At 43.5% G+C, this 57,671-nt stretch carries 60 protein-coding genes (2 of these 60 cut by a window edge); 31 read left to right on the top strand and 29 right to left on the bottom strand.

Going from position 1 to position 57,671, the window contains the following annotated elements:
* The 6 genes from GQA99_RS00750 to GQA99_RS00775 form a co-directional block, all read right to left on the bottom strand.
* Positions 1-115, bottom strand: the beginning of a protein-coding gene (locus tag GQA99_RS00750; RefSeq protein WP_189386203.1) for a methyl-accepting chemotaxis protein. It extends 1,385 nt beyond the left edge of the window; the window shows 115 of its 1,500 coding nt (coding positions 1-115); the start codon lies at positions 113-115; its stop codon lies off the left edge, out of view.
* A gap of 8 nt (positions 116-123) precedes the next feature.
* The gene (locus GQA99_RS00755; RefSeq protein ID WP_160051941.1) at positions 124-735 is read right to left on the bottom strand and encodes an SCO family protein; all 612 of its coding nucleotides are present in this window, start codon (positions 733-735) and stop codon (positions 124-126) included.
* 266 nt (positions 736-1,001) lie between these two features.
* Positions 1,002-1,595: an FMN-dependent NADH-azoreductase gene (locus GQA99_RS00760; protein WP_160051942.1), complete on the bottom strand. Its 594-nt coding sequence runs from the start codon at positions 1,593-1,595 to the stop codon at positions 1,002-1,004.
* Positions 1,596-1,730: 135 nt separating this feature from the next.
* Complete coding sequence (locus GQA99_RS00765; RefSeq protein ID WP_160051943.1) at positions 1,731-2,213, bottom strand: thioesterase domain-containing protein; 483 nt, start codon at positions 2,211-2,213, stop codon at positions 1,731-1,733.
* Between the two features lie 33 nt (positions 2,214-2,246).
* Positions 2,247-2,684 carry a D-aminoacyl-tRNA deacylase gene (gene dtd, locus GQA99_RS00770; RefSeq protein ID WP_160051944.1) on the bottom strand — a complete coding sequence of 146 codons (438 nt, stop codon included), beginning with the start codon at positions 2,682-2,684 and terminating at the stop codon, positions 2,247-2,249.
* Positions 2,685-2,716: 32 nt separating this feature from the next.
* A complete protein-coding gene (locus GQA99_RS00775) occupies positions 2,717-3,715 on the bottom strand; it encodes a virulence factor BrkB family protein (protein ID WP_160051945.1) in 999 nt (332 codons plus the stop codon).
* A 105-nt stretch (positions 3,716-3,820) separates the two neighbouring features.
* On the opposite strand from GQA99_RS00775, the gene GQA99_RS00780 reads away from it, so the two are divergent.
* Together GQA99_RS00780 and GQA99_RS00785 are read left to right on the top strand one after the other, a co-directional pair.
* On the top strand, positions 3,821-4,045 hold the full coding sequence (locus GQA99_RS00780; RefSeq protein WP_160051946.1) for a hypothetical protein: 225 nt from the start codon (positions 3,821-3,823) through the stop codon (positions 4,043-4,045).
* A 64-nt stretch (positions 4,046-4,109) separates the two neighbouring features.
* Positions 4,110-4,757 (top strand): DUF2959 domain-containing protein, encoded by a 648-nt coding sequence (locus GQA99_RS00785; protein ID WP_160051947.1) that lies wholly within the window; start codon positions 4,110-4,112, stop codon positions 4,755-4,757.
* Between the two features lie 82 nt (positions 4,758-4,839).
* Here GQA99_RS00785 and GQA99_RS00790 read toward each other — a convergent pair whose 3' ends face one another.
* From GQA99_RS00790 to glnA, 4 genes are all read right to left on the bottom strand, one after another.
* On the bottom strand, positions 4,840-5,310 hold the full coding sequence (locus GQA99_RS00790; protein WP_160051948.1) for an Lrp/AsnC family transcriptional regulator: 471 nt from the start codon (positions 5,308-5,310) through the stop codon (positions 4,840-4,842).
* 205 nt (positions 5,311-5,515) lie between these two features.
* The gene (locus GQA99_RS00795) at positions 5,516-6,055 is read right to left on the bottom strand and encodes a type II secretion system protein (protein WP_160051949.1); all 540 of its coding nucleotides are present in this window, start codon (positions 6,053-6,055) and stop codon (positions 5,516-5,518) included.
* Between the two features lie 30 nt (positions 6,056-6,085).
* Complete coding sequence (locus GQA99_RS00800) at positions 6,086-7,669, bottom strand: sensor domain-containing diguanylate cyclase (protein WP_160051950.1); 1,584 nt, start codon at positions 7,667-7,669, stop codon at positions 6,086-6,088.
* Positions 7,670-7,933: 264 nt separating this feature from the next.
* On the bottom strand, positions 7,934-9,343 hold the full coding sequence (gene glnA, locus GQA99_RS00805; RefSeq protein ID WP_160051951.1) for a glutamate--ammonia ligase: 1,410 nt from the start codon (positions 9,341-9,343) through the stop codon (positions 7,934-7,936).
* 484 nt (positions 9,344-9,827) lie between these two features.
* Between glnA and typA the strand changes: the two genes are divergently transcribed.
* From typA to GQA99_RS00835, 6 genes are all read left to right on the top strand, one after another.
* A complete protein-coding gene (gene typA / locus GQA99_RS00810) occupies positions 9,828-11,639 on the top strand; it encodes a translational GTPase TypA (RefSeq protein WP_160051952.1) in 1,812 nt (603 codons plus the stop codon).
* Positions 11,640-11,781: 142 nt separating this feature from the next.
* Positions 11,782-12,093: a pyrimidine/purine nucleoside phosphorylase gene (gene ppnP, locus GQA99_RS00815; protein ID WP_160051953.1), complete on the top strand. Its 312-nt coding sequence runs from the start codon at positions 11,782-11,784 to the stop codon at positions 12,091-12,093.
* 108 nt (positions 12,094-12,201) lie between these two features.
* Positions 12,202-12,726 (top strand): DUF4124 domain-containing protein, encoded by a 525-nt coding sequence (locus GQA99_RS00820; RefSeq protein WP_160051954.1) that lies wholly within the window; start codon positions 12,202-12,204, stop codon positions 12,724-12,726.
* Positions 12,727-12,865: 139 nt separating this feature from the next.
* Positions 12,866-13,903 carry a nitrogen regulation protein NR(II) gene (gene glnL / locus GQA99_RS00825; protein ID WP_160051955.1) on the top strand — a complete coding sequence of 346 codons (1,038 nt, stop codon included), beginning with the start codon at positions 12,866-12,868 and terminating at the stop codon, positions 13,901-13,903.
* A gap of 26 nt (positions 13,904-13,929) precedes the next feature.
* Positions 13,930-15,342, top strand: a complete 1,413-nt coding sequence (gene glnG / locus GQA99_RS00830; RefSeq protein WP_160051956.1) for a nitrogen regulation protein NR(I) — start codon at positions 13,930-13,932, stop codon at positions 15,340-15,342.
* A gap of 203 nt (positions 15,343-15,545) precedes the next feature.
* Positions 15,546-16,775, top strand: a complete 1,230-nt coding sequence (locus tag GQA99_RS00835; RefSeq protein ID WP_160051957.1) for a sensor domain-containing diguanylate cyclase — start codon at positions 15,546-15,548, stop codon at positions 16,773-16,775.
* A gap of 62 nt (positions 16,776-16,837) precedes the next feature.
* Here the strand turns inward: GQA99_RS00835 and fieF are convergent, their stop codons facing one another.
* The gene (gene fieF, locus GQA99_RS00840) at positions 16,838-17,707 is read right to left on the bottom strand and encodes a cation efflux pump FieF (protein ID WP_160051958.1); all 870 of its coding nucleotides are present in this window, start codon (positions 17,705-17,707) and stop codon (positions 16,838-16,840) included.
* 186 nt (positions 17,708-17,893) lie between these two features.
* Positions 17,894-18,385, bottom strand: coding sequence for a Spy/CpxP family protein refolding chaperone (locus tag GQA99_RS00845; protein WP_160051959.1), 492 nt, complete (start codon positions 18,383-18,385; stop codon positions 17,894-17,896).
* Positions 18,386-18,661: 276 nt separating this feature from the next.
* Between GQA99_RS00845 and GQA99_RS00850 the strand changes: the two genes are divergently transcribed.
* The 7 genes from GQA99_RS00850 (at position 18,662) to GQA99_RS00880 (ending at position 24,799) form a co-directional block, all read left to right on the top strand.
* Entirely contained in the window at positions 18,662-20,098 is a 1,437-nt protein-coding gene (locus GQA99_RS00850; RefSeq protein WP_229785799.1) for a cytochrome C biosynthesis protein, read from the top strand.
* Positions 20,099-20,208: 110 nt separating this feature from the next.
* On the top strand, positions 20,209-20,895 hold the full coding sequence (locus tag GQA99_RS00855) for a response regulator (RefSeq protein ID WP_160051961.1): 687 nt from the start codon (positions 20,209-20,211) through the stop codon (positions 20,893-20,895).
* The gene (locus GQA99_RS00860) at positions 20,895-22,274 is read left to right on the top strand and encodes an ATP-binding protein (protein ID WP_160051962.1); all 1,380 of its coding nucleotides are present in this window, start codon (positions 20,895-20,897) and stop codon (positions 22,272-22,274) included. Before GQA99_RS00855 ends, GQA99_RS00860 begins: the two co-directional genes overlap by 1 nt.
* Positions 22,275-22,613: 339 nt before the next feature.
* Positions 22,614-23,297 (top strand): hypothetical protein, encoded by a 684-nt coding sequence (locus tag GQA99_RS00865; RefSeq protein WP_160051963.1) that lies wholly within the window; start codon positions 22,614-22,616, stop codon positions 23,295-23,297.
* Positions 23,298-23,573: 276 nt separating this feature from the next.
* On the top strand, positions 23,574-23,732 hold the full coding sequence (locus GQA99_RS00870) for a YqaE/Pmp3 family membrane protein (RefSeq protein ID WP_011635799.1): 159 nt from the start codon (positions 23,574-23,576) through the stop codon (positions 23,730-23,732).
* Between the two features lie 267 nt (positions 23,733-23,999).
* Positions 24,000-24,464 (top strand): tRNA (uridine(34)/cytosine(34)/5-carboxymethylaminomethyluridine(34)-2'-O)-methyltransferase TrmL, encoded by a 465-nt coding sequence (gene trmL, locus GQA99_RS00875; RefSeq protein WP_160051964.1) that lies wholly within the window; start codon positions 24,000-24,002, stop codon positions 24,462-24,464.
* The gene (locus tag GQA99_RS00880; protein WP_160051965.1) at positions 24,464-24,799 is read left to right on the top strand and encodes a DUF2956 domain-containing protein; all 336 of its coding nucleotides are present in this window, start codon (positions 24,464-24,466) and stop codon (positions 24,797-24,799) included. Before trmL ends, GQA99_RS00880 begins: the two co-directional genes overlap by 1 nt.
* Before the next feature lie 25 nt (positions 24,800-24,824).
* Here the strand turns inward: GQA99_RS00880 and GQA99_RS00885 are convergent, their stop codons facing one another.
* From GQA99_RS00885 to GQA99_RS00915, 7 genes are all read right to left on the bottom strand, one after another.
* The gene (locus GQA99_RS00885; RefSeq protein WP_229785800.1) at positions 24,825-25,352 is read right to left on the bottom strand and encodes a hypothetical protein; all 528 of its coding nucleotides are present in this window, start codon (positions 25,350-25,352) and stop codon (positions 24,825-24,827) included.
* A gap of 114 nt (positions 25,353-25,466) precedes the next feature.
* On the bottom strand, positions 25,467-26,915 hold the full coding sequence (locus tag GQA99_RS00890; RefSeq protein WP_160051966.1) for a M16 family metallopeptidase: 1,449 nt from the start codon (positions 26,913-26,915) through the stop codon (positions 25,467-25,469).
* Positions 26,912-28,240, bottom strand: coding sequence for a M16 family metallopeptidase (locus GQA99_RS00895; protein WP_160051967.1), 1,329 nt, complete (start codon positions 28,238-28,240; stop codon positions 26,912-26,914). Before GQA99_RS00895 ends, GQA99_RS00890 begins: the two co-directional genes overlap by 4 nt.
* 43 nt (positions 28,241-28,283) lie before the next feature.
* The gene (locus GQA99_RS00900; protein WP_160051968.1) at positions 28,284-29,591 is read right to left on the bottom strand and encodes an amidohydrolase; all 1,308 of its coding nucleotides are present in this window, start codon (positions 29,589-29,591) and stop codon (positions 28,284-28,286) included.
* A gap of 128 nt (positions 29,592-29,719) precedes the next feature.
* Entirely contained in the window at positions 29,720-30,358 is a 639-nt protein-coding gene (locus tag GQA99_RS00905; protein WP_160051969.1) for a class I SAM-dependent methyltransferase, read from the bottom strand.
* A gap of 33 nt (positions 30,359-30,391) precedes the next feature.
* Positions 30,392-30,772, bottom strand: coding sequence for a hypothetical protein (locus GQA99_RS00910; RefSeq protein ID WP_229785801.1), 381 nt, complete (start codon positions 30,770-30,772; stop codon positions 30,392-30,394).
* 19 nt (positions 30,773-30,791) lie between these two features.
* The gene (locus tag GQA99_RS00915) at positions 30,792-31,403 is read right to left on the bottom strand and encodes a tRNA-uridine aminocarboxypropyltransferase (protein WP_160051970.1); all 612 of its coding nucleotides are present in this window, start codon (positions 31,401-31,403) and stop codon (positions 30,792-30,794) included.
* 123 nt (positions 31,404-31,526) lie between these two features.
* On the opposite strand from GQA99_RS00915, the gene GQA99_RS00920 reads away from it, so the two are divergent.
* Positions 31,527-32,501 (top strand): hypothetical protein, encoded by a 975-nt coding sequence (locus tag GQA99_RS00920; protein WP_160051971.1) that lies wholly within the window; start codon positions 31,527-31,529, stop codon positions 32,499-32,501.
* A 100-nt stretch (positions 32,502-32,601) separates the two neighbouring features.
* Here the strand turns inward: GQA99_RS00920 and GQA99_RS00925 are convergent, their stop codons facing one another.
* A complete protein-coding gene (locus GQA99_RS00925) occupies positions 32,602-33,807 on the bottom strand; it encodes a multidrug effflux MFS transporter (protein ID WP_160051972.1) in 1,206 nt (401 codons plus the stop codon).
* A 125-nt stretch (positions 33,808-33,932) separates the two neighbouring features.
* Between GQA99_RS00925 and GQA99_RS00930 the strand changes: the two genes are divergently transcribed.
* From GQA99_RS00930 to GQA99_RS00940, 3 genes are all read left to right on the top strand, one after another.
* The gene (locus GQA99_RS00930; protein WP_160051973.1) at positions 33,933-34,925 is read left to right on the top strand and encodes a LysR family transcriptional regulator; all 993 of its coding nucleotides are present in this window, start codon (positions 33,933-33,935) and stop codon (positions 34,923-34,925) included.
* A gap of 92 nt (positions 34,926-35,017) precedes the next feature.
* The gene (locus tag GQA99_RS00935) at positions 35,018-35,326 is read left to right on the top strand and encodes a hypothetical protein (protein ID WP_160051974.1); all 309 of its coding nucleotides are present in this window, start codon (positions 35,018-35,020) and stop codon (positions 35,324-35,326) included.
* A 271-nt stretch (positions 35,327-35,597) separates the two neighbouring features.
* Positions 35,598-35,930: a hypothetical protein gene (locus tag GQA99_RS00940; protein WP_160051975.1), complete on the top strand. Its 333-nt coding sequence runs from the start codon at positions 35,598-35,600 to the stop codon at positions 35,928-35,930.
* A gap of 254 nt (positions 35,931-36,184) precedes the next feature.
* Here GQA99_RS00940 and GQA99_RS00945 read toward each other — a convergent pair whose 3' ends face one another.
* Positions 36,185-37,639 carry a tetratricopeptide repeat protein gene (locus GQA99_RS00945; RefSeq protein ID WP_160051976.1) on the bottom strand — a complete coding sequence of 485 codons (1,455 nt, stop codon included), beginning with the start codon at positions 37,637-37,639 and terminating at the stop codon, positions 36,185-36,187.
* 22 nt (positions 37,640-37,661) lie between these two features.
* Positions 37,662-38,378 (bottom strand): hypothetical protein, encoded by a 717-nt coding sequence (locus tag GQA99_RS00950; protein ID WP_160051977.1) that lies wholly within the window; start codon positions 38,376-38,378, stop codon positions 37,662-37,664.
* Positions 38,379-38,548: 170 nt separating this feature from the next.
* Between GQA99_RS00950 and GQA99_RS00955 the strand changes: the two genes are divergently transcribed.
* A complete protein-coding gene (locus tag GQA99_RS00955; protein WP_160051978.1) occupies positions 38,549-39,100 on the top strand; it encodes a DUF2780 domain-containing protein in 552 nt (183 codons plus the stop codon).
* Positions 39,101-39,204: 104 nt separating this feature from the next.
* The gene (locus GQA99_RS00960; protein WP_160051979.1) at positions 39,205-39,660 is read left to right on the top strand and encodes a tellurite resistance TerB family protein; all 456 of its coding nucleotides are present in this window, start codon (positions 39,205-39,207) and stop codon (positions 39,658-39,660) included.
* 5 nt (positions 39,661-39,665) lie between these two features.
* On the opposite strand, the gene yjeH is transcribed toward GQA99_RS00960, so the two are convergent.
* Complete coding sequence (yjeH, locus tag GQA99_RS00965) at positions 39,666-40,940, bottom strand: L-methionine/branched-chain amino acid transporter (protein WP_160051980.1); 1,275 nt, start codon at positions 40,938-40,940, stop codon at positions 39,666-39,668.
* 170 nt (positions 40,941-41,110) lie between these two features.
* Between yjeH and GQA99_RS00970 the strand changes: the two genes are divergently transcribed.
* Positions 41,111-41,539 carry an Lrp/AsnC family transcriptional regulator gene (locus GQA99_RS00970; protein WP_160051981.1) on the top strand — a complete coding sequence of 143 codons (429 nt, stop codon included), beginning with the start codon at positions 41,111-41,113 and terminating at the stop codon, positions 41,537-41,539.
* Positions 41,540-41,594: 55 nt separating this feature from the next.
* Here the strand turns inward: GQA99_RS00970 and GQA99_RS00975 are convergent, their stop codons facing one another.
* Positions 41,595-42,428, bottom strand: coding sequence for an HDOD domain-containing protein (locus GQA99_RS00975; RefSeq protein ID WP_160051982.1), 834 nt, complete (start codon positions 42,426-42,428; stop codon positions 41,595-41,597).
* Positions 42,429-42,838: 410 nt separating this feature from the next.
* Between GQA99_RS00975 and menD the strand changes: the two genes are divergently transcribed.
* Genes menD through menE form a run of 4 tightly spaced genes read left to right on the top strand, consistent with a single transcriptional unit; the run spans position 42,839 to position 47,881 of the window.
* Complete coding sequence (menD, locus tag GQA99_RS00980; protein ID WP_160051983.1) at positions 42,839-44,578, top strand: 2-succinyl-5-enolpyruvyl-6-hydroxy-3-cyclohexene-1-carboxylic-acid synthase; 1,740 nt, start codon at positions 42,839-42,841, stop codon at positions 44,576-44,578.
* Positions 44,560-45,369: a 2-succinyl-6-hydroxy-2,4-cyclohexadiene-1-carboxylate synthase gene (menH, locus tag GQA99_RS00985; RefSeq protein WP_240904647.1), complete on the top strand. Its 810-nt coding sequence runs from the start codon at positions 44,560-44,562 to the stop codon at positions 45,367-45,369. Before menD ends, menH begins: the two co-directional genes overlap by 19 nt.
* 8 nt (positions 45,370-45,377) lie before the next feature.
* A complete protein-coding gene (gene menC, locus GQA99_RS00990; protein WP_160051984.1) occupies positions 45,378-46,484 on the top strand; it encodes an o-succinylbenzoate synthase in 1,107 nt (368 codons plus the stop codon).
* Complete coding sequence (menE, locus tag GQA99_RS00995) at positions 46,481-47,881, top strand: o-succinylbenzoate--CoA ligase (protein WP_160051985.1); 1,401 nt, start codon at positions 46,481-46,483, stop codon at positions 47,879-47,881. The genes menC and menE overlap by 4 nt, the downstream gene beginning before the upstream one ends.
* Before the next feature lie 83 nt (positions 47,882-47,964).
* Here menE and rpoH read toward each other — a convergent pair whose 3' ends face one another.
* The 4 genes from rpoH to ftsY all read right to left on the bottom strand — a co-directional run bounded on the left by rpoH (position 47,965) and on the right by ftsY (position 52,322).
* The gene (gene rpoH / locus GQA99_RS01000; protein WP_160051986.1) at positions 47,965-48,822 is read right to left on the bottom strand and encodes an RNA polymerase sigma factor RpoH; all 858 of its coding nucleotides are present in this window, start codon (positions 48,820-48,822) and stop codon (positions 47,965-47,967) included.
* Between the two features lie 228 nt (positions 48,823-49,050).
* Positions 49,051-50,016 carry a permease-like cell division protein FtsX gene (gene ftsX, locus GQA99_RS01005; protein WP_160051987.1) on the bottom strand — a complete coding sequence of 322 codons (966 nt, stop codon included), beginning with the start codon at positions 50,014-50,016 and terminating at the stop codon, positions 49,051-49,053.
* A complete protein-coding gene (gene ftsE, locus GQA99_RS01010; RefSeq protein ID WP_160051988.1) occupies positions 50,013-50,696 on the bottom strand; it encodes a cell division ATP-binding protein FtsE in 684 nt (227 codons plus the stop codon). Before ftsE ends, ftsX begins: the two co-directional genes overlap by 4 nt.
* A gap of 3 nt (positions 50,697-50,699) precedes the next feature.
* Entirely contained in the window at positions 50,700-52,322 is a 1,623-nt protein-coding gene (gene ftsY / locus GQA99_RS01015) for a signal recognition particle-docking protein FtsY (RefSeq protein WP_160051989.1), read from the bottom strand.
* 181 nt (positions 52,323-52,503) lie between these two features.
* Here ftsY and rsmD point away from each other — a divergent pair, with 181 nt between their 5' ends.
* Together rsmD and GQA99_RS01025 are read left to right on the top strand one after the other, a co-directional pair.
* Positions 52,504-53,097, top strand: coding sequence for a 16S rRNA (guanine(966)-N(2))-methyltransferase RsmD (gene rsmD, locus GQA99_RS01020; RefSeq protein ID WP_160051990.1), 594 nt, complete (start codon positions 52,504-52,506; stop codon positions 53,095-53,097).
* Between the two features lie 2 nt (positions 53,098-53,099).
* The gene (locus GQA99_RS01025; RefSeq protein WP_160051991.1) at positions 53,100-53,396 is read left to right on the top strand and encodes a DUF1145 domain-containing protein; all 297 of its coding nucleotides are present in this window, start codon (positions 53,100-53,102) and stop codon (positions 53,394-53,396) included.
* 72 nt (positions 53,397-53,468) lie between these two features.
* Here the strand turns inward: GQA99_RS01025 and GQA99_RS01030 are convergent, their stop codons facing one another.
* The gene (locus tag GQA99_RS01030) at positions 53,469-54,032 is read right to left on the bottom strand and encodes a NapC/NirT family cytochrome c (RefSeq protein WP_160051992.1); all 564 of its coding nucleotides are present in this window, start codon (positions 54,030-54,032) and stop codon (positions 53,469-53,471) included.
* Between the two features lie 338 nt (positions 54,033-54,370).
* Here GQA99_RS01030 and GQA99_RS01035 point away from each other — a divergent pair, with 338 nt between their 5' ends.
* The 3 genes from GQA99_RS01035 to GQA99_RS01045 form a co-directional block, all read left to right on the top strand.
* On the top strand, positions 54,371-54,775 hold the full coding sequence (locus GQA99_RS01035; RefSeq protein WP_160051993.1) for a hypothetical protein: 405 nt from the start codon (positions 54,371-54,373) through the stop codon (positions 54,773-54,775).
* Between the two features lie 130 nt (positions 54,776-54,905).
* A complete protein-coding gene (locus GQA99_RS01040; RefSeq protein ID WP_160051994.1) occupies positions 54,906-56,384 on the top strand; it encodes an efflux RND transporter periplasmic adaptor subunit in 1,479 nt (492 codons plus the stop codon).
* 11 nt (positions 56,385-56,395) lie between these two features.
* A protein-coding gene (locus tag GQA99_RS01045; RefSeq protein WP_160051995.1) for an efflux RND transporter permease subunit crosses the window boundary here: on the top strand, positions 56,396-57,671 show its start. The gene runs 1,856 nt beyond the window's last position; only the first 1,276 of its 3,132 coding nucleotides appear in the window; its start codon is at positions 56,396-56,398; the stop codon falls past the right edge of the window.

The following is a 57,671-nucleotide window of genomic DNA, read 5'->3' on the forward strand; positions in this document are numbered from 1 at the left end:
TCATCATTTGCGCACCAAAAAAACCACTAATAAACAGTAATGGCCCTTGCAGCATTAAGATTTGGTAAATATACAGATCATGCTTTTTTAACAGTGTTATTTGATTCTCATTCATAAACAGGCCTACATTTCAGCTGACATAATGTGCTTAAGCTCATGCAGCATTTTGAGTGTTGAAAGCTGCTGAGCCGTGTATATCCGTACAAGTTGTCCGTCCGGGGACACTAAAAATAATTTACCAACATGGTTTATACTGGTGAGTTCATGATTAATATTTTCAGATAATCGCCTATCAAGTCGTGACAGCTCATCATCAGATAATGATGCACTCACAAAGCGAGGCGAACGATCATCGATTAAGTTTTTACGCACTGCTGGGGTATCGTTATTGGGATCAATAGTCACAAACATAAATTGCACCTCAGCTCCAGTTAGCAAAGCGTCCTGCTGTATGTGTTGCTCCAATTGAATCATTTGTTGAATCCGTATCGGGCATATTTCAGAGCACGATAAAAACCCTAAAAATAAGTAGGTATATTTGCCCGCGGACGCAGGAAACTGATGCGATTGTTGCTCAACGTCTTGCCAAGTAAAGCGCAAATGTTGGCTGTCGTTAATATTAATGCCGTAAGCTTCACTGTCTTGATACCATTGGCTTAACACCATAAGTATAGGGATCGTTCCTAAGCTTATACAAATTAAAACCGACGCAATAACCACTTTTTTTAACTGCATGTAGGTTAACGCCTTTTTATGTCACATGACCAACGCAATCAACAATATAATGATAGCTAGAATTACACAAATGAATAGGCCAAGAATATAAACATATTTTCATTAGGTCATTAGTTGAACTGGCACTTAGGAGGCTCAATACGTTGCAGATAAGATGCAGGATCAACACAAGAGATCGTGAGTACAAAAAGCAGACATATTAGCCAATAAAAAAACGCCCAAATCGTTTAGATTTGAGCGCTTCACAACAATCAATATTGTTATATTTACAAGGTAATCGCGTCGATAGCCTGTTTAGCCTGGCTAATACCCGCCTCGGCCGCATCCGGGCCCATGTTCAGCGCTTCGGCGTATACGGTTTCTACCTGAGTAATACCAATAAAGCCCAGTACCGTGGTTAAATAAGGCACCACATGATCGGTTGTGCCGCCTTTATGTGCGCCGCCACGCGTAGTCACAATAATCGCGCGCTTACCTTCAATTAATCCCACAGGGCCAGTGTCGGTATAAGTAAATGTCACACCTGCACGAGCGATAAAATCAATCCAACTTTTTAAGGTGGTCGGAATACTAAAGTTATACATTGGAGCGGCAATCACGATGATGTCATTGGCTTTAATTTCAGCGACTAATTCGTCCGACAATGCCAAAGCCGCTTGTTGGCGTTCCGATAAATTGTCGCCACCACGTAAACCAGCAGCAATCTCGCCATCTAACATAGGCACCGGGCTACTGCCCAGGTCACGAGTTGTAATCTCAGCACCTTGCTTGCTCCATTGCTCGCTAGCATAGTCAACAAGTGCTGAGGATTGAGAGTATTCGCCTAAAATGCTCGATTTTAACATGAGTACTTTTGTCATCGTTTATTCCGCCTACCAGGTTAAGTTTATTCAGTGAGGTCTCTACATAATCGACCAATGACATCAGTATATTGAACGATAAAAAAGAAAAAAAGCGGATAAATGTAGCAATAAAGTTCGATTTATTAGAAAGGTTTACTCAGTCATCACTCTAGGTAAAGACACATAATGCCCAGTAAAGGCAGCACACAGTAGCTCATTACAGTACAGCCCGACCTCTAATGTGACCTTAATCCGCTTACCATCAGCTAAACCAGACATATCGGTGTTTGGCCAAATCACTTTAGCGATGGGCTCGGCAGTAATCGGTTTGATGTATTTTACGTTAGCATCAGCTAATACGATATCTCCTTGCACTGTTAACCGTTGCTGCTGCAACCACACCATGCCCCAACCAGTAAGGGTCATTAAGGTATAAATACTGCCGGCAAACATGGTGTTATGCAGGTTAATGTTGGGTGCCAAAGGCGCGGTGACCTGCAGTTCGGTACCACTAAAGCTGAGCGGCTTGACCTGCATAAACTGGCTTAAAGGGATCGTGCTATGCCAAGTATTTTGCAATTGAGATAACAGTTCGCTAAAACCACTACCGATTGGCACTACATTGTCTTGTGACATTACCACTCCTTATCACCTATGCCTTACTTAAAGCTAAACTTGCAAATTAAAGGTTACAGGGCCGTCGTTGAGTAATTCTACTTGCATGTCGGCAGCAAATTGACCGGTTTCAGTCTCAACCCCTTGTTGGCGACAAAAAGCCACAAAATCGAGATACAATTGTTTGGCTTGATCAGGCGTTGCTGCACACGAAAAACTCGGCCTTAAGCCTTTTGCGGTATCTGCTGCTAAGGTAAATTGCGACACAACTAATAACTTACCGCCTACTTGCGACAAATTGAGGTTCATCTTGCCATTATCATCACTAAAAACTCGGTAGTTCATGACCTTGGTAGCCAGTTTAGCTAATTTTTCGGCATTGTCTTCACGCTCAACACCTAATAGCACCAGTAAACCTTGATCAATTTTACCGACCACTTCACCATCAACCGTAACCGACGCACGCTTGACGCGTTGAATTAATGCAATCATAACAACCTACTATTATTAAATATAACAACCAATTAAGACTTTTCTATTGATGAATCGCTGGTCGCTTTGGCATGAGAATGTACTGCGACAGGATCATGAACATTCATCTTTTGGGCATTATCATCTTCGCTCGAGGCTTCACCTTCGGTAAAGATCTCTGCTTTCATCTCTTCAGCAATCACCGCTAAGCTGTCTAAATATTCAGGCAACGCGGCGGTAATTTCGGCGCCCAGTAACACAATCATCCACGATAAATACACCCACACAAATAAAATAGGAATAACCGCTAACGCGCCGTAAATCGCTTCGTAACTAGGAAACTGCGTCACATAAAAGGCAAAACCTTTTTTACCCGCTTCAAAGAGTACGGCTGCCACAATGGCTCCGAGTAGCGCATGTAAGAAACGTACCTTCTGATTAGGTACCACCATGTACAGCAACAAAATAGAGGCCACCGAAAACAATAATGGGATCCGCTCTACAATCCACGGCACAATGCCCGAAAGCTCTGTGCCAGTCACCACTTCTAATGACACCACATAAGATGTAGCAACTAGGCTGGCACCAATTAATACAGGCCCAAGGGTAAGTACCATCCAGTACATTGAAAATGACACCACATATGAGCGTTTTTCGCTAATTCGCCAAATGTTATTCAATGCTTTATCAATTGCTGATATCAACATAATGGCGACAAAGACTAATGCGATAATACCGACAAACGTGCCTTTAGACGCATTAGCAACAAACTCGTTGATATACACTTGTACCGTGTCGCCGGCTGCAGGAATAAAGTTGTTATAAATAAATCCCTCTATCTTGCCTCTAATCCCCTGGAAGACCGGAAAGGCCGATAACATCGACATAGTCACCGCCACCATCGGCACTAACGACAACAAGGTGACATAGGCCAAATGGCCCGCACGAATATTAATTTGGTCGTCAGCGAGGCGCTGTTTTAGGTGCAGTAAAAACTTTCCTATACCAGTAAAAAACTCGACGAATGGTCTAAAATCAAACTTCTTGGGCATAATAATCCTTATTTCATAGTCCGTTAGTGGAGATAACATTTGTATTAAGCCACTAACTTCGTACAATGTTATAACATATTAGTGCTAAAAGAATGGAGCGAATTGATGTCTCAACAAGGTTCGGCGGGCAATGTCCTCGCAGCAGTAGCAAGTTTATTTTTCCCAGGCCTGGGGCAACTTTTACAAGGACGCATTTTAGCGGCATTGTTGTTTTTCTGTATCACAGCCACATGCTATTTCTTTTTCGTCTTAGTGATCCCCGCCATTATTGGTGGCTTGTTCCATTTATGGAGCATTATCGACGCTGCAAAATTTAAATCAGGCAGTTAAACAAATCTGATCGTTAACCTCTTTAAGGTTACGTTCAACTCAAACAATAAAAAGAGACACATTGATGAAAAAATGGATATCACTGGCACTATTAAGTAGCAGTTTACTGTTGAGCGGTTGTCAAAGCGCCTATTACGGTGCCATGGAAAAAGTCGGCTATCATAAGCGCGACATTATGGTAGATCGTGTTCAAAATGCCAAAGAGTCACAAGAAGAAGCACAAGAGCAATTCAGTTCTGCACTCGAAGAAATGCAAGCTTTACTGGCTTTTGATGGCGGCGATTTAGAAGACGCCTACAACAAAGCCAAAGATGAATATGAGTCTGCGCAAACTGCGGCCGATGAAGTCACAAATCGTATTGGTAAAGTGGAAGATGTCGCCGATGCATTATTTGAAGAATGGCAAGATGAGATCACCGAAATCAGTAAAGCCAGCTTACGCCGCAATAGCACCAACAAATTGAACGAAACCAAGCGCGCTTATACTTCATTAGTCAGAAGCATGCGCCGTGCAGAAGCTAAAATGCCGCCAATTTTAACCGCCATGAAAGATAATATGCTCTATCTAAAACATAACTTAAATGCTCAAGCAATTGGTGCCATTAAAGGTGAATTTGCTAACTTACAAACTGACATTTCAAGCTTAATCAATGAAATGAACAAGTCGATAGAAGAGTCGAACAAGTTTATTGCGTCAATGGAGCAAGGTTAGTCGCTTTAGCTGAGTCATCAATATAACGTGATTTGAGTATTGGCTATGTAAACGTAGCATAGCCAATACCACTATAGGCACACTACTCTACCGGCGATGCGTCGACTGGTAGTACGTTATGACTAAATATTTGTTTTAACACTACTGTGGTTTCAATATTAGACACGTACTTTAAGTTACCTAAAGACTTTTTAATGAACTGCTCGTAAGTCACTAAGTCTTTGGCGACTATCTTTAATAAATAATCGTGCGACCCCGTCACCACTGAGCACTCCATTACCGCTGGCAATTGCGCTACCGTACTCTCAAATAATGCTGTTGACTCATCAGAATGCTCACTCAGGCGCACTGATGCGTACACCACGACACTTAAGCCCACTTTTGCAGGATCTACCTGGGCACCATAGCCTACAATCACTTTATCAAGCTCAAGCTTTTTAACTCGACGCAGACAAGGCGTATCTGACATATTTACTTTGTCGGCTAATTCAGAAACCGCCATTCGGCCATGACGCTGTAATATTTCTAACAGCTTTAGGTCTTTCTTATCCATTAAACAGATCGCTTTTTTAGTCAGAATCAAATGAGTGATTAATTATATAAATATCATATTTTTGAGTGAAATCCTCTACAAATCTTACTTAAGCACAAAAAAATCAAGTCGATAGACACAATATCGGTTGTGAGTTGTTGCTACTAACAAAAATGCCATGAAGTGATCTTCATGGCATTGGTATTACCTACAGGCATTAATAGTATTAACAGTCGTCAATATCCACTTCTACAAGCGGTAGCTCACCTGCTGCTAAGGGCTGTGAGTAACGGATTTCACATTTATTGGCAGCATAGTCGGCGTTTGGACGAATTCGTAAGCCCGGGCGGCCTGATGATGTATAAGTGGCTAATTTGAACTCTCCACCATCAGAGATATCAGCAATGTTAATCATTCTTGCAATGCCCGCTGTTGCAGTATGACGAGGATAACCATAAGCGAGCGTAATCGATTGGCCTTGTACGATAATACTATTACCCAAGCTGTTCCCTGTACTTGCAGGTGCAGTTTCATCGCAACTGGTACTAATCACACATGCAGAATACACCATGGTTTTACCACTGCTAATGGCGGCGGCAACCCCTTGCATTGAACTGGCATAAGCATCACTTTTTAAACTGATAAATTTTGGGGCTGCAACAACCGCTAAAACACCCAAAATAATGATCACCATAACTAACTCAATTAGAGTAAAGCCGTTAGGTTTGGTTTGCGCACGACGAGAGATTGTTGCGAGTCGACTCATTTTTGAATCTTAATCCTTAAATACGTTTAGTTAACACGCATGCATGACTTGGTCTTTGCCTGCATGCTTGGCTTGATACATGGCAACGTCAGCACGATGAATAAGGCTGTCGGTATCGCTATCTGCGCCATCGTATTGAGCAATACCAATACAGGCACTCACATTTAACTGGTGACCATTAATTTTATAAGGCTGCTTAATTAACTCTAATACACTTTTAGCCTTATGATTAACAATATCACACGGGTTATCATTCTGTAAAAGTAACACAAACTCATCGCCACCATAGCGGGCAAAAATATCACCCACCTCAAGATTGGCCGATACGTTTTGGCCAATACTGACCAGTAAGCTGTCACCGATACCATGGCCATAAGTATCATTAATCTGTTTAAATCCATCTAAATCGATAAATAACAGAGAAAATGATTGTTGGGCATCAATACGTTGCTGAATGGTATTTCTAATCGACATGCGATTAGCAAGCCCGGTTACCTGGTCATGATTAGCTAAATGTAATGCTTCGGCTTGCGCCTGAGCTAAATCAGCGGTTTTATCGATGACTCTTTGAGATAATTCTTTCTGACTATTTATCACTTGCTTTGACATACTGAAAAAACTGTCAAACAAGGTAACAAACTCTGTAGTTTCGATACGCTGCTTAGTCCAGGGGGTGAGTTGAGTTTGCTGCTTGGCTAAAGCGCATGCTTGAGCGGTCAGTGCGGCAATCGGTCGTGTGATCAATCCGGTCATCCACCAGCTTAGTAATAAACAAGCAAAAAACGACAGGGCAGCAACCCATAAAATGGTATTAATTTCAGACTCTGCGCGAGCATACAGTTCATCCAAAGGTTGCGGGATCATAACCCCCCATCCCGTTGTAGGCACAATAGTATAAGCCGCTATCATATCCTGCTTAACAGCCGGAGAATAAAACTCCATCACACCAGTATTACCGGCCATCATTTGTTTCACAATGCTGACTTTAGACAAACTTTTACTGTTTGCTTGCCACTCTTTATTTGGGTGAGCCAACACATTACCTTGGCGGTCGACAATAGCAGCATGGCCTTGTTTGCCAAATTTAACCGCTGACTGTAATAAACCAATAAATGCAGGATTCATTACTGCCAACCAGATACGTTGTTGCCTATCTTTACGCACCATATACAAGGTCGGATTATCGACCCCTAGCTTATGCACATCCGTAAACATTGCGTGAGATAAGTGAGAAAGATCAAAAACATTATCACCTTCGGTTAACGAGAAAGGCAGTGATTGTGCGGAACCAAATAACACATTAACTAACTGACCATGAGCGTTATATTCGCCAACCGACTCAACGTCAATGTCTTTAAAAAGTGAAATAAATTCTGACGGAATTTGCTGTTCGATAACAGCGTCAGTGACATGACTAAAAATTGATAATGCATCCACACTGTAGCGGTCTAATGCTTGTGAAAGGTTTTTAGCAAGCAATAAATGTTTGTCGTGAACCGTTCGATATTCATTATCGAGAGCTTGATGACTCATCCATAATGCCAGTACACAAATGGGGATCAATGACACCAAACTCATCGCAATTAATAGCAAATAGCGAAATGATAATTTCATCTAATTATAGTTCTCATTATCTTTATTTTTGTGTTCGCAACTGGGCGTTTCACTAAACATATTTGATTAATTTTTACGCGAAATTGATATGCAAGAAATTGATATGCAAAGCGTTGTGTTAACTTACTTAGAGTATAAATAATACAAAGACCACACATTAGACACATCTGTTTACATTTGCAATACACCCATAACAAAAAACCTCGACAATCACTTATCGAGGTTTTGTTTTGCAATACTAAGTCGTCTGTTAAGACGGACTCATTATAGGCTGTAGTACATCTCAAACTCTAATGGGTGCGTTGTACGTGCAACACGTTCAGCTTCAGCAGACTTAAGAGTGATATAAGAATCAATAAAGTCTTTACTGAATACGCCACCTTTAAGAAGGAAGTCGTGGTCAGCTTTTAAGTTTTCAAGTGCGTTTTCTAATGACGTTGCCACTTGTGGGATCTCAGCCGCTTCTTCAGCAGGTAAGTCATACAAGTCTTTGTCCATTGCTTCACCTGGGTGGATCTTGTTTTGAATACCGTCAAGACCAGCCATTAATAAAGCAGCAAAACCTAAGTATGGGTTTGCATGTGGATCTGGGAAACGCGTTTCGATACGACGACCTTTAGGGCTTGGTACCACTGGAATACGAATTGACGCACTACGGTTACGCGCAGAGTAAGCTAACATAACAGGCGCTTCAAAGTGAGGTACTAAACGCTTGTAAGAGTTAGTGCTTGGGTTAGTGAATGCGTTCAATGCACGAGCGTGCTTGATAATACCACCAATATAGAACAAGGCAGTTTCACTTAAACCTGCATACTTGTCACCCGCAAATAAGTTAACACCATCTTTAGCTAAAGATTGGTGAACATGCATACCACTACCGTTGTCGCCAACGATTGGTTTTGGCATAAATGTCGCTGTTTTGCCATAAGCATGCGCCATGTTGTGCACAACATACTTAAGAATTTGGATTTCGTCCGCTTTCTTAGTCAAAGTATTAAAACGTGTTGCGATTTCGTTCTGACCCGCAGTTGCCACTTCGTGGTGATGCGCTTCAACAACTTGGCCCATTTCTTCTAACACTAGGCACATTGCTGAACGCAAGTCTTGTGAAGAGTCAACAGGGGCAACAGGGAAGTAACCACCTTTAACCATTGGACGATGGCCTGTGTTGCCCTCTTCGTAGCTCTTAGCTGAGTTCCATGCCGCTTCTTTGGCATCGATTTTAACGAAAGTACCTGACATGTCAGTACCAAAACGGACATCGTCAAATATAAAGAATTCTGGCTCTGGACCAATTAATACGGTGTCAGCAATACCGGTAGACTTTAAGTATTCTTCTGCTTTTTTAGCGATTGAACGTGGGTCACGGTCATAACCTGTCATGGTACCAGGCTCTAAAATATCACAACGAATAAGTGCAGTAGTTTCTTCGGTAAATGGGTCTAAAACAAACGTCGTTGGATCAGGCATTAATACCATGTCTGATTCATTGATGCCTTTCCAGCCTGCAATTGAAGAACCGTCAAACATTTTACCGTCTTCAAAAAACTCTTCATTTACTTGATGAGATGGAATAGAAACGTGCTGCTCTTTACCTTTGGTATCGGTAAAACGTAAGTCAACAAACTTAACTTCTAACTCTTCAAGTTGCTTTAAAACTGATTCAACTGACATTCTCAAGCCTCCGGTAGGGTAAAGGGTTATCCCTTAAAATAATTTTTGTTATTCGCCAGACAACACATCTGGAAAACGAATTTGCATTTATACGATTGTCAGCAATAAAGCGATAATCATGCCAACTAGTTAACCTTTTGATTTTGCTAAATTTGAAAATATTACGCACTGCACCGAAAACCACTTTGCACCAGTGCAGTGCACCACTATGTTCCAGCGTGGTGCAAAAGTCCATCGTGGTGCGTAAGCTAATTGATAAAGTTTTCGTCAGTGTCACATTTCTGTATGACACACTTGTTACGCTATTAAATAAGCAATTTACGACAGCTTTTGGCTACAGCATAGCGAAAAATGCCATGTGCTCAAAAATAATCCTATCTACAAAAGCCGCTCTGAAGTAGAATGGCACGCTTTTTTATAGTGTCTATAATAAAATTTCACTATAAAGCCCCCTTTTTTTTATTGATGGTTTAGAGGTTTATCCGTGCTAGAGAATTTACGTAACATCGCCATTATTGCCCACGTTGACCATGGTAAAACTACCCTGGTAGACAAGTTGTTGGCGCAGTCAGGAACCCTTGCATCTCGTGGAGAAGCTACTGAGCGGGTTATGGATTCTAACGATCTTGAAAAAGAGCGTGGGATCACCATTCTGGCAAAGAACACTGCTATCAAGTGGAATGACTACCGTATTAACATCGTAGACACACCAGGTCACGCCGATTTCGGTGGTGAAGTTGAACGTGTTCTATCTATGGTAGATTCAGTTTTACTATTGGTTGACGCAGTAGATGGCCCAATGCCACAAACTCGCTTCGTAACCAAAAAAGCGTTCGCTCAAGGCTTAAAGCCTATTGTTGTTATCAACAAAATTGACCGTCCAGGCGCTCGTCCTGATTGGGTTATTGACCAAGTATTCGATTTATTCGACAACTTAGGTGCCACTGACGAACAGTTAGATTTCCCTATTGTTTATGCTTCTGCGTTAAATGGTTTCGCGACTTTAGATCCAGAAGACACTAGCACTGACATGACTCCACTTTTCCAAACCATCGTAGAGAAAGTTTCTTTCCCTGACGCGGATTCGGAAGGTGCATTCCAGATGCAAATTTCTCAAATCGATTACAACTCATACGTAGGTGTTATCGGTATTGGTCGCATTAAGCGTGGTAGCGTAAAAACTAACCAGCAAGTGACCATTATTGGTGCCGATGGTAAGAAACGTAACGGTAAAATGGGCCAAGTATTAGGTTACATGGGTCTAGACCGTACTGAAGTTGAAATCGCTAACGCGGGTGACATCGTTGCGATTACCGGTCTTGGTGAGCTTAAGATTTCTGACACTATTTGTGCTGTCAATGAAGTTGAAGCATTACCGCCATTAACCGTTGACGAACCAACGCTAACAATGACATTCCAAGTAAACACTTCTCCGTTCGCGGGTAAAGAAGGTAAGTATGTGACTTCACGTAACATTCTTGAGCGTTTACAAACAGAATTAGTTCATAACGTTGCATTACGTGTTGAAGAAACTGACAGTCCAGATCGTTTCCGCGTATCAGGCCGTGGTGAATTACACTTATCAATCTTAATTGAAAACATGCGTCGTGAAGGCTATGAACTAGCGGTATCACGTCCAGAAGTTATTCTTAAGACCATTGATGACCAGTTATGTGAGCCATTCGAAACGGTTACAGTTGACGTTGAAGAAGAGCACCAAGGTACCGTAATTGAAAAATTAGGTATCCGTAAAGCTGAAATGAAAGACATGCAACTTGACGGTAAAGGTCGCGTGCGTATTGACTTCGTTATCCCAAGCCGTGGCTTAATTGGTTTCCAAACTGAGTTCTTAACTGCAACTTCAGGCACAGGTTTGATATACCATTCATTTGATCATTACGCTCCACATAAAGGCGGCGACATCGGTCAACGTGCTAACGGTGTATTGATTTCAAACGCAACGGGTAAAGCATTAACATTCGCACTTTATGGTTTACAAGACCGTGGTCGTCTGTTTATTGGCCACGCTGTTGAAGTATATGAAGGCCAAGTTGTTGGTATTCACGCTCGCTCAAACGATTTGACAGTTAACTGTCTTAAAGGCAAGCAGCTAACCAACATGCGTGCTTCTGGTACTGACGAAGCGCAAGTACTGACTCCTCCAATCAACTTGACACTTGAGCAAGCGCTTGAGTTCATCGATGATGATGAATTAGTAGAAGTTACCCCTAAGAATATCCGTGTTCGTAAGAAATTCTTAACTGAAAACGAACGTAAGCGCCACAACCGCGGTTAATTCTGTTCAGTAAAAATATTTAGCCCAGATTATTATCTGGGCTTTTTTATGCCTGTTACAACATGAAAACATTTAACTAGGAAGTTTAATTAAAGATCTGTAATACTCATCCACAATAGTTAACATTAATTTGGGAGTCGATATGAGTATGTTGCAACATGTCAGTGTGGCAAAACAGGCCAACGTGTATTTCAATGGCAAGGTCACCAGTAGAAGCGTGTTATTTACCGATGGCAGCAGACAAACGTTGGGCGTCGTACTACCAGGCGAGTATGAGTTTTCAACCGCTGAAGGTGAAATTATGCAGGTCACTTCAGGTGAGTTTGAGGTGCTATTACCAGGCGAGACAGATTGGAAGGCGTTTAAAGCCGGTAGTCAATTTGAGCTTGCACCAAATGTGAGCTTTAGCCTGCGCACAAGCCAAATATCTGAATACTGCTGTCACTATATCTAGCCAAAAACCTTATGCAGTGTCATATCAGCTTAATCCGCAACAGATTAAGCTGATTTTTTAATAAAAAGCGTCTACTCTATGAAAATATTGATTTTTAAGGAGTTCAGCATGCGTATTATCTTACTTATTGGCTTGCTTATCATTAGCGCCAACAGCCTCGCTACCGTGTATCGCTGGGTAGATGAGAACGGGAAAGTACATTATTCTGACGAGCCCAAAGCTAACGCAGAAGCGGTTGATCTTAATCAAAATACCCAAAATAGTATGACCATCAATACCCCACCCCAAGCTAATGTCACGCCCGAAGCAGCAACTCAAGTTAGTTACACTGTTACGATAACCTCACCTCAAGAAGAAGCCACCATTCGTGATAATAATGGCGATTTTAGTGTTAGCGTCAGTGTTGCACCAAAACTGCCAAAAGGCGCCAAAATGATATTGTTAGTTGATGGCATCGTCGCAACGGAGCCGCAAACTTCAACAACATTCCAACTCAGCGGCATTTTTAGAGGCGAACATAACATTGTTGTTAATGTGGTAACACAAAGCGGCAAAGTACTTGCATCTAGCTCTCCAAGAAAGATATTTCTACATCAAGCATCAGTATTTGGACCGGCTAGAAAGTCTAAATAAAAAAGATAAAAGCATTAATATTCATTGAGTTATATTTTATATTTAGCTTTTCAATCTTTATTGTTGTTTGTGTTGAATAGGTTGCAGACTGCACCAAAGTGGTGCACCATGGTAGTGCAACCTCATTTTAGGACGGCTAATGGACACAAATAACCTACTCAATCATTTAGTTACGGCAGTGTTGGTAATCAACACCGAGCTTAAACCCTGCTATGCCAATGCCGCTGCAGCGCAATTACTTGGAGTGGGCAATCACAAACTACTTGAGCAAACATTACCAGAGCTTTATCAGTTAATGGGGGTTGAACCACAACTTCTACGTGATGCCATTACAGCTGGCCAAGGTCTAACCGTTAACACAGCAGCACTCATCACCCTTGATGGGCAACATCACACGATTGATATTACCTTAATGCCCATTGAAAATGACGGTAACCTGAGTATTTTAGAGCTACGCCAGGTTGACCAGCAGCGCCGCATTCACCAACAATTAAACATGGATGCCCAGCAGCAAGCGGCACAATTTTTAGTGCGTAATTTAGCCCATGAGATTAAAAATCCCCTTGGCGGTCTTCGAGGAGCAGCACAACTACTCTCACGAGAATTAACCTCACCGGATTTAAAAGAGTTCACCAGCTTAATCATTGAACAAGCCGATAGGCTGCGTAATTTAGTCGACCGGCTTTTAGGACCGCAACGCCCAACTCAACACTCAGCACATAGCATTCATCAGGTGGTGCAAAAAGTCCTCAAACTAGTGCAAATGGCGATGCCCGATAATATTAAGCTCAAGCGAGACTACGACCCGTCGATCCCTGATTTGCAAATGGATCCAGATCAAATGCAGCAAGCTGTACTCAATATTGTGCAAAATGCCATTCAAGCATTAGAGCCTTGCGGCGGCGAAATCTTGATTAAATCCCGCACTCAACATCAAGTCACCATTGGCACTCAACGTTATAAGCTGGTATTAGCGCTGTCGATCATCGACAACGGCCCAGGTATTCCACCCGACTTAATGGACACACTTTTTTACCCTATGGTGACCGGCAGAGAAGAAGGCTCAGGTCTAGGACTCTCGATTGCCCATAATATTGCCCGTTTACATGGCGGCCGTATTGATTGTGTTTCAGCACCTGGACACACCGAATTTATTATTAACCTGCCATTACAGTAAAAGCTGATGACGCAAAGAGGTTTAACATGAACATAAGCGAACAAGTTTGGATCCTCGACGACGACAGCTCTATCCGTTGGGTATTAGAAAAAGCACTCCAAGGGGCATCATTGTCTACCGCGAGCTTTGCCGCCGCCGAGTCGCTGTGGCAAGCGTTAGAGTCATCGCAGCCGCAAGTCATCGTGTCAGACATCCGTATGCCAGGCACCGACGGGTTGACCTTGCTCGACCGTTTACAACTGCACTACCCGCACATTCCGGTCATCATCATGACTGCGCATTCTGATTTAGACAGCGCCGTAAGCGCTTATCAAGCTGGGGCTTTTGAATATTTGCCTAAACCCTTTGATATCGATGAAGCCATTGGCTTAGTTGAACGCGCACTGACTCACGCCACCGAACAAACACCAGTAGCCGCGGTAGACACCGCAGTCAAAACACCTGAAATCATTGGTGAAGCGCCGGCCATGCAAGAGGTATTTAGGGCCATTGGCCGCCTGTCTCGTTCATCAATCAGTGTATTGATTAACGGTCAATCAGGTACCGGTAAAGAACTGGTTGCTGGTGCGCTGCATAAACACAGCCCACGCAAAGACAAATCATTTATTGCATTAAACATGGCGGCAATCCCTAAGGACTTAATTGAATCAGAGCTATTTGGCCATGAAAAAGGCGCCTTTACTGGTGCGGCAAATGTGCGCCAGGGACGATTTGAACAAGCTAATGGCGGTACATTATTTTTAGATGAAATCGGCGATATGCCATTAGATGTGCAAACTCGCTTATTACGAGTATTGGCTGATGGCCAGTTTTACCGGGTCGGCGGCCATCAAGCGGTGCAAGTCGATGTGCGCATTATTGCTGCAACCCACCAAAATTTAGAAGTATTAGTGCAAAAAGGCACGTTTCGTGAAGATTTATTTCACCGCTTAAACGTAATCCGCGTACATTTACCGCCATTGTCCCAGCGTCGTGAAGATATTGCGCAACTTGCGACTCACTTTTTATCGACCGCAGCAAAAGAGATAGGTGTTGAGCCCAAAATCCTCACCAAAGAAACCGCCATTAAACTGGCTAATCTTCCCTGGCCGGGTAATGTGCGTCAGCTAGAAAACACCTGTCGCTGGTTAACTGTAATGGCTTCTGGCCAGGAAATTTTGCCACAAGATCTCCCTCCAGAATTATTAAAAGACCCAGTAACAAGCCAGCAAAAGCAAACCGGCGCAAGTGATTGGCAAACAGCATTAACAGACTGGATAGACGAAAAGCTCGCTGCAGGTGAAAGTGATTTATTAACCGAGGTGCAACCAGAGTTTGAACGTATTCTGCTGGAAACCGCACTGCGTCATACCCAAGGTCATAAACAAGAAGCGGCTAAGCGTCTAGGTTGGGGGCGCAATACGTTAACCCGTAAACTCAAAGAGTTGTCGATGGACTGATAAGGTATGGTTAATAAGATCTAACATTAATCCTTTATATTACATGGTATTGTAATTTATTCTGGTACCCATGTGACTATCCGCTCATAGTGTTACATTATTTTATCTTATTCAATAAGCGGTAGATGCAAATCACATTACCAGTGCTAGAATGAATAACCAATAAAGCGATAGTGGCTTATCCCAAGTGCAAGGATTGATGTTTGGATTTTGATGCTCAATATGGTGTGGTGATTCACCAAGACTTTATTCCGCGATATGCGGATGACACTTATGCGAAAATTTTTGGCTATGAAAACGCCCAGGAGATTCTCGCATTAAAGAGTATTTTAGAATTAATCGACCCTGAGTCGCAAGACATTGCCGCACACACTTATTACGCACTCATGAGTGGCATCGAAAAACCACAAGTTCGTAGCTACATTAACCGCAATCGCCTTGGTGAGGTCATGAATGTGCTTGCCATTGAACATCTTGTTGAATGGCAAGGTCGTCCTGCATTGCAAATTACCATTGTGAATTTAACGCAATCGTTACTGCTCCAGCAATCATTACAACAAAGCGAATATCGTTACCGAGCCTTGCTTAATGGCTCAGTTCAAGGCGTATTAATCCACCGACAATTCACTCCGCTTTTTTGTAATCAGGCACTAGCTACAATGCTCGGTTATCCTAATACTCAAAGCATCATGGCATTACCGTCCATGCTAGATTTTGTCGACCCGGCCTACCGCGCTCGACGTGAAGAAGCACTTAACAATCTATTCAATCACAAAATTAACCCATCAATAGTCGAAATCAAATGTCTACACCACAGCGGTAAGCCTGTGTGGGTAAAATTGATGGAAACGATCATAGACTGGAATGGCAAGCCGGCCATTCAGGCTACCATGACCGACATCACTGAGGCTTATTTACTCAAAGAAAAATTTGAGCAACAAATACATGTAGACTACCTCACAAAAGCCCTTAATCGCAGAGGCATGATAGCGGCAGGAAAAGCATTGCTTCTCGATGAGGCACTGCAGCCCCAACATCTTTACTGCCTGCTGATGGGCCTAGATGAGTTAAAACAAATTAATCATTTATTTGGCCACGACATTGGCGATAAAACACTTATTCATTTTGCAAGACAGTGCCAAAGTAAATTGGCCGATGCAGATTTACTCGGGCGGTGGAGTGGCGACGAATTTATCGCTATTGTTCAGGCGAGCAGTAAAAAAATTGTCCGAAATATCGCAGAAAGTATCCGTCATAGCATTGATGATATTGATTTTATCGACCCAGAAACAGGTAAAAACCTTAGCTTTAGTGCAAGTGTTGGCATATCAAAATGGCAAGAAAATGACACTTTAGACGAACTGATTTTGCGAGCAGACTCCGCACTAGAACAAGCAAGATCGCAAATAACTAACCAACTAGTCATGGTGTAATACGTTAAGCCTACCGTGCCGATTATCAAATAGACACGCTTGTGCCCAAATAAAGCACCTGCTTACACTGGGTCCTGGTGAATAATCACTTCGGCATCATCAAAAGCAGCTTTAATCACAATGCCGGCTTGATCGGCTATACCATGCGCCTCTTCAAGCGATAACTCTCCCGGCAGCTCCATGTGTAATTGAATAAACGTAGTTTTACCGGCCTGGCGAGTGCGCAAGTCATGAATCCCTCTTACTCGTGGGTCTTGCTTTGCCAATGTTTTAATTTGCTCACGCGTGTCATTATCTAACTCACGGTCAAGCAAACTTTGTATAGAACGATAGCCTAAATCTATTGCTTGCTGACCTATAAATATAGCAATGAGCACCGCAAATAAACCGTCTGCCCACCACCAACCGTACATTGCTAACACCAATGCCAGTAATACTGCACCATTAAGTAGCAAGTCAGATTTATAATGTAATGAATCTGCTTCTACCACCGTACTTTTGGTTTTTTCTAGTGCACGTTGTTGTAATAACACTAACCCTAGAGTCAGCACAATCGCAATGATTGATACCACAATGCCTACGCCTGGGCTGGTAATCGGCACTGGATTAATTAATTTTTCGCCGCCATAAAGCAACAATAATGATGCAGAGCCTAGAATAAATGCCGCTTGTGCCAACGAGGCTAACGGTTCAGCTTTGCCGTGACCATAACGATGATCTTTATCTGCGGGCACAATGGCATACCGGATGGCAATAAAGTTTACAATTGAGGCTAATGCATCTGCAAATGAGTCTGTTAATGAGCCCAGCATACTGGCCGAGCCTGAATATAACCAAGCCAATAACTTAATCACAATAAGACACAACGCTGTCGCTACCGAGGCGCGACTGGCAAGTTTGACCCAAAAGTCATATTCAGAAGATGAGGACATAAGGTAGTTATCGATTCTATTGGCTAAGTTTTCTGGGTAACTATAGCAAGTTCAATACTATATTAGGACAAAGTTTACTTAACCAAGCCATCCCTTTTATCAAACTGTGACCATTAGCAAACTTGCATGAACAAAAAAGCCGTTACCACAAGGTAACGGCTTTCAATAAGGGTAAATCAGGCTTAATTAACGACGGGCTTTGTGGCCTTTACCTTTAGCAAACTTTTCTTGAAACTTTTGCTGTTGCTCTGGCATTAATAATTGATAAATTTCATTTTGCATTTTTAACTGCGTCAACATACGTTGTAAATGCTTTTGTTGTTGTGCTTCAGCCATTTCAGTCGCTTTAGCTTCATCGAAACTGGCTCCTGTAATAAGGGCTAACATTTCTGTACGGTGAGCAGTGCGTTGCTCTTTTGTTGGACGCTCAGGGCGGTCCGCTTTGTACTTTTCAACAATGGCTTTCACTTGCTCTTTTTGTGCGTCAGTTAAATCCAGCTTACGCAACATTTTATGCATGCCATCTTTAGGGCCATGGTGTCTGTCGCCTTTCTTGTTCATTTGTTCAGTTTTCACTGTGCTATCGGTCGCATCGGCAGCATATAACTGTCCGGCTAATAATGCTGAGCCTGCCACTAAGGCAACTAAACTAGTCTTGATAATTGATGATGTTTTCATTGTTAAGTTCCTTGGTCTACATAAGTGTCTGTTTTCTGCCTTAGCAGATTTGATACTCAGTTTAGCGAATGCAACGTCAATTAGGGTTAATGATGAGTAAACCTATGTAAAGAGCATTTTCATATCACGTTAATCGCCATAATTCATGATCAACTCGGCATATTCGGTCATAAAAATCGCTGAAATGAGAGCCAGTTAACGTAATGTGGACTTGCTTGTTACAGCAAACGGATTAGGGCATAAAATCATATTATTAGCGTTTGAATGGAATTAATTATGAACCGATTGATTGGCCAACTACTTTTTCTTCTTAGTATTCTTCTGTTAGCACCGAGCTCAATAGCCAATACATCTACCGCAACAGATGACGCCATTTGGTATAGCCAGCAAAACCAGCAACCGGTGGTCAAACTGCATTTTTTTTGGTCTAAAACCTGCCCACATTGTAAAGAGGCACATCCGTTTATTGATGCATTGGGTGAGCGCTTTCAATGGATAGAGTTACACGACTATGTGATCAGCGAGCCTGGCAATGTCGATAAATTAATGCAAATGGGCCAACGCACCGGCGTTGAACCTAAATCAGTGCCCTACTTTGCCATTTGTGGCGAAGCTGTTGTGGGTTACAACAGCCATGATGTCACCGGACGCTATATTTTAGAACGGCTAATCGACTGCTACCAACGTCAAGGTGGCCAGGCTGATATTGGCAGTAAACTTGACGATTTCCTAGGTGCTGCGTCAACTAATGATGCGCCACTGTTTGAAACCTGCGCCGACACCAGTGATGATCCAACGGCACAAGGCAGTTGCGGTATGTCTTTCGACAACACCAGCCAACTCGACTCACCAGCAAAACCCAGCGTACAGCCCGTTGACATTCCCTTAATTGGTGCTGTGCACCCTGAAGAGCTGTCGCTGCCGGTATTAACTGTGGTGCTCGCAGGTGTTGATGCGTTTAATCCCTGTGCATTTTTCGTATTACTGTTTTTATTGAGTATCATGGTCAATGCTGGCAGCCGCAAACGCATGCTATTGGTCGGTGGGATATTTGTGTTCTTCTCTGGTTTTATTTACTTCATCTTTATGAGTGCATGGCTCAACTTATTCCAGCTGTTAGGTGGTGGCGATGGCGGCATTATTATTACCTGTGCAGGGTTGCTGGCATTGGTTGCTGCCGTGGTCAATATTAAAGACTACTTTTATGGCCGTGGTGATGTGAGCTTATCGATGTCAGTTGAAAATCGCGGCTCGTTGATAAAACGTATGGGCAAACTGTCTAAAGCCAGCTCATTGCCGACCATGATTTTAGGCTCAACAATTTTAGCCATTTTAGCCAATGCTTACGAGCTTCTATGTACAGCAGGGTTCCCAATGATTTACACCTCTGTATTGTCATTGTCAGACCTTGATTCAGTGCAGCGCTACATGTACTTAATTGCCTACAATATTGTCTACGTTATTCCGTTAGCTGCTATCGTCATTGTATTTTCAATGACTCTGGGTAAGCGAAAACTCACTGAAAAAGAAGGCGAAGTTCTGAAACTCATGTCTGGTATTATGATGCTTGGTTTAGGGGGCATGTTAGTGCTAAACCCTGCAGCCTTACAAAATGCCGTGTTTTCAGTCGGCTTAATATTAGGCGCTATTATTGTCACGTTTTTCGTTGTCAAAATTACTCGTTATGTTAAAAAACAACAGAGTAAAATGTAAAACTATGCAATGTTAATATAAATTGTCCCGAGTATGAGATAATCTTTAATCGATTGAAAATCGGTATGTTAAGTTAACCTGCCGATTTTATTTTGTGCTAGAGGACAGTTATGAATCGCATTTTATTGATAGACGATGACATTGGTTTATCCGACCTGCTCAGCCAGTTGCTAGAGCTTGAAGGCTTTGCACTGACCCAGGCCTACGATGGTGAACAAGGGTTATCGCTAGCGCAACAACAAGACTTTGACCTCATTTTGCTTGACGTTATGCTGCCAAAACTCAATGGTTTTGAAGTATTGCGTGCTTTACGCCAACGCAAGCAAACACCGGTACTCATGCTGACTGCACGCGGCGACGAAATCGACCGTGTCGTGGGGCTAGAAATTGGTGCTGATGACTACTTACCGAAACCGTTTAACGACCGAGAATTGGTTGCGCGTATTCGCGCCATATTACGCAGAGCACAAACCACACAGCAAGATGCGCAAAATAACGATATGTTGCAGTTTGGCGATTTACGCCTTGACCCAACCCGCCAAGAAACCTATTGCAATGAGCAATTGATTATCTTAACCGGCACTGAATTTTTACTGCTGTTTCATTTGCTTGAAAAAAGCGGCGAGCTAGTCACCAAAGAATCATTAAGTGAAAATGTATTAGGCAAAAAATTAATGCCGTTTGACCGCAGCCTAGACATGCACTTATCTAACTTACGTAAAAAACTTCCTGAGCGCCAAGATGGTCGTCCACGGGTTAAAACCTTGCGTGGCAAAGGCTATATCTGGATACCGTAATGCTAAAGAACAACCCGTTTAATCGACTCTTTTTTAAGTTGTTGCTGGGCTTTTGGCTTTGCAGTTCATTGATTATTGCCCTGGTGTCGTTATTGCCATTGCTACAACAAAATCATGACCGTTCACCACTCCCGCCCAGCCTTGAACGGGTGCTAAACAAGGTTGCGACACGTATTCAACAACAACCACAATTACTTGAAAGCAAGAACCTGCAACGCTTGCACCGAGGTCGTGACCATAACGGTGGCCCAATCCGCTTATATTTAACCGACGACGAAGGCAAAGTATTAAACAGCAAACGAGTCTCGCGCGGCTTTAGACGTTTTCAATTAATGGCTGAAGAAGCTAACCAACCCATAAGCCATCAATTTAGAGACGAGTTGATTTTTGGCCCTTATACTTTCGACGTTAACGGCAAAAATTACCAATTATTTGGTCGCTTACCAGACAATCATCCTCGTCCATGGTTTTTCTTTTTTGCCGACAACAAATTACTCACCGCGGGTTTAGCCATATTATTATCAGGCTTTTTGTGTGGTCTACTGGCGTGGTATTTAGGTAAACCATTACGTTCATTAAAATTGAGCGCCAACGCCCTTGCCAGAGGCGACTTAGCCAATCGCGTTGACGCAGCAACCGCTAGCCGCCGCGACGAAATGGGCCAGCTTGCGGTTGCTTTTAATGGCATGGCCGACGCCATTGAAACCATGGTAAACAACCAACAACGCCTAATGGGCGACATATCCCATGAACTGCGTACCCCGTTAACTCGGCTGCAATTGTCACTGGCGTTAGCCCGTAAAAAAGGCCAACACAGTACCGAGCTAGACCGTATTGAATACGAGGCGTTGCAACAAGAAGCCCTTATTAGTGAGCTGCTCACATTGTCACGCGTAAGGCTCAATGCCACCGAAAAACGCCTCACTGCAGAGCTAACAGAAACCTTAAGCCAGGTGTTAGATGACGCAGAGTTTGAGGCCGAACAACAAGGTAAACAGTTACACATCAATATCGATGAATCGATTTGCTTTGAGCATTTACCAAAAACCTTGTCGCGCGCCATTGAAAATTTACTGCGTAATGCGATCCGCTACGCCGAAGAAAATGTCTATATCGAAAGCAAGCAAACTAAGCATCGGGTGAGCATTGTTGTTAAAGATGATGGCCCAGGGTTGGCTGAAGAAGAATTAGACGCGATTTTCACGCCATTTTATCGCCCAGATAGCTCTCGCGATCGTGAATCCGGTGGCTGGGGATTGGGCTTGGCCATTACCCAAGCGGCAATTTATGCCCATAATGGCCAGATAGCTGCGACCAATCAGCAACCACATGGATTAGTCGTAACCATTGATTTACCGACCCAGTTAAGCACGCTTTAGCCTGTAATAATTAGTTTAATACCAATTCCACTAATTATCTGGTCATTCAGCGGGAGTTCTGTGCCTTCTAGGCAAATAATAGAATTGTAGGCATAGTTGCTCTACGTCAAAATGCTATTAAGCAGCATAGAAGGCACAGAAACCCGCCTTGCAGGAGGCTCTCAGACCGTTCATTTCTTTGTTGCATTGCCTTAGAAGGGAATAACCATTATTTCAACAATGCGCCTCAAACTGAACAATCTGAGTGACTCTGATTGGTCACATAATTAATGGAAATGGTATAATACATCATTCATCTGGTGCTATGCTTAACAGTATCATTACATTACTTAGCGCCACATGTATAAATTAATCATTGGTTTACTATGCTGTTGCATTTTTACCAGCCAAGCCCAGGACATTGACGTCATTGCCTTTGAGTATCCACCTTACTTGACTCAAAACGCGGCTGACCAAGGTGAAGCTGCGGTGTTATTACAGCGCGCTTTTGCATATAGCGCCTTAAGCCCCACTGTCACATTTGTGTCTAGCAGTGCTGCGCAAAAACAGTTAAAGAGTAACAATTGGTGCTTGAGTTTCTTGCCGCCACAAACGCCTTCTGCACAGCATTTACAAGTGATACTGGCAGACAAAACCATACCGCTAATGTTATTTCGCCTAGCTGAACCACAAGTGTTTATTGGTAACGAACTTAAAAACAAAGTGATTGCCCATTTACCCATCTCACTAGATGACCGAAAAGTACGTTCATTTGCTGATGCAGGCGCTAAGCTGCAACTTGTCGACACCATAGAACAGGGACTGTCGTTATTATTAGAACAGAAAGTCGATTATGTTTATGGCGATCAACAAGGGATTAATTTCGCCGCCAATAAACTCAACTTCCCCGCCATGTTATTACAAGACTCTGCCATGGTATTTTACCAGTTTCCAATGGCGGTATGGCTAAACACCCAATGTGAGAGTGCAACCGCCATTAAGTCGCACTTAACAGACCAAAAGTATCACATTAAGTCGTTTTAAATCTGAGCCATGTAATCAACCTAAACACCCTAAACTCTCGATGATAAAAATGCTTTGGTCGCGGTATCTCTTACTAACATGACTTCGCCAACGTGCCATCAACTTGCCTAAACCTTAATAGTAGCTAAAAGCCATCAGTCAGATATTGGTCTGATAATTGCTTTGTATTATGTGTAAGCTGTAAACAAGTTAAGCGTAAGCTATAAGCAAGTTGCTCGTAGGCTATTAACGTTAGGGATTGCAACTTCTCACATCAAAGCAAAAAAGGAGATCATTATGGATTTATTACGAATTTTAATCGCGATTTTATTGCCACCTCTGGGCGTTTTTTTACAGGTAGGGCTCAGTAAAACCCTGCTTTTAAATATTATTTTAACCTTATTGGGTTATATACCAGGCATAGTACATGCCGTATGGGTTATTGCTAAGCGCTAGTAAGATTTATGATGTTGCAGCGCAGCAACGAGACTTTAGTTGCGCTGCAATCAATCGGCAAATGTTACTTGTGAGGCGTAATTTTTACCTCACTAGCTAAACTACAACACTAACAACCTAGAATATTATTTCGACTACGCCGCTATCGCCCTACCCATGTTTAATTACTCACATTAAAGTCATGATGATCTTACATGGATGACGCTACCCTCCGGCTGAGGTATAATTTCATCTTGTTTTTAAGCCTCGCAAAGCCTTAAGGTTACTATGTTTCATATCGCACTCTACGAACCCGAAATCGCCCCAAACACCGGAAACATTATTCGCTTATGCGCAAACAATGGTGCACAGCTACATTTAATTGAACCTTTGGGATTTGATTTAGAAGAGAAAAAACTGCGTCGTGCCGGATTAGACTACGCCGATTTAACTCGAGTGACGCGTCATAAAGACTATGCGAGCTTTTTAGCCGCAATGCCGGGCAAACGCATTATTGCATGCACCACTAAAGGCAGTCGTCCACATACTCAAATCGCCTTCCAAGATGAAGACATCATGCTTTTTGGGCCTGAAACGCGCGGACTGCCAATGGACATCATTAACGCCACGCCGTTAGAGCAGCGTTTACGTATTCCAATGACAGCCAATAGCCGCAGCTTAAACCTGTCAAATTCAGTGGCGATTATTAGCTACGAAGCGTGGCGACAACTTGGTTTTGCAGGCGCAGAATAATGAAACAAACACCGTCACCAGAAACCCAAAATAATGCGCTTGCTATGGCGAAAGCGACTCAAAAGCCAGGGCAAAGCAAAGAGCAAACTAAGCTAATTGCTGCCGGAATTGAAAAAGGTATCGCAGAGTATAAAAAACGTGAAAAAGCCAAAGCGCGCGACCGAGATAAAGCGCGTAAGCAGCGTTTAAAAGCCAAGAATAACGAGCATGAAAATGATGAAGCCGATTCATTAGACAATGAGTCATACTCACAAATAACTTCTCTGGCCTGGGTGTTACTGGGGCTGTTAATGCTAAGTTGGGCGGGATTCGCAGCTTACTTTTTGATGCTGTAAGCAAAAGTAAAAGCGTACAATACCATTAAGGTTTAAGTAAACTTATAGCTCTAACCACCTGGTACTGTTCGCTGTCATCATCCAGATAATGAGCGCTTTGTTGCCATTGCCAACCGCCTTGAGGTTGTTGGATATTCGCCTTAATGGGGTCGAATTGCAATTGCACTAATGCAGGGCGCTGATTAATCTCACCTTCGCCTAAAAATGAAAAACTGTCCGCTTGTTGATATAAGGTCAGTTGTTGGGTGACATCCTCCGTCACGCCATTGCCATAAACTAATAAAATGGTCTCTTGTTGCTGCCTAAACCACCATGTTTCGCTGTTTGAAAAGCGGCTACCACGACTCACGCTGATGTATAAATTACGTTGATCTGCCGAGCACATCACCGAAGTCGTTACTGCCATTGGGTCTAATGCAGGATTGGCTGCAGAGCCTTGCCACTCACCCACCAGCTGCGGGCATAACTCAGCCAATACAACCTTATCAGCAACCGCACTCAAAGGCAGAGTCACACTCAATGCTCCTAGCAATAACAATAGGCGACTTTTCATCATAATCCCTTAACTAATGAGCTGTCATTTCAGTCTAACCTAACTTCAAGATAAAAAAATGGCTCACTTGCAAAAACCAGTGAGCCATTTGATGCTTGTTGAGGTCAATAGTCCTTACTGACCAAAACCGGTATCGGTAATATTCACCTGTGTTACTTCACCGTATTGTGCGGCAATATCGGCAATCTCAGTAGCATTACCAATTAACACAAACTGCAGGTTTTGCTGCGGAAAATACTGCTTAACCAATCGTTGAGTTTCAGTCAATGTTAACCCATCCACTTTCGCTTGGAACTGGTTAATAAAGTCATCGCTCATGCCATATAAATACATGTCCGACAGTAATCCAGCAAGCTGGCCGCTAGTTTCGTATTTAGGTGGGAACTGCCCTTTGACGTACGCTTTGGCTGAGTCTAGCGTCGTTTGATCAATACCCTTTTCCCATAAACGCGAATACGTCAGCAAGGCTAAGTCGATGGCCTCTTTGGTGGTCGACGACTTAGTAAAGGTACTAATTTGGAATAAGCCAGACTGTGAATATGGGCTAAAGCCAGAGCGAGCACCGTAGGTTAAGCCAGCATTGACACGTAATTCATCATTTAACCATGAGGTAAAACGGCCACCTAAAATGGTGTTCACCACCGTTAAACCCACATAATCAGGATTGTCGTAACGAATACCAACACCACCAATTAAAAACGTGGTTTCAATGGCGTCAGGCTTGTCGACTAACAACACTCTTGGCTTTGTTAGCTTCGGCAAGTCTTGGCTTAGATCTGGTTGCATCACGGTTTCAGTGACCTGCCAATCGCCAAACGCTTTATTAAGCTTGGCGGTCATCTCAGTAACATCAAAGTCACCGACCACGTTAATGGTCATGTTATTAGGCTGATAGTAACCTTTATGGAATGCTCGTAGCTCGTTAGCATTAATGGTGGCGATAGACTCACTGTTGCCAGACGCTGGGTTAGCATAGGGGTGCTGACCAAAAACCAGCTTGCTAAAGTAGCGGCTAATCACTGCGCGTGGGCTTTCTTTTTGCTGCGATAAGCCAACAATTTCGCGCTGTTTAAGTTTATCAAACTCGGTCGAGTTAAAGTCAGGTTGGCGAATAACATTACTGAAAATGGCTAACACTGTATCGATGTCTTTAGTCATCATGTTAGCGCGCACGTATGTGCCTTCAGCGTCGGCATTGGTATTCACGCTAGCGCCAATAAAGTCCAGCTGTTGCTCAATATCCGCTTTAGATTGACCCGCAGCACCCAACATTAAGCTTTGCGAGGTTAAATAGGCTAAACCTGAGGTGGTGTCATTAACCGCACCCGCTTTAATCACTGCATCAAGGGTGACTAATGGCACTTCTTTTTGCACCATTAAATTAACGGTTAAGCCGTTATCTAAGGTCACTTTTTGATAGCTTGGCATCACAAAGCTTGGGGCTGCCGCGACGGGCTCAGTTGTGGTGCTTTGTGTTGCTGCACAACCGGCTAGGCTTAAACTGCATGCTAAGGCGATGGCTGATAACGACAAAGTCATTGTTGAATGAGTACTGGTTTTCATTTGTCTGACTCCTCAGTCGCAGCGAGCACACCGACAGTGCGATTTGCTTTAATTAAATAGGTTTGTGCTACGCGCTGAATATCAGCAGGAGTCACTTTGTTATAGGCTTCTGGGGCATTAAACAGTTTGGTGTAATCACCAAAATACAGCTCATAGGTGCCCAAGGTGTTGGCTTTACCGTTAATGGTTTCCATGGTTTTATAGAAGTCCATTAACTTGATGTTTTTCACTTTTTCCAGCTCTTGCTGAGTTACGCCCTGGCTGGCAATTAAATCAATTTGCTCAATAAGCGCACGCTCTAAGGTGTCGGCACTCACACCTGCGTTGGCCACACCCAAGATATAAAATAGATTTGGGTCAAATGACATCGGCATATAAGTGTCGGCAGCGACGGCCAATTGCTTATCGACTAACGATTGGTAAAAACGTGAGCTATTGCCCTCACTTAACATTGAGGCTAATAAGTCCAATGCATAGTAGTCTGCATGGCTTGTGGCTGGCACATGGTAAGCCAACATAATGTTTGGCGTACTTACCGATTCTTTTTTAACAAACACACGGCGCTCACCTTTTTGTTCAGGTTCTACTGTGCGCACGGCTTTTGGCGGTGCCTGAGCAGGAATAGGCGCAAAGTATTGGTCAGCCAAAGCTTTTACCTGGGCAAGCTTTACATCACCAGTAATCACCACTAACGCATTGTTCGGCGCATAATAGGTTTTATGGTATTGCTGTAAATCTTCAAGAGTCCATGCGGAAATGTCTGACTCATAACCAATAACCGACCAGCTATAAGGATGCGCTGAAAATGCCACGCTTTTTAGGGCTTCTTGAATGGTGCGCCAGTTAGAGTTCTCAAGCCCGGTTGTGCGCTCAGATTGCACAACGCCACGCTCGCTTTCGACCATTTCAGGGTCAATATCTAAGTTGGCGATACGGTCAGACTCAAGATCAAAAATCGTTTCAATACCACTGGCAGGGAACCAATCGGTATACACGGTTAAGTCTTCACTGGTATAGGCATTATTAGCGCCACCCGCGGCTTCCATAGTGCGGTCGAACATTTTAGGGCCAAACTTTTTTGAACCGTTAAACATCATGTGTTCAAAAAAGTGCGAAATACCGGTAATGCCCGGGACTTCGTTGCGCGAACCGACTTTCCAAAAAATGTACATGTTGGCATTGGGGATTGAGCTGTCCTCAAGCACCATGATTTTCATGCCATTGTCTAAGGTAAAACTATTGATGTCTTCAGCCTGTGTTGCCGACACTGTGGGCGTGCTTAGCACGCCTAATGTCATCAACAAGGCGATGAGTTTACGAGTCATATCTTGCTCCTTGAGCGATTATCCATGGTGAATCAAAATGGGTTTATTGTGCCGCTTCCAGTGCGGTTAAGGCAACCTGGGTCATGGTTTGCACGCCTACTTTTAGCGCGCTTTCATCAACATAAAATGCCGGTGAGTGATTACTGGCTACCTGGCTGATATCTTTGTCTGTTGGTGTTACACCTAAAAAGAAGAACATCCCTGGGGTTTCTAACGCATAGTAAGAAAAGTCTTCTGCTCCGGTTATTAATCCCGGCTCAATCAGCATATTGTCGCCCACAACAGAGGCTATCACTGGGCGCATTTTACTGACCAACTCAGGGTTATTTACGGTGACCGGATAACCCGATTGGATCTCCGTCACTGCGGTAGCACCAAGGGTTTTGGCAGCATTAGTGGCAATTTCAGCCAGCTTAATTTTAATGTCGGCGCGCATATCCTGATCAAAGGTGCGAATCGTACCAATAAGCTCTACTTCATCAGGAATAATGTTTGAGCGAATGCCGCCATTAATGGCGCCAAAGCTAACTACTGCAGGCGCTTTGGTAATATCGACCTGACGGCTAATAATGGTTTGCACACTGTTAATAATTTGTGCTGACGCCACGATTGGGTCAACACCACTCCAGGGACGCGAGCCATGGGTTTGCCTGCCCGTCACTTTAATACTAAATGAATCTTCGCTGGCCATGGCAGGGCCAGAGCGCAAACCAATCACGCCCGTTGGCATACTTGAGGTAACGTGCATACCAAACACTTGCTCAGGTTTACGCTTAGCAAATAAGCCTTCTTTTAGCATTAACTCAGCGCCGCCTTGCTCACCTTCTGGTGCGCCCTCTTCGGCCGGCTGGAAAATAAACATCACATCACCGGCCAGGCTGTCTTTTACTTTCACGAGGTTTTCGGCCACCCCCATTAACATCGCGACATGCGTATCGTGACCACAAGCATGCATTACTCCGACTTTTTGGCCGCGATAAGTGTCAGTGGCTTTAGAAGCAAAAGGTAAATCAACCACTTCGGTAACGGGCAGTGCGTCCATGTCGGCACGTAAACCAATTAATGGCCCAGGCTTACCGCCTTTCAGTATCGCCACCACACCTGTGTGAGCAATACCCGTTTGCACCTCAAGCCCGAGTGATTTGAGGTGTTGCTCAATCACTTTACTGGTGCGAAACTCACGATTAGATAATTCAGGATGTTGATGAAGGTCGCGGCGCCATGCAATCACCTTGCTTTCGACTTGAGCGGTTAATTCTGCAGCATTAGGCACACTGGCCACGGTAGATGAGCTGTAAGCACTGCTAGCAAATACACTGGCAAGCATGAAAGCGAGGGAGGTCAGGCGCATGTAAGGTCCATTTTTATTGTTATTTGAGCAACAAAACTACCCTGAAACGCCTCATTTGTTAACTGTTTTACCGATTTACCCTAAATGCAATTGTATCTATTTATTAACATACTTAAGCAACATGCCATTTATATGGATGGTAGCTGTAAAAATACGACATCATTGTCGATGATTTCAAGTTGCCAACCCCGTTGCTGTGCCAGCCATTCAAAGGTCTCGACTGAGTAAAAATTAATATGGGTTGGGTCACTTTTATAGTGCCAATTAATAAAAGCCTCTAAGCCAAGCACCCGCTTAGTCATAATAGCTAAAATGCCGCCGGGTAACAGCAGTTGGCTTAAGCGTTCTATTAACTGATGAGCATCGGCAATGTGTTCTATCACCTCGGTTAAACACACAAAATCATATTGCTGATTAAGCACCTGAGTATCTGGATGATAAAACAAATCATAATTAGCGACACTGACCCCCTGGGCTACAGCCATTTGACTGAGCACAGCGCCTTCGCCGCAGCCAAAATCTAAGCCTTTGGCATTAAGCCCAGTACGAGCAAGTAGTGGCGTAAGTGTACGCGACAAAAACCGTTGGTAACCGGCATCAGCAAAGTCATTATCGTGTAAGTCATATTGAGCTTTTTCTGCTGTCTCATCTAAATAAAACTGCGCGGGTACCGACACTAAATGACAGTTCGGGCAACGTACATACTGACGATTTTTATCTTGATGAAAAGCAAGGGTTTGCTGATGACACAATGGGCAGGACGACAAAGACAACACTCCAAAACAAGGCAAATATGGTAACTACTCAGACTGCGCTGGGTCGCTGGTTTCTTTCGGGATTTTACGAGTTTGCGCCGCAGCCTCTTGCGCTTGCTGTAAGTATTTTTGCTCACGGGTTAAACGTTGTTCAGATTGCGCCTGCGCTTTTTCGAGCTGCTGCGCTTCCCAGTCATTTGCTTCATGCTTTGCTAACACTTTTTGTTCACGCTCAGCAGTGGCATTGGCGGCATCACGGGCTTTTTGCAATTGGCTTTGTTCAAGTTCGGCTGATTCAATGCGCGCTTGTTCGCCCTTCTCTGACAGGGTCATTTTTTTATGCGGCTTGTCTGTCGCATGAGCATTGACCGTAAGCATGCTGGCGGCGCACATTAACAAAATCGTTCCAATAAGGCGAATATTCATAAGTACTATCCTTTGAGTCCTATCCCTTAAGTTTATCGCTATTATAGCGCTGACGAACTGCCGCTGGCATAGCGGTTAACTTATGGTGCACCATTGCGTTAAACACTGCAAATATTGGCGTGATATCGGCGCCAGGCTCCAGACTTGCTAAGGTATAAGCCGCAGCCTCAAGGGTAGATAAACTGTCACTGCGTTTGGCTTTGCGGATCACATATTGCGACTCATCATCACACTCAAGGTGCAATGACGGATAGTTAAGTAACCAGGGATTGAGCTGTAACATACGGTACGCTTTGCGCCAGGTGCCATCAATTAGCACGATAATCGCTTTATTATCGGCTTCAACCTCACTCGCCGCTTTGCTGTGATCATTTGGGTACACAATAAACACAGGCCGAGTTTGCGCGGCTAAATACCCTTGCAACTCAGCAAAATCCTCTGCGGTTTCACCGACATAAATCTGAGTTTGTGGCAATGCAAGTTGGAGCAACCTGACGGTATTTTTAGCATGCTCCACCTCAGATGGATGCTGCATAATAATAATGTCAGTAACAGTTGCTGTCGGTTTTACTGCATGACAAATGCAAGCTGACTGTGGGTATTGGCAATTAATACAATAACTTCTGCTCATATTTAATCTTATTTATGTTGCAATTTTGTAAAGTGCAATCCAGTATATCGCACTCTGATGATATCACCTCAAGGAAGAACCACTATTATGACAAGAGTTATCACGACAACTAAGGCAATAACAATGACTACTGGGTCTATTGCCTTAATGCTCGCGCTTTCTACAAGTTCGGTTTATGCCGCTCAAGATAATGCCTATCACCACGAGGCTGAAATAGGCTTTTTAGATTCAGACGATGGCGGTAATGGTATATTTAATGCCAACTATCGTTACTATTTTAAAGCGGTTGAACAAGCAGACAAGCCCTATGCGCTCGCTGACTTTTTTCACCAAGGGTCAAAGGTTGCAGTACGTTATTCTACTTCTGATTTCGATGATATATATGAACTTTCTGGCCAATATGTTTTTGACTCTAATTGGTTTATCAATGCAGAAGTGAGTCAGGTAGACTTTGAGGAAGATGAATACTCTACCACTCTTGATAGCTTCACCATATACGCTGTCAATCTAGGGTATTTTTTCACAGACCATTCAGCTTTAACCCTAGGTTACAGCACTATGTCTGAATCTAAAGCAGCAAGCTTTACATCTGCAAGCTATAACTCTGAAGGATATTACAGTAATGACTTTGATGCTTTCCGTTTAACTTATGAGCACTTTATTCCACTGCAATCAACCGTTGGAGTGATGCTTACAGGTACATTGGCTTACAGCGATGAGCAATATAGTGATCGTTTTTCAAACTCCAACACTAATGACCAAGGGCAAGTAACAAACAGCAATTCTGAGCAGAATATTACTTACGATAGATATAATGTTGCCATTAATGCCGATTGGTATATTAATAATTCATGGTCTGTCGGTGCTGTTATTGAGCAAGGTAATACTAATACTCATTATTATTTCAGTAGTACCAATTATGACGATGTAGGCAGTATTGACCAAACAGACACATCTACTAGCATAAACACACGCTATACATGGCGTTTTGCCGATATATTCTCAGCTAAGTTCTCACTTAGCCATTCAAATTTCGATGGCGAATATGAGAACGACTCACAAACTAACTTTAGTGTAGGCGTTAACGCGCGCTTCTAAGCAACCTCGTATTGAGAAAAAAATACCCGCAGAATGTGGTTAGCATTCTGCGGGTTAAAGGTGATATTACTAATATTTAACCTGAGTTCGGGTTGTTTAATTAATCGTGTTGTAGTTGCTCTTGATGCAGATGGCTTAAACGGTTCATTGCCATCATGGCGAGCAACACACTGCAAAATCCACCCATCACAATCGCAATGGCATAAGGTGCAGGTATGTCTGTTAACTGGATAAGTGCGGTTAAAATCGATGCGCCGCTCATTTGAATACAACCTAACATTGCCGTTGCAGTCCCTGCGCGTTCACCAAAGGCCGATAACGCCATACTAGTAGCAGGTCCAAGCAATAGGGCAAAACCAACACATAGCAACATCATCGGTGCCATAAAGGCAATAGCAGCAGTAATGCCTTGCTCTGGCCCCACTAATTGCAATACCACTTCAACCACAGCCGCTAATACCATTAACGACAACGCCACTATTACACCAGGGCGATTACCAATGCGTTTAATCAATACTGGCGCAGCAAAACAGGCCACGACGTTCACTAAGGCATTGACGCCAAATAAACCACTAAACATCAGTTCTGATATACCTAAGTGGCCAATTAACCATACGGGTGAGTATGATACGTAACATAAAATAGAAGCCATCGCGATCATGCAACATGAGGCATAAAACATAAAGTGAGCATCACCAAGTACTGGCTTATAGCGACCCCAACGATAAAGTGGACCGGTGCTGTCAGTGTTAAGTGGACGCGTTTCCGGGAAACGGAAACCGACAATAAACAATACGATTACGGCATAAATGGCCATAAAGATAAAAGTGGATCGCCAGCCAAACTGTAATGCCAACAAACCACCTAAGGTAGGAGCCAATGCGGGTACCACACAGATAGCGCCATTTAAATAACTGTACATCGACACACTTTGCTTGCGATCGTAACAGTCGCGCACCGCACTAAACACCACAATAGAGGTAGAACATGCAGCTAACCCTTGAAACACACGGGCAATTTGCAACAGTTCAAATTCAACCGCATACGCGCCTAATAAACTGCTGATACCGTAAAGTACGATACCAAATAAGGCCACAGGCCTGCGGCCAAAACGGTCAGCTAAAGGACCAATTAATATCTGGCCAACACCCATAGCAAATAAAAATAATACTAAAGTAGACTGAACCTCACTGTTCGACACCCCATACTCAAGCGCCATTGTTGGCATAGAGGGAAGATAGATATCGATGGCTAATGGGCTTAGTAGCACCATAAACATCAATAATGGCAGTAGGTTACGATGCATAATATTCTTTCTCTTTGTGAAAACAAGCTAAAGGTCACCCTTAATGGAGCGCTATGATAAGTCAAATGGAGGTATGAACGGAAATGATATAAAATCCAAAGTGAATTTCCATTTGAGAATATCTAATGAACCTAGATAACCTAGCGCGTGTTGACCTTAATTTACTGGTTATTTTACAAGTGCTGCTTGAGGAGCAAAGTGTCACTCGAGCGGCCCACCGTTTGCACCTGAGCCAATCAGCGGTAAGCAAAAGTTTAAACCGTCTACGCGAAGCATTAGATGACCCATTATTTCAACGCACAGCTCATGGACTTAAGCCGACCGCGCATGCGTTAGCTTTACGACAAAAGCTTTTGCCAGTACTGCAAAACTTATATCAGTTAACTCAACCACCCACATTTCATCCTGCCAGTAGCCAGCGCCATTTTACCTTTTCTATGGTCGAAAGTGCTTATGAAACATTAATTCCGTATTTTATCGGACCATTGTTACAACAAGCACCGTCTGTAAAATTAGACTCATATGTGTGGACTGAAAAATCGATGCAAGATTTACAACAAGGGCAAATCGATTTTGGGATTGCGGGCCGGGATATTCATCCACAAAGCGATTTCAAAATAGAGCATGTTCCAGAAGGCATTGAATATCAGACACTGTTTAACGACCATCAGGTGTGTTTAGTACGCAAAAACCATCCTATTTTAAAGGTTGTTAAATCGGGTAAATGGGATCAAGATCAATACCTAGCCATGTCTCACGTACAAGTTAGATGTGAAGGCAACGATTGGTGGGCGCTAGATTACCACTTAGCCAATTTAGGTCTGCACCGCCACTTATCAACCACAGTGCCAGACTTTTACGGCGCCGCCAGTGTGTGTGCACATACCGACCTTATTTTTACCCTGCCATCGAGTTTTGCCATTCATGCACAAAAACTCTATTCGTTGGAGTCGATCCCATTACCATTTGACTTTATGCCGATGGCGTATGTGTTTTTATGGCACGAGCGTAATAACCAGGAACCTGGACATCAATGGTTTCGAGAGCTTATTTTTAACGGTGTCGATAACGCCATTGCCAACAACCACATTATCCAAACAGGTCTACCAAAAGGATAAATACTCGAGGAAAGCGTGAACTTTTGCGGCTTACATAACTCAAAATATTACTCATGCTTTAGCGACTAGTTATTTACGGTAAAGGAACCACAATGTTCAGCTCAATTAACTTATGGCATATTCGTCAACGCTTGCGCCACATGCGCCCGCTCACCGCCTTATTTAGTTTAATGCTGATCATTGTTGGCAGCTTGATTTTATTGCCATTAGTGCTGTTGTTTTTAATCGTGGGTTTTATCGGCATGACACTGCTAAGTCGCAAATATTTAGGCAAACAAAGCCCCACCTCAAACATGTTTTTCTCAAAAGTTCGGCACCAGGACAGGTACCAGCAACATCCCAATATTGAGAAGGAATATTCAGTCAAGCCGAGTCAACATCAAGGAACGATTAAGCAATAGACTCTAAGCGTTGAGCACTAGGTGTTAATTGTTAAACATTAGGCAGATAGCACCTTACCCGCCCCCCTTTATCAAGTCATTTTGGCCATAAAGAGCGAGTATTATCTAAACATTAACTCAGTTTAACGTGACATATTATGTCTAACCATTGCACACTACATGCTCAACAATCATACATATTTAGGCGTGATTTCTCAGTTGATGAGCTCAATGAGTGGATATAATCACCATACTCTGATCGACATAGGATAAACCGCATTTAGGAGCCGACATGAACGTTAACCAAGCATTTAATAGCGCCAATTTTAAACATCGCGTGACGAGTATGAACCCTATTTTGGCATTACTGATGGTTTTTGCTATAACCTTAGTCACTCTTACATTACTGCCATTTTTATTATTGTTTGGCTTAATCAGTTTTCTCACCTTGCGATTTTTGGGTAAAAAAATGCTGCGTCGTCAGCAAGCTGAACAAGCACACGCGTACCAAAACTACGCCAATGTACAACGCGAGCCCACAGCGCCTTATGCAGATATGTTTAAGCGCTCAGGAACAAGCCAGGGCTCAACGACAGGTAGAACATTCGAACACCAGGCTGATTAACCCCGCAAAAGTTTTCGGATTGTTTGCTTAAGCTTTGGAATTGTCGAAAAGTGGGTAGCACCAGAGGTGTCGGCAATATTAACGAAGTACTGAAGTGAAAGGTTATTACATAGTCAGAGGCTTTGCTTTTTGAGCGGATACGGCTGCAGAGCCATGCTTGTTACGGGGTTAAAAAACCGTGACAGCGGCTATCGATACAACCAACAAAACGCTTTCACGGGGGTCGGTGCTTTTCATGATCACAAAACTCCCTTTTAACTCGTTGAAAGTGGCTCCAGTAACAACTTCGCTTGTTGCAAAGCAATCATTTCATCTTCACTCGGATTAAGCTCAATAACACTGTCGATTTGCATCGCCAACGATTGCCATAATGGTTCAATAACCTCTAGGTGTTCGTCATTGCCGTGAGTCTTGGCTAAGGTAAGTAAATACGCGGCTTGCACCACATCAATGCGCCCCAAAATACCGTCGGCTAATGCCACACTGAGCTCTATCATTGCAGTCACATTGTGACCATACTTAATTGCTTGATGCAAATAACCTTCAGCCTTAACACGCTGCTGTTGGCTGGCATTGTCGTCATGCAAAATGTGACTGCCACAATGCAACATAGCATCAACCTGCCCTTGCTCTGCCGCCTCGAGCATCCATTGCTCGCTGGCCGTTAAGTCGGATGAACAGCCCAGGCCGTCAGCCAACATTAATGCTAAATGATACTGGGCATTGGGGTAACCTGCTTGAGCCGCCTTATTAATCCATAAAAACGCATTTTCAAACTGTTGGGCCTGATAGTACAACACTCCAAGGTTAGACATAGCCTCAGCGTTTTCGGCATTGGCAGCAAGGGTGAGTAAACGCTCGGCTTGAGCCAGATCAACCTCAAATTGATCACTGCCCACTAGATAAAAAAAGCCTTGTAATGCTTGCGCTTCAACAATGCCACTGTCTGCTGCCTGCGCAATTAACTGCTCACCCTCACTGAGGTTGACCTCACCGCGATAGCCGTGCAATAAACTCACGCCATGCTCAAATACTGCCGTTTTATGGTGAAGCGAAGCCAACTCAAACCAATAACCCGCTTGAGAAAATGCCTCTGCTGCGGTGCTGTGTTCACCCTTGGTCGGCAGCTTGCTTTGTGTTGAGCTAGCATCAGCGTCTTGTGCCAAAGCTTGCTCTTGTTCTTGTAACATTAGGCCTTTGGCTTTTAATGACATGCCCACTAAATACTGTGCTTCAGCATCGTTATTCATCACTGCGCGATAACACAGGTCTCGCCCCGCAAACGAATCAAAAGGCTCAAAGGTATAACTCGGCGCGACTTGTTGATGCAACACTGGATAGAGTTTGGCCACTAAATGCAAAATATGCTCAATCGATTTTTCTGCAATCGAGACCAGTTGCGTTTGGGTTAAATGGTATTTTTCGGGATGCGCACCGCGATTACCGTCGCTACGTAAACGATGCAACGCACGCACAATGGAGGGTTCTATTAGCCTAGCGGAGTGTAATTGCTCAATACGGTCGTATAAATTAGGACTGGTGAATGTGAGCCTATGAGGCGTAGCTAATTGACGGGTGAGCTTATGGGTAAAACTGCGAATATACACCAGCGCCTGGGTGGGAATATCGCGGACATAACTTTTGGCTAGACGATAATCTTCAGTTAAGTTTTCGGAGAAACCATCAATAAACGCGCTATCATTTAACAATGGCCTCTCCTTGTATTAATCATTACTTTTCCAAATCGATTGGTTGGCGATTCACCATATACAATCTAAATAAGGCAATATTGACAAATAAACCTAAAAACGCAAATAAGGTTTCGACGACTAACTGTAGTGGAAATCCTACTTGTGTTGCCATTTGGGTAAACACGCCAGCAAATAACGATAATGGAACATATAGCATTAATACTGCAATGGTTTTAAATGCTACTGAACCTGCGCTAAAGCTAAAGCTCTTTTTAATCGCTTCAAGTGGCGTTAAACGCTCAACCACGACCATAAAGTTGACATAGGCTAGACGGGCAAACAAATACAAACTCACCACCAAACCAATTAACCATAATGGACCAAACGCGGCAAAAATCATTACAGGCGCTAAAATCGCTAGACCAGAAAATACGCCCGCAAGTAATAGCGGTGGTACAAACGGTAAACTGGCTTTTAATATTTGCCCAGGCGATAACTCATGCCCTTGTGAGCGCAGCTCTAAAAATAATGTTAAAGCAGCAATGAGCACTGAAAATACTAACAATAGCACCATCATAACCGCAGCATGTGATGCGCCAAATTGTGGATTTTCTGGGTCGGCCGTTAACATTTCATTACCAAGCCAAAGTTGGATAGCAACTTGAATTAATAGCAGCGGCAAAGTCAGTGCTGCCAGCTGACGGATATGGTTTCGAAAAAAGTTTAATGCTTCAGTCAAAATAGCAAACAATGACATGTAAATTCCAATAATCGATTAACAATAAATATGGCGCTTAGGATACCCAAAAAAGCCTCAATTTGCACAATCGAAATCGCTAAAAAACCAATCTCCTGTCGCATTTAGTCAAATCAGGGTAAAATAGCGCCCTAGTTTGACCATTTATATCATTAAACAGGACACGCATTATGAAATTAGCATCCGCATTACCGGTACTATTTACTGTCTTAGCATTCTCATCACCTGCATCTGCGGGTTGGTTAGACAAAGCATCTGAAGCCGCTAAAAAAGTTGTCGAAACCCCAGCTACAGCAACGGCTGCAGCAGAAACAGCGACGACAGCACAATCCACTGAATTAGTGGGCAGTGTCATGTCTCAGCTTGGTTTAAGCCAAACCCAGGCTGAAGGCGGTTTAGGTTCATTATTGAGCTTGGCACAAACCAATTTAGGCGGTAACGATTTTAGCCAACTGACTAGCAGTATCCCTAATGCAGACAGTTTATTGGCCGCGATACCGTCAATGTCATCAGACAGCGGTATGTCTGGTTTACTCTCTAAAGCCGGCGATTTAGGTTCATCACTACAAGGCACAGCCATGGTATACGATGCGTTTGAAAAACTAGGAATTTCAAAAGAGTACATCGTACCTATGGTCGATATTGCTAAAAACTATTTAGAGCAAAGCGGTAGTGAAGGCACGGTAGATTTGTTAACGAAAGGCTTAGGTTCACTTTTGTAAGCACCTAATCACTGTTGGTTAACATTAATTAATCCCAAGCCATTCGCTTGGGATTATCATTTTTGCTAGCATAAAATTGATAAAACCTCAGTTATGGAGCCAGTATGATCGCCAAACTAAAACAGTTTATTCAATCACATACTCAAGAAAGTAGCCCTGAAGAAAAGGCCCAAAACCTCAATTTAGCCGCGGCAACTTTGTTGTTAGAAGTGGTTTATGCCGATGAAAAACTGGCTGATGCTGAAGCCGCTTTATTGCCTGAGATGCTCATCAATACCTTAGGTATTAGCTCAGTACAGGCCAAAGACTTAACAGATGAGGCCAAACAAGCGCGTCACGATGCCATTTCGTTATTTGAATTTACCTCTGAAATTAACGCCCAATTTAGCATTGAAGATAAACAGAGTTTATTATTGTCGATGTGGCGTTTAGCCTATGCTGACGGCGAATTATCTCAGTTTGAAGATCAAATCATTCGCCGTACTGCTGATTTATTATATCTCAAGCACAGCGAATTAATTCAAATGCGTAATATTGCCATTCAACAATCTACTGAGTAACCAGGTTAACTTATCGGTAATTGTTTACGTTGTAAGTGATTCTTTTGCCACCACATAAAGGGCGCAATCACAACAACCAATACCAGCACGTATATCATATTGTCTGCTAACGCGATGCCAATACCAATACAAAAAACACACCCTGCTGCTACCAAAGGCCAATAGCGTTTACTCAGTAACTTCGCGGCGGACAACATAGCAAGTAAATAAATCACCACAAAAACCCCATTGCTCCAGGCAATCAATTTTTCTAAATCCTGCCCAGAATAAAACGTCAGTACAATGACCACAGCCATGCTGCCTAAGATACCAAACAAAGCTCTAAACGGCACACCATGTTGGTTTAACTTCACAAAGTATTTAGGCAAAATGCCTTCTTTACTGAAGCTCCACAATAAGCGAGCTGCGCTTGCTGAATAAACGTTTACGGTTGCTAAACCGCTGGCGATACCTAAAATCCCGATCACTTGTGCACCATAGCCATACAAAAAGCTGTCACTCAGTAAGTAGTCAAATGCGCTTATCATCGCCACACCGGATTTGTCCGTCGGCACCATAAGTAATAAAAACGTGCAGGCGAGGTAAATCACGCCCACAAGCACAGTGCCCATTAAAATTGCTGGGAGCATATCTTTGTCTGGACGGCGAAAATCACTGGCTAAATGCGTCATTGCCTCAATGCCTAAAAAGCTCCAAAAACCGATCCCCATGGCCACCATCACAGTGCTGACTTGCGGGTGACTGGTTTGGTTAAACGACTCAAGCTGTTCAGAGTTAAGCCCGCTGGCACCAAATAACAATGCCACCACTGTCACTATGGCCAAGGTAAGCGCAAATTGCAGTTTAGCCGACACTTGAATACCGCGAATATTCAACCCTAACAGCATTAACACCACAATTAATTCTGCAACCAGCTGCCAACCACCATGAAGTGGGATTAAGGCGTTCATAAACTGGAAAGTCATTAAAATGGCTGCTGGAGCACCAATAGGGATCACCAATAAAAAAATTAACCCAATGGTTCGTCCTGCCGTGCGGCCAAATGCTTTTTCAACAAAATAAGCTGGCCCTGCAGCATGAGGAAAACGGCTGGCCAACAAGCCAAATACTAGCGCTACCGGAATAATAGCCAAGGTTAAAATCAACCAGGCCAAAAGCGCTCCAGAATCAGCCACTGCAATGGTCATTTGTGGTAAAATAAACACGCCAGTACCCAACAATGTGGTGGCCATTAACCCAGCACCTTGCCAACGGCCGATCGTTCCTGCTATCTGATTCATAATGTTATTCTTACTGTGATATATTGCGTTATTATAAGTAGCGTCGGCTTTACATTCTGCTGTTTCTTCAGCGCAAGTTGCTTTATGAAACCGACAAAATGACGGAATTAACTTCTTACGCCGTCAATATGACGGAGAATAGATATTAATGACAACTCAGGAATATTGCCTTGGATAAATTTGATAAAGCGATTATAAGCGCATTACGCCTCAATGCTCGACAGAGTATCTCGTTTATTGCCGAACAAGTGAATTTGTCACGCAGTGCAGTAACGGAGCGAATTAAAAAATTAGAACAAAGTGGTGTTATTCGTGGTTATCAGGTGTTACTCAGCGAATCGCAAAAACAGGGTGTGTCCGCTTACTTTGAAATTCAACACCGCTGTGCACGTTGCGCTGAGGTGATCCATATTTTTACCACCATTCCTGAAGTCATTACTTGCCAGGGGATCACCGGCGACATGGACTTATTGGTCTATGTGCACGCAAACTCGATGCAGCGATTACATGAAATACGAGAGTTTATTGATGCTCAAGCCGATATCGTTAAAATAAAAACCCATGTCGTGATGAGTGAATGGATTAATAATCAGGCATAAAAAAGCTCTGTAAAAACAGAGCTTATGGCTGAACACTTGTCCGTACATAAATCAATTATGCGAGCTGTTTACCTATTTCTAATCCTTTGCCATATAAGGCTATAAATTTCTCGCCCAAACCGGACATATCCATTTTGATAATGCCGGCTTTATGATTAGCAATATCCGCTAACCATGCGGTAAATGACTCATCGTCTCGCTGATCATCCCAATGAGAAAATACAGCGTGTGACAAATAAATCACCGAAGCCAATTTTGAAGCTGGCTTGGCTTTCAGCGGTGCTCGTTGAAACTCAATACCATGAACTAACGTGGGGGCAAATTTCCAGTTTATGGCTAATAACGCACCAACAGATGGTGAATCGAACCCTAATAAACTTAATTCAAGTTGCTGCTTATCAGCCCCCTCTGCCACGGCCGCACGAATTTGTGCCGCTATAGTTGGCTCAACAACCGCAATTAATAAATCACCAATGTTATGTAAAATAGCACAGGTAAATGCTTCATCGGATGCCACGCCACACACTTTAGCAAGTGCTTGAGAATATAACGCTATCTCAAAAGTTTCCCCCCAAAACTCCGCTAAATCAATACCGTCAGGATTAGGTATCGCGCCTACTACAGCCGAAGCAATCACTAATGTGCGTAATGTTTGCGTTCCCAAACGGACCACGGCATCTTCAATAGAGCCCACTTCTCGACTGCGCCCAAAATGCGCCGAGTTGGCAAGACGTAACACTCTTGCGCTAATTAATGGGTCCTGCGCAACCTTAGCAGAAATGCTTTTTATAGAGGTATTTTCATTATTAACGGCATCAAGTAACTCACTAACAGCTTTGGGTAAACGCGGTAATTCATCGACTCTTTTTAATAGTGCAGCTGATGGCATATGTCTAGGTCCTTAAATTAACTAGTACGTAAATAAATCACTTTTATAACCTTAGCACAACATAAATAAAACAATTGCTAATACAGTGAATGTTTATTGCTATTGGCGCTTTATTATTTAACCTGCAATTGGGATAAGGAATGAATTTATACCACTTAAAATCAACACTTTAACCAATCTAAAATTCAAACTTGTCATTTATAGCTAACAAGGCGAATTGAATTGCAATAGCTAGCTTATTGCAGGTCGATTCAACGCAGTTAACAGGGCAAAGGACTGCTTGAAATGCTTTTATTATCCAGAGTTGAGGTTATTTATGTGTCTGCTAAAAAAAGTCTGCGTGAAACCTTAGATATCACGCACACTTGGCGTTACACTAATATCGTTATTTATCTTCTACATGAGCCAATATGCAACAACAGACTAGCGCAGATATGAATTTATTATGGGGACAATTGATCCTCGAGGAACTTGCGCGTTTAGGCGTTAAACATGTGTGCATGGCACCGGGTTCTCGTTCAACGCCATTGACATTAGCTGCCGCTAGCCAAACCCAAATCACTCGCCATATTCATTTTGATGAACGAGGTTTAGGCTTTATGGCGCTTGGCCTTGCTAAGGCCAGTAACGCCCCGGTTGCCATTATCACCACCTCGGGGACTGCGGTAGCAAACTTATATCCGGCGATTGTTGAGGCCTGGTTAACCCATGTGCCTTTAATCATATTATCAGGCGATCGCCCAAGTGAATTAATTGATTGCGGTGCAAATCAAGCCATTATCCAACCAGCTATTTTTGCCGGCTATGCTAAACAATTAAATTTACCTACACCAGATATTGGCTATCCGGCCAGTGCATTATTAAGTGCCATTGATCATGCAGTCACTAACCAACACCAACCGGTGCACATCAACTGTATGTATCGTGAACCGTTGTACCCGAGTGAGCTAGTCACATTGGCCCATGTAAAAAAAACCGCCAGTGTGACTACCAGCACTTATCTTGCGCCATTAAATACATGGTTCGACAACAATAAACCGCTAACTCGGTATGCCGGGCTTAACAGTGCTGAATTACCCTCTATAGACACCCTAATGCGCTTTGTGCATGGTAAAGGGGTAATTGTAGTCGGGACATTGTCACCGGCTGATAATCCGCACTTGATTGTGACATTGGCACAAAAGCTAGGCTGGCCTGTATTAGTCGACGCTCAATCACAATTACGCCAACACCCAGGCGTTATCGGCCACACAGACCAATTATTGCTTAATGCTAAAGCCAGTAAACTGCTTGAACAGGCAGAGCGCGTATTAGTGTTTGGTGGACGTTTTGTCTCAAAGCGTCTGATCCAGTATTTAGCCCAACAGGATTGGCACAGTTACTGGCAAATATTGAATCATAGTGATCGCTTAGACCCCACTCATCAAAATAAACACATATGGCAAGCCAGTGTGCCTGCGGTGTGTCAGTTACCCTGGCCGCGCTCGTCCGACGCTAATTGGGCATTACAATTATTACCCTACAATGAATCGTTAGAATCGGTACTTAAGCAGCAAATTGACAACACCAGTTTTGGCGAGGCACAAGTTGTGCGTGCTGTAGCCGCGAGCCAAACGGAACAACATATCTTATTTATCGGTAATAGCTTACCCATACGCCTTTACGATATGTATGCCCCAATAGCCACCAATACCCCCGCAATTTACACTAACCGTGGCGCATCTGGCATTGACGGCCTAATTGCCACCGCATGCGGCGTGGCGGCAGACAAAAAAGCCCCTACAACCTTACTCATTGGTGACTTATCTTGCTTGCATGACTTCAACTCGATGGCATTGCTAAAACACATGACCCGCGCGTTTGTGCTAGTGATTATTAATAATGATGGTGGCAATATTTTTAACTTGTTGCCCGTACCCAATGAAAGCTTACGTAATGATTTTTATCGCTTAAGCCATGGTTTAGAGTTTGGCTATGGTGCAGCAATGTTTGGCTTAGCTTATCGGCAAGTCGACGACATCGAGTCGTTCCAGCAAGCATATCAAGAGGCATTTGAGTTTAACTGTGCATCAGTTATCGAGGTCAATGTTGCACCGAATCAAGCCAGCGATCAAATTGCGCAAATTAACCAATGGGTGAAACAACACTAATGGTCATTATCCGTCGTTTTGGCCACCCCAATTTACCCGCACTAGTGATGTTGCATGGCTTTTTGGGCAGTAAAGACGACTGGTCTATTTTGATGCCACGTTTAAGCCAATACTTTCATTGTATCTGCATCGACTTACCCGGACATGGCGCTAACCACTTGGTATTAGACTCCCCCGGATTTAGCCAGGTTGCCGCGCATATTGTTGCTAAAGTTAGCGGACTTGGCATTAAACAGTTTCATTTACTTGGGTATTCATTGGGCGGTCGCATTGCATTGCATATTGCTAAAGATTTTCCTGATTCTTTGCTGAGCTTAACCCTGGAATCTGCCCATCCAGGGTTAACCGATGACACTCAACGTGATGCGCGCGCCAAAAGCGATGGCTTATGGGCTAAAAAGCTGCAACAGTTACCCATAACAGCCTTTTTGTCGTTGTGGTATCAACAGGCGGTATTTAACGACCTTAACAAGCAACAAAAACAGCAGTTAATCAATTTACGCAGTCATAACGACCCCGAGCGCTTGAGCAACTGCTATCTAGCCACTTCACTTAGCCAGCAACAAGACTGCAGAGCCGTATTGAGCCAACTGTCATGTCCGTGTTATTACTTGTACGGCATGGATGACACTAAATTTGCTCAGGTGGCTAAAGATTGGCAGGTTGAAAATGGTAAAGATCAATTACAACTGCAACCGCTAGCTGCTGCAGGACACAATATACATAGCCTTCACCCTAAATTATTTAACGACACATTACTGACTTTACTTAATCCATCCCATCCAGCTTAGGAGGCGTGATGCAGCCTGTCGATGAGTTAACCATTAGCGCTGTCTCTTTGTATCGATACCATATATCGCTCAACCCGACCTTGCCTGTGGCTAAACAACGTATAGATCACCGCAAAGGTGCATTAATCGTCGTCACCCTGACCGATGAGCAACAACATAAACAACAAGCTTGGGTTGAAATAGCGCCGTTATCAGGCATTGATACTGAAGGCTTGCCCATTGAAGACTTTAGCCAAGAGTCACTCGATGATGTCATTGCCTCTTTATCACATAGCGCAGCGTTACTTATTAATAAGTCGCCTAATGAGTTAACTGCTTTAGCAGCCACATCACCTTTGCCCTCTGTCGCATTTGGGTTGAGTTTATTGCATGCCAAAATCACTCACCACTTGCCCTGTAGAGTTGATAATCTACACTCTCAGTCGGCAACAGTACCACTGGTTTATGTCGGCATGAGTGAGCAACAACTGCAGGTTAAACTGTTGCAAAATGGCACCATAAATAGCGTAAAGATCAAAGTGGCACAAACCACAATGGAACAGGAAATTGCCTTTATTTATAGGGTATTCGAACTTGCACCACAGGTGAGTTTGCGACTTGATGCCAATCGAGGTTTTAGCCTCGAGCAAGCTATCGACTTTTTGGCGTGTTTACCCAAAGACAAAATAGAATACATTGAAGAGCCTTGCATTAACCCTGCTGATAACCCACAAGTTTATCTGCAACTCGGTTTACGCTATGCCTTAGATGAATCACTGAACTCACCTGTGTTTGATGTTGTTAATGCGATAAAACAACAACCCGGAATTGGCGCGCTCATCATTAAGCCAATGTTGCTCGGCTCGCTTGCGGGTTTACAGCGCATGATCGAAGCCGCCCACAGTCATGGCGTTCGCTGCATTTTAAGCTCTAGCTTAGAGTCCGATATCGGTATTAATGATTTACGGCTTGTTAGCCAGGCCTTAACGCTTAACGAAACGCCAGGACTCGATACCTTAAGTGCATTTAGGCAAACATTACTGCTCACAACACCGACTTCAACCCAACTCAACCCAAACGCCCTGTCGTTAATTATTCATGCGGGTGAAGAAAATGAGGCTGCAAACTCTTTATGATGATCTCGCCATTACATCAAAGCGCCTTAACGACCCCGACTGCGATTGCTATTGAAGATGGCCACGATACTTACAGCTACTCAACCCTAAATTCAATGGTGAGTAACTTAGCCATGTCGCTGCAAACACAAGGGCTACAACGTGGTGATATAGTCGGCTGTTTATCGCAAAACAACTTAGAAATGATTTGCCTGTACTGGGCTTGTATTGATGCTGGTTGGGTATTTTTACCTTTGTCTCCTAGGTTGTCTAACCAACAAATTAATCAGCTTATTGAAACATATCAGGTCAGCTGGTTATGGACAGACAACCCCGGCCGGTTAACTGAAATTACTGTCGCACATTACTTAAGCGTGTCTCTTTGCATACAAGCGAATCCATCATCGACTGCCGTTAAAGTATCGCCCCATATTGCGTCTAATATTATTTTGACCTCGGGTTCTAGCGGCACACCTAAAGCGGCTGTGCATTGCTTACTGAACCACATGGCCAGCGCACAAGGATCCGCCAGCTATATTCCACTAAAAATGAATCATAGCTGGCTGTTATCTTTGCCGTTATTTCATATTGGCGGCTTAGCCATATTACATCGATGCGCTCTAGCAGGTGCACGCATCGTATTACGTAATACGGCCATTTCATTAGCTGAGCAACTGCAACAAAGCACCATTAGCCACGTGTCGTTAGTGCCAACCCAGGCTTTGCAAATCTTAGCTCAGCACCCCAAAGCACTAACCCAAGCAAAGGCGTTATTATTAGGCGGTGGCATGATAGAGCCGCAACTCATTGACAGCCTAAACGCACTCAATATTAATGCTTATACCAGTTATGGCATGACTGAAATGAGCTCGCAAATCACCACGGCAAAAGCAAACCTCACAGGTCATCATGGCCGCCCTTTGCCGGCTCGACAGCTCAAGTTAGTCGACGGGATTATTTGGGTTAAAGGGGAATGCTTATTTTTAGGGTATCTAACCCCTCAAGGGGTTTCACTGCCAGTTGATGATCAGGGCTGGTTTTGCACTCAAGACAAAGGTCAGCTTAATGACAAAGGCCAGTTAATGATTTCAGGGCGAGTAGACAATATGTTTATTTGTGGCGGCGAAAATGTCCATCCAGAACAACTTGAAGCCGTACTGATGACACACCCTAACGTAGCTCAAGCGATAGTATTTGCCATGCCAGATCCCGTTTTTGGACACTTACCCGCAGCAATTATCGACTATGTTGATGAGCAAAATACAGAACAAATCAATGCGCAACTGAGTGAGTTAGTAGAGCAAAAGTTAGCGCGCTTTTTGCGTCCAAGACAGTATTTTAGCTGGCCTAAACAGGTCATATCGAGCGGCATTAAAGCGCCCAGAAGATTGATTATTGCTGCTGTGCAACAGCCGTAGAATGAAATGACTTTAATGCTAATGCTAAAAACAAAAAACCTGCCGCAGCAGGTTTTTTAGTTTAAAAAGCGTAAGGGTAAAGATTATTCCATACACGCTTTAAGCTTGTTCATGGCATTCTTTTCTAACTGCCTGATACGTTCTGCTGACACTTGGTAAGCTGACGCGAGTTCTTGTAGCGTGGTTTTATTATCATCTAACCAACGAGCACGAAGAATATGCTGGCTGCGCTCATCTAAGGTTTTAATTGCTGATAATAAACGCGCTTGCGAATCGGCTTCCCAGTTGTCGTTTTCAACCTGCTCAGCCAAATCTGAAGAATGATCTTCTAAATACAATGCAGGAGCAAAATCGTGGTTATCGTCATCGCTGTCGTTGGTAAGATCAAACGCAGGATCTTGCGCGGCCATGCGTGACTCCATTTCAGTCACATCAGCTTTAGACACACCCAGATTTTCGGCAACCATAGTCACTTCAGCATCGCTGAACCAACCTAAACGTTTTTTAGATTTACGAATATTAAAGAACAACTTACGTTGAGCTTTAGTGGTCGCAACTTTTACGATACGCCAGTTTTTAAGCACGTATTCATGAATTTCGGCTTTAATCCAATGTACTGCAAATGAGACTAAGCGAACACCTACGTCGGGATCAAAACGTTTTACCGCTTTCATCAAACCAATGTTGCCTTCTTGAATGAGGTCAGCCTGAGGTAAACCATAGCCAGAGTAACCTTTAGCAACGTGAACCACGAAACGTAGATGCGACATAATTAATTGCTTTGCAGCCTGTAGATCGCCTGTTTCTTGTAAACGCTTGGCAATATCGTACTCGGTATCCGCGTCCAACATATCAATGCTGGTCACAGACTGGATATACGCTTCTAAACTACTACTGCCTCTAGGAACAGTCAGTGCCATTGATTGCGTTTGATAAGTCATTCGCTCTCCTACTACATTCAAAAAATTTACTTCAGTTTGCTAAATACGCTTTATGAAACCCAATGGTTCATCGACTTCTGCGCTCGATTTAGCTGATGAACTATCAACTAAATGACATCATATGTCAAATCAGCTTCAGCTCAATTAATATTTTTACCGCTGGCCAGTCAAAATGCAAGTGAACAATCGTTCATTAATAGACTCACTGATACTATTATATGCCTTTCATTATGATGGCTCAATATTACGTAAGTGTTGCCTTACCGATAGATACGAGCCAAACCAACCTAAAAATGACGCTAACAATACAAGCTTTATTAATTCAGTAAAAGTTAATGACTGAATGGTCAATTGGCTACCATACAATCCTAATAATTCGGCCAGCGCACCATCGAGATACCACACTAATACATTAATAATAAGCCAGGCTAAAATACCACCAATCACTCCGTACCAAATGCCAGTATACAAAAAAGGCCGTTGAATAAAGGCTTCGGTTGCGCCCACCAGCTTCATGACTTCAATTTCAGTGCGGCGGTTCATAATAGCTAAACGGATGGTGTTACCAATCACTAACACCACAGCTAATACGAGTAATGCCGCAATAGCCAATACGGTTTTTTCGAGTAATTTAAGCAACGCTTGTAAGCGCTCTAGCCACTCAATATCGAGTCGACCAAAGTTCACTTCAGGCTCACGCTCCAATTTTGCCAATAACTCACGCGCACCGGTTGGGCTTGAATACTTAACCGATGGGGTCACGGTAACCACGGCAGGCAGCGGATTATCGTCAAGATACGATAAGGCTTCGCCAAATCCAGATAAGCGCTGAAATTCTTCAAGCGCCTGATCGCGACTGATATAGCTCACGGTCTCAACTTCTCTAAAGGCTTTAATTCGCGACAATAAGCTTTGAATCGATTGGTCGCTGCGACCTTTATTTATAAATAGTGATATTTCAGCGGCGCTGTTCCACGACTGAGTAATATTTTCGGCATTTTTAACCAGCACCTGCAATGCTGCGGGCAAACTTAAACTCACACCGAGCACTGCCATGGTCATAATCGATGATACTGGGCTGCGCCACAACTCCCCCATACTCGACATACCTTGCTGCACATGTCGAATAAAGAACATGACGATACGGCCACTTAGCGGCAGCTTGCTTTGAGTAATATTAGGTTTCTTACTCATCGCATTATCTCCCTATCACTGCTTTCTCCGCCGAGCATTCGGCCCTGACGCAAGGTAAATGTGCGGTATTTCATGCGCGCAATAAGCCCAAGGTCATGGGTAGCAATTAATACGCTAGTGCCAGAGTCGTTAAAGGTTTCAAACAGACGCAAAATGTCCATCGACAACTTAGGATCTAAGTTACCTGTTGGCTCATCGGCTAACAGTAAAGGTGGCTTGTTAACAATCGCTCGAGCGATACCGACACGTTGCTGCTCACCACCCGATAACATAATCGGTAAGTGACGCTCTTTGCCGTATAGACCCACCATATCGAGGGCACCCGCAACACGCTTACGAATTTCACCATGAGAAAAACCTTCGATAACCAAAGGCAAAGCAATGTTGTCAAACACGCTCTTATCCATTAGTAGATGATGGTTTTGGAAAATCATCCCAATATTACGACGTAAATAAGGCACATGCTTAGGGCCCACATTGGCAATATTGTGGCCGTTAATTGACACTTTACCAGCGGTTGCCCGTTCGATAACTGTGATCAATTTGAGCAAGGTACTTTTACCCGCACCTGAATGGCCGGTTAAAAACGCCATTTCACCTTGTCTAAGATGAAAATTGACATCCATCAGCGCTTTTTGGCCGCCTGGATAAATTTTACTGACCTGCTCAAATTGGATCATAAATTATTGGTCCGTTTTTTCCTGACTGAATAACGCTTCAATAAAGTCGTTGGCGTTAAACGTTCGTAAATCGTCAATTTGTTCACCAACGCCAATATGGCGAATAGGGATATTAAATTTGTCGGCAATGGCAAATATCACCCCGCCTTTAGCTGTGCCATCAAGCTTGCTGATGGTTAATCCCGTCACCCCTACGGCTTCCTGGAATAACTGCGCCTGGCTAATGGCATTTTGACCGGTGCTCGCATCGAGGGTTAGCATCACTTCATGCGGAGTATCTGGGTCGAGTTTTTTCATCACTCGCACCACTTTTTTAAGCTCTTCCATTAAGTGACTTTTGTTTTGCAAACGCCCAGCGGTATCGGCAATTAATACGTCAACTTTACGCGCTTTGGCCGCTTGTAATGCATCAAATAATACCGAGGCACTGTCGGCGCCAGTATGTTGAGCTATCACAGGGATATTATTGCGTTGCCCCCAAACCTGGAGCTGTTCAACCGCCGCGGCACGGAAGGTGTCACCTGCCGCTAACATGACAGATTTACCTTGATTTTGATACTGTTTTGCTAATTTACCAATGGTGGTGGTTTTACCTACACCATTAACGCCAACCATCAAAATAACAAATGGACCATTGGCGTTGTCAGGCACTAATGGTATCGCCACAGGCTCAAGCATTTTTTGCATTTCTTCACGCATTAAGTCGTACAGCGCTTCTGCATTTTTAAGCTGCTTGCGCGACGCATGTTCAGTTAAGCTTTTAATCAATTTAGTGGTGGTTTCAACACCCACATCGGCAATCAACAATTGCTCTTCTAGCTCTTCAAATAAATCATCATCGATTTTTTTACCGCTAAATAAGCCAATAAAACCAGAACCGATATTTTCGCTGGTGCGCATTAAACCGCGCTTTAAGCGAGCAAACATGCCTTCTTTTTTAGGTTTTTCTTGTGGCTCATCTTGCAGTTCGAGCTCAATAGATTCAATTGGCGCTTGTTCGAGTGCCAGCGTTTCAGCGGCTGCAGCCGCTTCGGCAATCGCTTCGGCTTCAAGACGCGCTTGCTCTAGGCGTGCTTCTTCAGTCGCCTGTTGAACGGCCAACTCTTGTGCTGCTTCTTGTGCAGCGAGTGCTTGTGCAGCCAATTGCTCCGTGGCAAGTTTTTCAGCTGCTAATACTGCGGCTTCAGCAGCACTTCGTTCAGCTTCAAGGCGTGTTTGTTCGGCGCGTTCATTGTCAATGCGTTGTTGCTCTAGGCGCTCGGCTTCTATAAGGGCAGCTTCTTGTTCGGCTTGCTGTGCGGCTAAGTGCTCCGCTGCGAGTTTCTCGGCGACTAATGCTTCAGTTTCAGCAGCAATTCGTTCAGCTTCAAGGCGGGCTTGTTCGGCGCGTTCATTATCAACACGCTGTTGCTCAAGCTGCTGTTTTTCAAGCTCCAAAGCCTCGATACGAGCCGCTTCTTGCTGGGCTGATTCTTCTGCTTGCTTTAGTTGCTCAGCTTGTTGAATTTGTTCTGCTGTGTCAGTGGCAACATCATGCGAGATTTCTGCATCAGTTTGTTGCTGTTCTTCAACTTCAGGGGCGGGCTTATCTTTACGAAACCAGGAAAAAAAACCTTTCTTTGCCATGTTTGCTACCAGTATTTATAGGTTTAAAAATTCGGTTGAAGCCGTTTGTTGCATCTCAGTGCAGTAAAATGATGAATACTCACATTTAATCACGAGTTTGATATAAAATAACGACGGTTCAGATTGTGGCATAGTCTACCACTTTCTTTTTTCTTTGTTCAGGCAAAATCACGAGGGTGAGATGGCTAAAAAAAACACCAGTAGCGGTCAGGTGCGAATTATTTCCGGTCAATGGCGTTCACGTAAGCTTCCGATCCATGATCTTGAAGGTTTACGCCCAACAACCGATCGCGTTCGCGAGACCTTATTTAACTGGATAGCCAACGATATTCGCGGCGCTCGAGTGCTCGACTGTTTTGCCGGAAGTGGGGCATTATCGCTGGAGGCTCTGTCGCGTTATGCCGAATTTGCCACCATGATTGAGTTGCAACGAGATGCCGCCAATCAATTAAAACAAAACCTTACCACCCTGCAATGCCAAAACGCCGATGTCATCAATGGTGACAGCTTACAAGTGCTGGCTAAAGGCACTAAAAACGGTTTTGACCTGGTCTTTATTGACCCACCATTTCGTAAAGAACTCGCAGCCAAAGCTATTGATCTGTTGATGGCTCACCAATGGCTCAACAACAATGCTTTGATTTACGTTGAAACCGAGTCCGAAATTGCAACCTTAGCCGTACCCGCCTCATGGATTCCACTTAAAGAGAAGCAGGCTGGCCAGGTGACTTATCGACTTTATCAATATCAAACCACTGACACATCGGCGCAGTAATCATGCTCAGCAATCTGACATTAAACAATACGGCGCGAAATGATCTGATATTAATCGGTAAAACCGCCACATTGTCGATGTGGGGCTTATTCGCCTATGGTTTTTTTGTGTTTAGCCAGGATGTCACTACCTTACTGACTTTTTTTGCTGCATTGACTGCAGTAATGCATCTATTATTGCTTTTAGCGGTATGCCTAAGCGCTAAAGGTAAATATCAACCCATCATAAAATACGCAGCCATTTTGCTGTGGGGCATTTTTGCCTTAGGCAATGTTAAGCCTCTACCCACGACCGTTTAGCGTGTTTCACTTTGAACCCGTTACAAAAAAGCCTCGTTAATTTAACGAGGCTTTTTTCAAGTCAATGTTCTATTACTTTTTAGGGTAAGGGTGAGCAACACCTTTATGACAATCTACACAGGTCTTTCTATCTTCGGGTGCTTTCTTGAAGTTATTACTGTGCATTCTAACCGCCATTTTCTTCATCGTTTCTGGCTGGTCTTCGTAAATACGTGTGTGACAGTGCTGACAGTTAGCAGAGTCATTGCTACGGAAATATTCTAACGCCAGGTCGGCTTGTTCTTTACGGTTTTCATCTAACCATTCTTGAGTCATAAAGCCATCGATAGTCATTAAGCCAATTAAGTCTTTAGACACGATAATTTTCTTGATCAAGTAATCAACTGGACCATGAGGTAAGTGACAATCTTGACATTGCACTGTTACACCGGCTTTACCGCCACCGTGAGCTGACGCCATGACTTCATCTCTTAACGAGTGATCACGGTGACACGTCATACAAAAAGCATCGCTACTTGTTGCATGTAATGTCTGTTGTGTTGCGAAATAGCCGACGACACCCACAATTACACCAACCACAATAAGTGCAATAATTGAGTACTTCGCGCTTGGTTTAAATAGTGCACGCCAGTTCATTGTTCAATCTCCATAATTTGCTAAAACTACATTTCTAATATTTGTTTATCTAGTTTAGGATTTTTTAAAATTATAAAATTGATTCTAGTCGCTGTTTTTATGATTCCTTATCAGAAAATATCTAAAATGAGAGATAGATCGCTACTCATTATGACTGAACAGCTTAAAACGTTCTGAATGTTGAAATGGTTTGGTGTTTTTAGCGGTCTTATTGATTTGATTAAGGTTAAATATGTGTACTGGCGCATTGTTTGCTGCCCTGTATACGTTTATATTGTTATGGGTCTTCACTATCATTGCTCGATAAAACTTACATGTTGGTTCGCTTTTAGGATGTTATGCGTAAATCTATTCGCCTTTATCTGATTGCTATTTGCACTTTGTTGTCTTTAATTGGACAAGGTGTGTTAGCTAATGGCCATACCATGATTATGCCCAGCGATATGAAGATGAACCAACAAATGATCACTAAAGTGATGTCAAACGACATGCAAAACGGCACGGATTGCCACAGCATGATGCAAGATCAAACAGACATTACCACTAGCGCAAGCCACTGTTGTGATAATGCAACAGGTTGCACTAATGATTGCAGTCATTGCTTTACTATTACCTTTACTGGCACGATTTTCAGTACCAATATCGCAATTAGCCCTATCCCTGAAGATACTGCGGTAACCTTGCCGCTTGCCCAATTATTCTCTATTGATGGTTCCCCTGCGTTTCGCCCCCCTATTGTTTAACCTCAATCGTATAATGTCGGCTTACAGTCGACTGCGTAAATTCGATTATATTTTTTAATATTATCTATGGTTTTTCAGCGTAATGGCGATACTTGTGATACGCCGCGCTCAACCATGATTTGAGGTTGATATGAAACACTCTTTCTATGTTGCACTATTAGCAACGGCGAGCTTATTAAGCTACGCGACGGCCTTCCCTGCCTATGCAGCACCTGAACCGGCAGCGCATGAACAGCATCAACACAATTATTACTGCCCCATGCACCCTGACGTTACGAGTGATAAGCCAGGTAGTTGCCCTAAATGTGGTATGTTTTTGGTTGAAAAAGAGCCGGAAACGGCTGATGTTGACGCTAAATCAGCAGCTCACCAAGAAGCACTCGTAACGCCTGCTGCCCAAAAAGTATTTGAGCAACCTATAGCTTCGCTTCGATCCTCTGCCAAACCAAGCCTTACGGACCAAACACCCACTCAGACAACTAAATACATTTGCCCAATGCATCCTCATGTGGTGTCTGATGCCCCTGGTAGTTGCCCGATTTGCGGCATGAATCTAGAAAAAGTGGCTGTCGGTGATGCAAGCCAAGAAATTGTGGTGGGAGTATCTGGCGGCATGCAACAGGCGCTTGGAATGCGTAGTCACGTAGTGGCTAAGAGCCATTTATCACGCCAGGTAAATACCATTGGCACTGTGCAATATAACGAAAATACCATAGGCCATGTGCACACTCGCGCCACCGGATGGATTGAAACACTCACCGTGCACAATGTTGGCCAACAGGTAAAGCAAGGTCAACTCTTGTATGAGTTGTATTCACCAGAGCTCGTTAATGCTCAAGATGATTACTCACAAGCGCTAGATTACCTTAAAAAAGATAAGCAACGTGGGAGCATATTATTGAGTAAAGCCCGTAAGCGCCTAGAATTATTAGGCGTCGACAACGCGGTGATCAATCGCCTAGAAAAAACTGGAGAAACCATTTATCGCGTGCCGTTTTATGCACCGCAAAGTGGCTTTATTAGTGAATTAACCATACGTCATGGTATGTACATTCAACCGGGTGATACTTTATTTGAAATAGTCAATTTAGACAGCGTATGGGTCATTGCAGACGTATTTGAAAACGAACAAAGCTGGCTAACAGAAGGGCGAAAAGTCAGTGTCAGTGCAGCGGCACAAGGCCTGTTTGATATCGACTCAAACATTGATTATATCTATCCAGAGCTAGACCCTGTCACCCGCGCTATGCGAGTCAGAATTCAATTAAACAACACGCAAGAAAAACTGAGGCCCGGCACCTTAGTAGATGTCACCTTGTACGGGCAACCAAAACAGAATGTATTGACAGTACCTACCGAGGCGTTGATTTTAACCGGCAGAGAAAACCGCGTTGTGGTACAGCGCAGCGACACTAGCTTTGCATCAGTACCTGTAAAAGTGGGCATGATGGCCCAAGGAAAAGCAGAGGTGCTTCAAGGCTTAAATGAACACGACAAAGTGGTCGTATCTGGACAGTTTTTACTTGATTCAGAAGCCAGTATTCAAGGCAGTTTGCAGCGTTTAAGTGGTGCAGGTACTCAAGCCCAAACTGACGTTCATCAACACTAAGGAGCCTTGCTATGCTAGCGCAAATTATCAATGCTTCAATTAAAAACCGTATTATGGTGTTGCTGCTTACCGCAATCATTGCACTGGTAGGCTATCAAGCCATGCGCACCACGCCATTAGATGCGTTGCCCGATTTATCAGATGTACAAGTGATTGTTAAAACCAGTTATCCAGGCCAAGCTCCGCAGTTGGTAGAAGACCAAATAACCTACCCATTGTCGTCGGCAATGCTCGCAGTGCCTGGCGCTAAAACCGTGCGCGGCTTCTCCATGTTTGGCGACTCGTTTGTGTATGTGATTTTTGAAGACGGTACTGATATTTATTGGGCCCGTTCACGCGTGCTTGAATACCTTTCGCAAACCCAAGATCAACTGCCTGATGGAGTGACGCCAAGCTTAGGCCCTGACGCCTCCGGTGTCGGTTGGATTTTTCAATACGCACTTGTTGACCGCAAAGGTCACTACGATTTAGCGCAATTGCGCTCTCTGCAAGATTGGTTTTTAAAGCTTGAGCTGCAAAGTGTCGCAGGCGTGTCAGAAGTTGCGACCGTTGGCGGCATGGAACAAACTTATCAAGTGGTGGTCGATCCGCACAAATTGGCTTTGTATCAAATAGATTTGATGACCATTAAAAATGCCCTCGACAATTCTAATAGCTCAACAGGCGGCTCGGTGATTGAAATGGCCGAGGCGGAATACATGATCACCTCAAGTGGTTATCGCCAAACTATTGCTGATTTTGCTGAAGTGCCGTTGGGTATATTATCTGAAACCGGCACACCGATTTTAATGAAAGACGTAGCACAGCTGCGCACCGGCCCTGCGGCAAGACGTGGTATTGCAGAGCTTGATGGTCAAGGTGAAGTCGTCGGCGGCATTGTGGTGATGCGCTACGGCGAAAACGCCCTTGAAACCATTAATAATATCAAACTCAAACTCGAACAAATCAGCAATGGCCTGCCAAACGGAGTGGAGTTAGTCACCACTTATGACCGCTCAGAACTGATTGTGCGCTCAGTCGACAACCTCAAACATAAAGTGCTCGAAGAGATGCTGGTTGTTGGGCTAATTTGTTTACTCTTTTTATTACATGCCCGCTCGACATTAGTGGCCATTATCACTCTACCGATCTCGATTTTGATCAGTTTTATTGCGATGCATTTTATGGGAGTCAATGCCAACATTATGAGTCTAGGCGGGATAGCTATCGCCATCGGCGCGGTGGTTGATGCATCAATCGTAATGGTAGAAAATACTCACAAACATTTAGAGCATTACCGCCAACAAC

The sequence above is a fragment of the Shewanella litoralis genome (assembly GCF_009828585.1).
GTDB lineage: Bacteria > Pseudomonadota > Gammaproteobacteria > Enterobacterales > Shewanellaceae > Shewanella > Shewanella litoralis.

What these genes read in the sequence shown, in the direction of transcription:
- GQA99_RS00855 (WP_160051961.1), top strand. Translation starts at nt 20,209, where the DNA reads ATGAATCGCATTTTATTGATAGACGATGACATTGGTTTATCCGACCTG.
- GQA99_RS00975 (WP_160051982.1), bottom strand. Translation starts at nt 42,428, where the DNA reads ATGCCATCAGCTGCACTATTAAAAAGAGTCGATGAATTACCGCGTTTA.
- GQA99_RS00845 (WP_160051959.1), bottom strand. Translation starts at nt 18,385, where the DNA reads ATGAAAACATCATCAATTATCAAGACTAGTTTAGTTGCCTTAGTGGCA.
- GQA99_RS00765 (WP_160051943.1), bottom strand. Translation starts at nt 2,213, where the DNA reads ATGTCACAAGACAATGTAGTGCCAATCGGTAGTGGTTTTAGCGAACTG.
- GQA99_RS00890 (WP_160051966.1), bottom strand. Translation starts at nt 26,915, where the DNA reads ATGAAAACCAGTACTCATTCAACAATGACTTTGTCGTTATCAGCCATC.
- ftsX (WP_160051987.1), bottom strand. Translation starts at nt 50,016, where the DNA reads ATGAGTAAGAAACCTAATATTACTCAAAGCAAGCTGCCGCTAAGTGGC.
- GQA99_RS01025 (WP_160051991.1), top strand. Translation starts at nt 53,100, where the DNA reads ATGCTCAGCAATCTGACATTAAACAATACGGCGCGAAATGATCTGATA.
- ftsY (WP_160051989.1), bottom strand. Translation starts at nt 52,322, where the DNA reads ATGGCAAAGAAAGGTTTTTTTTCCTGGTTTCGTAAAGATAAGCCCGCC.
- rpoH (WP_160051986.1), bottom strand. Translation starts at nt 48,822, where the DNA reads ATGACTTATCAAACGCAATCAATGGCACTGACTGTTCCTAGAGGCAGT.
- GQA99_RS00960 (WP_160051979.1), top strand. Translation starts at nt 39,205, where the DNA reads ATGATCGCCAAACTAAAACAGTTTATTCAATCACATACTCAAGAAAGT.
- menD (WP_160051983.1), top strand. Translation starts at nt 42,839, where the DNA reads ATGCAACAACAGACTAGCGCAGATATGAATTTATTATGGGGACAATTG.
- yjeH (WP_160051980.1), bottom strand. Translation starts at nt 40,940, where the DNA reads ATGAATCAGATAGCAGGAACGATCGGCCGTTGGCAAGGTGCTGGGTTA.
- GQA99_RS00860 (WP_160051962.1), top strand. Translation starts at nt 20,895, where the DNA reads ATGCTAAAGAACAACCCGTTTAATCGACTCTTTTTTAAGTTGTTGCTG.
- GQA99_RS00950 (WP_160051977.1), bottom strand. Translation starts at nt 38,378, where the DNA reads ATGTCATTGTTTGCTATTTTGACTGAAGCATTAAACTTTTTTCGAAAC.
- menE (WP_160051985.1), top strand. Translation starts at nt 46,481, where the DNA reads ATGATGATCTCGCCATTACATCAAAGCGCCTTAACGACCCCGACTGCG.
- GQA99_RS00925 (WP_160051972.1), bottom strand. Translation starts at nt 33,807, where the DNA reads ATGCATCGTAACCTACTGCCATTATTGATGTTTATGGTGCTACTAAGC.
- GQA99_RS00755 (WP_160051941.1), bottom strand. Translation starts at nt 735, where the DNA reads ATGCAGTTAAAAAAAGTGGTTATTGCGTCGGTTTTAATTTGTATAAGC.
- GQA99_RS00920 (WP_160051971.1), top strand. Translation starts at nt 31,527, where the DNA reads ATGACTACTGGGTCTATTGCCTTAATGCTCGCGCTTTCTACAAGTTCG.
- GQA99_RS00760 (WP_160051942.1), bottom strand. Translation starts at nt 1,595, where the DNA reads ATGACAAAAGTACTCATGTTAAAATCGAGCATTTTAGGCGAATACTCT.
- GQA99_RS00870 (WP_011635799.1), top strand. Translation starts at nt 23,574, where the DNA reads ATGGATTTATTACGAATTTTAATCGCGATTTTATTGCCACCTCTGGGC.
- GQA99_RS00900 (WP_160051968.1), bottom strand. Translation starts at nt 29,591, where the DNA reads ATGCGCCTGACCTCCCTCGCTTTCATGCTTGCCAGTGTATTTGCTAGC.
- glnG (WP_160051956.1), top strand. Translation starts at nt 13,930, where the DNA reads ATGAACATAAGCGAACAAGTTTGGATCCTCGACGACGACAGCTCTATC.
- glnL (WP_160051955.1), top strand. Translation starts at nt 12,866, where the DNA reads ATGGACACAAATAACCTACTCAATCATTTAGTTACGGCAGTGTTGGTA.
- dtd (WP_160051944.1), bottom strand. Translation starts at nt 2,684, where the DNA reads ATGATTGCATTAATTCAACGCGTCAAGCGTGCGTCGGTTACGGTTGAT.
- GQA99_RS00820 (WP_160051954.1), top strand. Translation starts at nt 12,202, where the DNA reads ATGCGTATTATCTTACTTATTGGCTTGCTTATCATTAGCGCCAACAGC.
- trmL (WP_160051964.1), top strand. Translation starts at nt 24,000, where the DNA reads ATGTTTCATATCGCACTCTACGAACCCGAAATCGCCCCAAACACCGGA.
- GQA99_RS00895 (WP_160051967.1), bottom strand. Translation starts at nt 28,240, where the DNA reads ATGACTCGTAAACTCATCGCCTTGTTGATGACATTAGGCGTGCTAAGC.
- ppnP (WP_160051953.1), top strand. Translation starts at nt 11,782, where the DNA reads ATGAGTATGTTGCAACATGTCAGTGTGGCAAAACAGGCCAACGTGTAT.
- GQA99_RS01035 (WP_160051993.1), top strand. Translation starts at nt 54,371, where the DNA reads ATGCGTAAATCTATTCGCCTTTATCTGATTGCTATTTGCACTTTGTTG.
- GQA99_RS01040 (WP_160051994.1), top strand. Translation starts at nt 54,906, where the DNA reads ATGAAACACTCTTTCTATGTTGCACTATTAGCAACGGCGAGCTTATTA.
- ftsE (WP_160051988.1), bottom strand. Translation starts at nt 50,696, where the DNA reads ATGATCCAATTTGAGCAGGTCAGTAAAATTTATCCAGGCGGCCAAAAA.
- GQA99_RS00935 (WP_160051974.1), top strand. Translation starts at nt 35,018, where the DNA reads ATGTTCAGCTCAATTAACTTATGGCATATTCGTCAACGCTTGCGCCAC.
- GQA99_RS01030 (WP_160051992.1), bottom strand. Translation starts at nt 54,032, where the DNA reads ATGAACTGGCGTGCACTATTTAAACCAAGCGCGAAGTACTCAATTATT.
- GQA99_RS00780 (WP_160051946.1), top strand. Translation starts at nt 3,821, where the DNA reads ATGTCTCAACAAGGTTCGGCGGGCAATGTCCTCGCAGCAGTAGCAAGT.
- GQA99_RS00850 (WP_229785799.1), top strand. Translation starts at nt 18,662, where the DNA reads ATGAACCGATTGATTGGCCAACTACTTTTTCTTCTTAGTATTCTTCTG.
- GQA99_RS00910 (WP_229785801.1), bottom strand. Translation starts at nt 30,772, where the DNA reads ATGAATATTCGCCTTATTGGAACGATTTTGTTAATGTGCGCCGCCAGC.
- GQA99_RS00955 (WP_160051978.1), top strand. Translation starts at nt 38,549, where the DNA reads ATGAAATTAGCATCCGCATTACCGGTACTATTTACTGTCTTAGCATTC.
- fieF (WP_160051958.1), bottom strand. Translation starts at nt 17,707, where the DNA reads ATGTCCTCATCTTCTGAATATGACTTTTGGGTCAAACTTGCCAGTCGC.
- menC (WP_160051984.1), top strand. Translation starts at nt 45,378, where the DNA reads ATGCAGCCTGTCGATGAGTTAACCATTAGCGCTGTCTCTTTGTATCGA.
- GQA99_RS00915 (WP_160051970.1), bottom strand. Translation starts at nt 31,403, where the DNA reads ATGAGCAGAAGTTATTGTATTAATTGCCAATACCCACAGTCAGCTTGC.
- rsmD (WP_160051990.1), top strand. Translation starts at nt 52,504, where the DNA reads ATGGCTAAAAAAAACACCAGTAGCGGTCAGGTGCGAATTATTTCCGGT.
- GQA99_RS00795 (WP_160051949.1), bottom strand. Translation starts at nt 6,055, where the DNA reads ATGAGTCGACTCGCAACAATCTCTCGTCGTGCGCAAACCAAACCTAAC.
- menH (WP_240904647.1), top strand. Translation starts at nt 44,560, where the DNA reads ATGGGTGAAACAACACTAATGGTCATTATCCGTCGTTTTGGCCACCCC.
- GQA99_RS00885 (WP_229785800.1), bottom strand. Translation starts at nt 25,352, where the DNA reads ATGAAAAGTCGCCTATTGTTATTGCTAGGAGCATTGAGTGTGACTCTG.
- GQA99_RS00930 (WP_160051973.1), top strand. Translation starts at nt 33,933, where the DNA reads ATGAACCTAGATAACCTAGCGCGTGTTGACCTTAATTTACTGGTTATT.
- GQA99_RS00785 (WP_160051947.1), top strand. Translation starts at nt 4,110, where the DNA reads ATGAAAAAATGGATATCACTGGCACTATTAAGTAGCAGTTTACTGTTG.
- GQA99_RS00775 (WP_160051945.1), bottom strand. Translation starts at nt 3,715, where the DNA reads ATGCCCAAGAAGTTTGATTTTAGACCATTCGTCGAGTTTTTTACTGGT.
- GQA99_RS00880 (WP_160051965.1), top strand. Translation starts at nt 24,464, where the DNA reads ATGAAACAAACACCGTCACCAGAAACCCAAAATAATGCGCTTGCTATG.
- GQA99_RS00940 (WP_160051975.1), top strand. Translation starts at nt 35,598, where the DNA reads ATGAACGTTAACCAAGCATTTAATAGCGCCAATTTTAAACATCGCGTG.
- glnA (WP_160051951.1), bottom strand. Translation starts at nt 9,343, where the DNA reads ATGTCAGTTGAATCAGTTTTAAAGCAACTTGAAGAGTTAGAAGTTAAG.
- GQA99_RS00865 (WP_160051963.1), top strand. Translation starts at nt 22,614, where the DNA reads ATGTATAAATTAATCATTGGTTTACTATGCTGTTGCATTTTTACCAGC.
- GQA99_RS00800 (WP_160051950.1), bottom strand. Translation starts at nt 7,669, where the DNA reads ATGAAATTATCATTTCGCTATTTGCTATTAATTGCGATGAGTTTGGTG.
- GQA99_RS00790 (WP_160051948.1), bottom strand. Translation starts at nt 5,310, where the DNA reads ATGGATAAGAAAGACCTAAAGCTGTTAGAAATATTACAGCGTCATGGC.